General features: G+C 60.4%; 56 protein-coding genes, 4 tRNA genes and 1 pseudogene (2 of these 61 only partly in view). 9 read left to right on the top strand and 52 right to left on the bottom strand.

What is annotated here, in order from left to right; translation table 11 throughout:
- From rplO to rpsJ, 21 genes are all read right to left on the bottom strand, one after another.
- Positions 1-297 carry the 5' portion of a 50S ribosomal protein L15 gene (gene rplO / locus BTIS_RS02760; RefSeq protein WP_094662417.1) on the bottom strand. It extends 168 nt beyond the left edge of the window, so only the first 297 of its 465 coding nucleotides appear in the window; it begins with the start codon at positions 295-297; its stop codon lies off the left edge, out of view.
- Between the two features lie 2 nt (positions 298-299).
- A complete protein-coding gene (gene rpmD / locus BTIS_RS02755) occupies positions 300-482 on the bottom strand; it encodes a 50S ribosomal protein L30 (RefSeq protein WP_094662415.1) in 183 nt (60 codons plus the stop codon).
- Positions 482-1213, bottom strand: coding sequence for a 30S ribosomal protein S5 (rpsE, locus tag BTIS_RS02750; protein ID WP_094662413.1), 732 nt, complete (start codon positions 1211-1213; stop codon positions 482-484). Before rpsE ends, rpmD begins: the two co-directional genes overlap by 1 nt.
- Positions 1210-1581: a 50S ribosomal protein L18 gene (gene rplR / locus BTIS_RS02745; RefSeq protein WP_093959607.1), complete on the bottom strand. Its 372-nt coding sequence runs from the start codon at positions 1579-1581 to the stop codon at positions 1210-1212. The genes rpsE and rplR overlap by 4 nt, the downstream gene beginning before the upstream one ends.
- A gap of 1 nt (position 1582) precedes the next feature.
- Entirely contained in the window at positions 1583-2122 is a 540-nt protein-coding gene (gene rplF, locus BTIS_RS02740; protein ID WP_094662411.1) for a 50S ribosomal protein L6, read from the bottom strand.
- A gap of 17 nt (positions 2123-2139) precedes the next feature.
- Complete coding sequence (rpsH, locus tag BTIS_RS02735; protein WP_093959609.1) at positions 2140-2538, bottom strand: 30S ribosomal protein S8; 399 nt, start codon at positions 2536-2538, stop codon at positions 2140-2142.
- Between the two features lie 81 nt (positions 2539-2619).
- Positions 2620-2805 (bottom strand): type Z 30S ribosomal protein S14, encoded by a 186-nt coding sequence (locus tag BTIS_RS02730; protein ID WP_033493929.1) that lies wholly within the window; start codon positions 2803-2805, stop codon positions 2620-2622.
- A gap of 1 nt (position 2806) precedes the next feature.
- Positions 2807-3379, bottom strand: coding sequence for a 50S ribosomal protein L5 (rplE, locus tag BTIS_RS02725; RefSeq protein WP_094662409.1), 573 nt, complete (start codon positions 3377-3379; stop codon positions 2807-2809).
- Positions 3376-3711, bottom strand: coding sequence for a 50S ribosomal protein L24 (gene rplX, locus BTIS_RS02720; protein ID WP_093959611.1), 336 nt, complete (start codon positions 3709-3711; stop codon positions 3376-3378). Before rplX ends, rplE begins: the two co-directional genes overlap by 4 nt.
- Positions 3712-4080 (bottom strand): 50S ribosomal protein L14, encoded by a 369-nt coding sequence (gene rplN / locus BTIS_RS02715; RefSeq protein ID WP_093959612.1) that lies wholly within the window; start codon positions 4078-4080, stop codon positions 3712-3714.
- A gap of 94 nt (positions 4081-4174) precedes the next feature.
- Positions 4175-4435, bottom strand: a complete 261-nt coding sequence (gene rpsQ / locus BTIS_RS02710; RefSeq protein ID WP_094662407.1) for a 30S ribosomal protein S17 — start codon at positions 4433-4435, stop codon at positions 4175-4177.
- 2 nt (positions 4436-4437) lie between these two features.
- The gene (gene rpmC, locus BTIS_RS02705; protein WP_094662405.1) at positions 4438-4692 is read right to left on the bottom strand and encodes a 50S ribosomal protein L29; all 255 of its coding nucleotides are present in this window, start codon (positions 4690-4692) and stop codon (positions 4438-4440) included.
- Positions 4692-5111, bottom strand: coding sequence for a 50S ribosomal protein L16 (rplP, locus tag BTIS_RS02700; RefSeq protein ID WP_094662403.1), 420 nt, complete (start codon positions 5109-5111; stop codon positions 4692-4694). The genes rpmC and rplP overlap by 1 nt, the downstream gene beginning before the upstream one ends.
- Positions 5112-5116: 5 nt before the next feature.
- Positions 5117-5914, bottom strand: a complete 798-nt coding sequence (gene rpsC, locus BTIS_RS02695) for a 30S ribosomal protein S3 (RefSeq protein ID WP_094662401.1) — start codon at positions 5912-5914, stop codon at positions 5117-5119.
- Positions 5914-6273 (bottom strand): 50S ribosomal protein L22, encoded by a 360-nt coding sequence (gene rplV, locus BTIS_RS02690; RefSeq protein ID WP_094662399.1) that lies wholly within the window; start codon positions 6271-6273, stop codon positions 5914-5916. The genes rpsC and rplV overlap by 1 nt, the downstream gene beginning before the upstream one ends.
- Positions 6274-6295: 22 nt before the next feature.
- Complete coding sequence (gene rpsS, locus BTIS_RS02685; RefSeq protein WP_033490666.1) at positions 6296-6574, bottom strand: 30S ribosomal protein S19; 279 nt, start codon at positions 6572-6574, stop codon at positions 6296-6298.
- Positions 6575-6589: 15 nt separating this feature from the next.
- Positions 6590-7420, bottom strand: coding sequence for a 50S ribosomal protein L2 (gene rplB / locus BTIS_RS02680; RefSeq protein WP_094662397.1), 831 nt, complete (start codon positions 7418-7420; stop codon positions 6590-6592).
- A 30-nt stretch (positions 7421-7450) separates the two neighbouring features.
- The gene (gene rplW / locus BTIS_RS02675; protein WP_094662395.1) at positions 7451-7747 is read right to left on the bottom strand and encodes a 50S ribosomal protein L23; all 297 of its coding nucleotides are present in this window, start codon (positions 7745-7747) and stop codon (positions 7451-7453) included.
- 5 nt (positions 7748-7752) lie between these two features.
- Positions 7753-8412 carry a 50S ribosomal protein L4 gene (gene rplD, locus BTIS_RS02670; protein ID WP_375137741.1) on the bottom strand — a complete coding sequence of 220 codons (660 nt, stop codon included), beginning with the start codon at positions 8410-8412 and terminating at the stop codon, positions 7753-7755.
- Between the two features lie 5 nt (positions 8413-8417).
- Positions 8418-9065, bottom strand: coding sequence for a 50S ribosomal protein L3 (rplC, locus tag BTIS_RS02665; protein WP_094662391.1), 648 nt, complete (start codon positions 9063-9065; stop codon positions 8418-8420).
- Positions 9066-9082: 17 nt separating this feature from the next.
- Positions 9083-9391, bottom strand: a complete 309-nt coding sequence (rpsJ, locus tag BTIS_RS02660) for a 30S ribosomal protein S10 (RefSeq protein WP_006288664.1) — start codon at positions 9389-9391, stop codon at positions 9083-9085.
- Positions 9392-10707: 1316 nt separating this feature from the next.
- Between rpsJ and BTIS_RS02655 the strand changes: the two genes are divergently transcribed.
- From BTIS_RS02655 to budA, 3 genes are all read left to right on the top strand, one after another.
- Entirely contained in the window at positions 10708-11610 is a 903-nt protein-coding gene (locus BTIS_RS02655) for a YwiC-like family protein (protein WP_094662389.1), read from the top strand.
- Positions 11611-12357: 747 nt separating this feature from the next.
- Complete coding sequence (locus tag BTIS_RS02650) at positions 12358-13341, top strand: hypothetical protein (RefSeq protein WP_143248844.1); 984 nt, start codon at positions 12358-12360, stop codon at positions 13339-13341.
- A gap of 263 nt (positions 13342-13604) precedes the next feature.
- A complete protein-coding gene (gene budA, locus BTIS_RS02645) occupies positions 13605-14381 on the top strand; it encodes an acetolactate decarboxylase (protein ID WP_094662385.1) in 777 nt (258 codons plus the stop codon).
- A 500-nt stretch (positions 14382-14881) separates the two neighbouring features.
- Here budA and BTIS_RS02640 read toward each other — a convergent pair whose 3' ends face one another.
- Together BTIS_RS02640 and adhE are read right to left on the bottom strand one after the other, a co-directional pair.
- Positions 14882-15760 carry a GRP family sugar transporter gene (locus tag BTIS_RS02640; RefSeq protein ID WP_094662383.1) on the bottom strand — a complete coding sequence of 293 codons (879 nt, stop codon included), beginning with the start codon at positions 15758-15760 and terminating at the stop codon, positions 14882-14884.
- A 341-nt stretch (positions 15761-16101) separates the two neighbouring features.
- Positions 16102-18834, bottom strand: coding sequence for a bifunctional acetaldehyde-CoA/alcohol dehydrogenase (adhE, locus tag BTIS_RS02635; protein WP_223848126.1), 2733 nt, complete (start codon positions 18832-18834; stop codon positions 16102-16104).
- Positions 18835-19228: 394 nt separating this feature from the next.
- Between adhE and glgX the strand changes: the two genes are divergently transcribed.
- On the top strand, positions 19229-21895 hold the full coding sequence (gene glgX / locus BTIS_RS02630; RefSeq protein ID WP_094662381.1) for a glycogen debranching protein GlgX: 2667 nt from the start codon (positions 19229-19231) through the stop codon (positions 21893-21895).
- Positions 21896-22037: 142 nt separating this feature from the next.
- On the opposite strand, the gene rpsI is transcribed toward glgX, so the two are convergent.
- The 7 genes from rpsI to BTIS_RS02595 form a co-directional block, all read right to left on the bottom strand.
- Positions 22038-22523 carry a 30S ribosomal protein S9 gene (gene rpsI / locus BTIS_RS02625; protein WP_094662379.1) on the bottom strand — a complete coding sequence of 162 codons (486 nt, stop codon included), beginning with the start codon at positions 22521-22523 and terminating at the stop codon, positions 22038-22040.
- Between the two features lie 29 nt (positions 22524-22552).
- Positions 22553-23002, bottom strand: a complete 450-nt coding sequence (gene rplM / locus BTIS_RS02620; RefSeq protein ID WP_094662377.1) for a 50S ribosomal protein L13 — start codon at positions 23000-23002, stop codon at positions 22553-22555.
- A 185-nt stretch (positions 23003-23187) separates the two neighbouring features.
- Positions 23188-23661, bottom strand: a complete 474-nt coding sequence (locus BTIS_RS02615; protein ID WP_258185485.1) for a very short patch repair endonuclease — start codon at positions 23659-23661, stop codon at positions 23188-23190.
- Between the two features lie 38 nt (positions 23662-23699).
- On the bottom strand, positions 23700-25871 hold the full coding sequence (gene malQ / locus BTIS_RS02610; RefSeq protein ID WP_094662373.1) for a 4-alpha-glucanotransferase: 2172 nt from the start codon (positions 25869-25871) through the stop codon (positions 23700-23702).
- 72 nt (positions 25872-25943) lie between these two features.
- Complete coding sequence (locus BTIS_RS02605) at positions 25944-26681, bottom strand: AbrB family transcriptional regulator (RefSeq protein ID WP_094662371.1); 738 nt, start codon at positions 26679-26681, stop codon at positions 25944-25946.
- Positions 26682-26692: 11 nt separating this feature from the next.
- Positions 26693-27337: an IMPACT family protein gene (locus BTIS_RS02600; protein WP_094662369.1), complete on the bottom strand. Its 645-nt coding sequence runs from the start codon at positions 27335-27337 to the stop codon at positions 26693-26695.
- Positions 27338-27558: 221 nt separating this feature from the next.
- Complete coding sequence (locus BTIS_RS02595) at positions 27559-28545, bottom strand: NAD(P)-dependent oxidoreductase (protein WP_094662367.1); 987 nt, start codon at positions 28543-28545, stop codon at positions 27559-27561.
- Positions 28546-29380: 835 nt separating this feature from the next.
- On the opposite strand from BTIS_RS02595, the gene BTIS_RS02590 reads away from it, so the two are divergent.
- Positions 29381-29470 (top strand) — tRNA-Ser (locus BTIS_RS02590).
- 1922 nt (positions 29471-31392) lie between these two features.
- The gene (gene dinB, locus BTIS_RS02585) at positions 31393-32919 is read left to right on the top strand and encodes a DNA polymerase IV (protein WP_094662365.1); all 1527 of its coding nucleotides are present in this window, start codon (positions 31393-31395) and stop codon (positions 32917-32919) included.
- Between the two features lie 417 nt (positions 32920-33336).
- Here dinB and BTIS_RS02580 read toward each other — a convergent pair whose 3' ends face one another.
- Both BTIS_RS02580 and uxaC read right to left on the bottom strand, forming a co-directional pair.
- The gene (locus BTIS_RS02580) at positions 33337-34758 is read right to left on the bottom strand and encodes a glycoside-pentoside-hexuronide (GPH):cation symporter (RefSeq protein WP_094662364.1); all 1422 of its coding nucleotides are present in this window, start codon (positions 34756-34758) and stop codon (positions 33337-33339) included.
- A gap of 231 nt (positions 34759-34989) precedes the next feature.
- Positions 34990-36396, bottom strand: a complete 1407-nt coding sequence (gene uxaC, locus BTIS_RS02575) for a glucuronate isomerase (protein WP_094662362.1) — start codon at positions 36394-36396, stop codon at positions 34990-34992.
- 142 nt (positions 36397-36538) lie between these two features.
- On the opposite strand from uxaC, the gene BTIS_RS11820 reads away from it, so the two are divergent.
- Positions 36539-36712, top strand: a complete 174-nt coding sequence (locus tag BTIS_RS11820; RefSeq protein ID WP_158216816.1) for a hypothetical protein — start codon at positions 36539-36541, stop codon at positions 36710-36712.
- Positions 36702-37124 carry an HIT family protein gene (locus BTIS_RS02570; protein ID WP_094662360.1) on the top strand — a complete coding sequence of 141 codons (423 nt, stop codon included), beginning with the start codon at positions 36702-36704 and terminating at the stop codon, positions 37122-37124. Before BTIS_RS11820 ends, BTIS_RS02570 begins: the two co-directional genes overlap by 11 nt.
- A 150-nt stretch (positions 37125-37274) precedes the next feature.
- Here the strand turns inward: BTIS_RS02570 and dapC are convergent, their stop codons facing one another.
- The 16 genes and pseudogenes from dapC to BTIS_RS02490 all read right to left on the bottom strand — a co-directional run bounded on the left by dapC (position 37275) and on the right by BTIS_RS02490 (position 54192).
- Positions 37275-38420: a succinyldiaminopimelate transaminase gene (gene dapC / locus BTIS_RS02565; protein WP_094662358.1), complete on the bottom strand. Its 1146-nt coding sequence runs from the start codon at positions 38418-38420 to the stop codon at positions 37275-37277.
- Between the two features lie 205 nt (positions 38421-38625).
- Complete coding sequence (gene fdxA / locus BTIS_RS02560; RefSeq protein ID WP_094662356.1) at positions 38626-38949, bottom strand: ferredoxin; 324 nt, start codon at positions 38947-38949, stop codon at positions 38626-38628.
- Between the two features lie 124 nt (positions 38950-39073).
- On the bottom strand, positions 39074-40588 hold the full coding sequence (locus tag BTIS_RS02555; RefSeq protein WP_094662354.1) for an amino acid permease: 1515 nt from the start codon (positions 40586-40588) through the stop codon (positions 39074-39076).
- A 192-nt stretch (positions 40589-40780) separates the two neighbouring features.
- Positions 40781-41986, bottom strand: a complete 1206-nt coding sequence (locus BTIS_RS02550; RefSeq protein ID WP_094662352.1) for an FAD-binding protein — start codon at positions 41984-41986, stop codon at positions 40781-40783.
- Between the two features lie 126 nt (positions 41987-42112).
- Positions 42113-42283, bottom strand: a complete 171-nt coding sequence (gene rpmG, locus BTIS_RS02545; RefSeq protein WP_094662350.1) for a 50S ribosomal protein L33 — start codon at positions 42281-42283, stop codon at positions 42113-42115.
- A gap of 44 nt (positions 42284-42327) precedes the next feature.
- Positions 42328-42401, bottom strand: a tRNA-Met gene (locus BTIS_RS02540).
- Between the two features lie 6 nt (positions 42402-42407).
- A tRNA-Thr gene (locus BTIS_RS02535) sits at positions 42408-42479 on the bottom strand.
- A 1-nt stretch (position 42480) separates the two neighbouring features.
- Positions 42481-42562, bottom strand: a tRNA-Tyr gene (locus BTIS_RS02530).
- 42 nt (positions 42563-42604) lie between these two features.
- Positions 42605-42925 (bottom strand): hypothetical protein, encoded by a 321-nt coding sequence (locus tag BTIS_RS02525; RefSeq protein WP_094662348.1) that lies wholly within the window; start codon positions 42923-42925, stop codon positions 42605-42607.
- Between the two features lie 196 nt (positions 42926-43121).
- Entirely contained in the window at positions 43122-47810 is a 4689-nt protein-coding gene (locus BTIS_RS02520) for a transglutaminaseTgpA domain-containing protein (protein WP_094662346.1), read from the bottom strand.
- 9 nt (positions 47811-47819) lie between these two features.
- Complete coding sequence (locus BTIS_RS02515; protein ID WP_094662344.1) at positions 47820-48986, bottom strand: AAA family ATPase; 1167 nt, start codon at positions 48984-48986, stop codon at positions 47820-47822.
- Positions 48987-49082: 96 nt separating this feature from the next.
- Positions 49083-50312 (bottom strand): annotated as a pseudogene (locus BTIS_RS02510) (trans-sulfuration enzyme family protein).
- 145 nt (positions 50313-50457) lie between these two features.
- On the bottom strand, positions 50458-51222 hold the full coding sequence (locus BTIS_RS02505) for a hypothetical protein (RefSeq protein WP_094662342.1): 765 nt from the start codon (positions 51220-51222) through the stop codon (positions 50458-50460).
- Between the two features lie 272 nt (positions 51223-51494).
- Positions 51495-51788, bottom strand: coding sequence for a co-chaperone GroES (groES, locus tag BTIS_RS02500; RefSeq protein ID WP_093959701.1), 294 nt, complete (start codon positions 51786-51788; stop codon positions 51495-51497).
- A 194-nt stretch (positions 51789-51982) separates the two neighbouring features.
- Positions 51983-53392, bottom strand: a complete 1410-nt coding sequence (locus tag BTIS_RS02495) for a hypothetical protein (protein WP_143248843.1) — start codon at positions 53390-53392, stop codon at positions 51983-51985.
- Positions 53393-53523: 131 nt separating this feature from the next.
- Positions 53524-54192 (bottom strand): GNAT family N-acetyltransferase, encoded by a 669-nt coding sequence (locus BTIS_RS02490; protein ID WP_094662338.1) that lies wholly within the window; start codon positions 54190-54192, stop codon positions 53524-53526.
- A 130-nt stretch (positions 54193-54322) separates the two neighbouring features.
- Here BTIS_RS02490 and BTIS_RS02485 point away from each other — a divergent pair, with 130 nt between their 5' ends.
- Positions 54323-55006 (top strand): 5-formyltetrahydrofolate cyclo-ligase, encoded by a 684-nt coding sequence (locus tag BTIS_RS02485; RefSeq protein WP_094662336.1) that lies wholly within the window; start codon positions 54323-54325, stop codon positions 55004-55006.
- Here BTIS_RS02485 and BTIS_RS02480 read toward each other — a convergent pair.
- The 4 genes from BTIS_RS02480 to BTIS_RS02465 form a co-directional block, all read right to left on the bottom strand.
- The gene (locus BTIS_RS02480) at positions 54966-55640 is read right to left on the bottom strand and encodes an SAF domain-containing protein (RefSeq protein WP_094662334.1); all 675 of its coding nucleotides are present in this window, start codon (positions 55638-55640) and stop codon (positions 54966-54968) included. The genes BTIS_RS02485 and BTIS_RS02480 overlap by 41 nt on opposite strands.
- Positions 55641-55775: 135 nt before the next feature.
- Positions 55776-55967, bottom strand: coding sequence for an FmdB family zinc ribbon protein (locus BTIS_RS02475; protein ID WP_093959706.1), 192 nt, complete (start codon positions 55965-55967; stop codon positions 55776-55778).
- A gap of 163 nt (positions 55968-56130) precedes the next feature.
- A complete protein-coding gene (locus tag BTIS_RS02470; RefSeq protein WP_245819223.1) occupies positions 56131-56400 on the bottom strand; it encodes a hypothetical protein in 270 nt (89 codons plus the stop codon).
- Positions 56397-57671, bottom strand: partial view of a helicase gene (locus tag BTIS_RS02465; RefSeq protein ID WP_094662332.1) — the end only. 2385 nt of this gene lie beyond the right edge of the window; 1275 of the gene's 3660 nt are visible here — the last part of the coding sequence; its start codon lies beyond the right edge, outside the window; the stop codon is at positions 56397-56399. The genes BTIS_RS02470 and BTIS_RS02465 overlap by 4 nt, the downstream gene beginning before the upstream one ends.

Here is a 57671-nt window from a genome sequence, read left to right as displayed (position 1 = left end):
TTCGCCACCCTGCGGGTAGAGCTCAGCGAGACGGGCGAGGTTCACAACCTGGAACTGCTTCTTGAACGGGCTCTTGAAGCCACGCAGCTTCGGAAGGCGCATGTACAGCGGCAGCTGTCCACCTTCGAAGCCCGGACGAACCGAGTAGCGAGCCTTCGTGCCCTTGGTGCCACGACCCGAGGTCTTACCCTTGGAGCCTTCACCACGACCGACACGGATGCGGTCCTTGTTGGCGCCGGGGGCAGGACGCAGGTCATGCATGCGGATGATCGTGACTTCTTCGTTGTTCTCAGTCATAATCAGTCTGCCTCCTCAACGGTGACCATGTGGCGGATCTTGTTGATCATGCCACGGTACACGGGGGTGTCCTCACGGATAACGGACTGGCCGATCTTGTGCAGGCCGAGGGACTTGGCGTTAACCTTCTGCACCTCGGTCTTGTTGGCAAAACCACGGACCAGCGTGATCTTCAGGTTGGCCATCACTCACCGTCCTTCTCTTCAGCGGCCTTGGCGGCAGCAGCCTCTTCGCGGGCCTTGCGAGCCTCGGCGATGCCGGCGGCGCGCTCGCGAAGCAGAGCCTCAGGAGCGACCTCTTCGAGGCTCAGGCCACGACGGGCGGCAACCTCTTCAGGCTCTTCGAGCTGCTTCAGGGCGTCCACAACGGCGTTCACGGTGTTGATCGCGTTGGAGGAGCCCATGGACTTGGTCAGAATGTCGGAGATACCAGCGCACTCCAGGACGGCGCGGACCGGACCACCGGCGATAACACCGGTACCCGGAGCAGCCGGGCGAAGCAGCACGGTACCGGCGGCATCGTGGCCGATCACCGGGTGGGTGATGGTGCCACGCACGCGCGGAACGGTGAACATGTGCTTCTTGGCGTCGAGCTGGCCCTTGGCGATAGCAGCCGGGACCTCACGGGACTTGCCGTAGCCCACGCCGACGGTGCCGTTTCCGTCACCGACGACCACGAGAGCGGCGAAGCTGAACGTACGACCACCCTTGTGGGTCTTGGCCACACGGTTGATGGTGACCACGCGGTCCATCAGCTCGTCGCCACGGTTCTCCTCGCGACGGTTGCGACGCTCGCCACGACGACCTTCGCCACGACCGCCACGGCGGCCCTTGCGATCCTCGTTCTTGGAGGCGGCTTCGGTTTCGTTCTTCGAATCTTCAGCCACTTGGGTTTCCTTCACTTCGTTCTCGCTCACAGTGCCAGACCTCCCTCGCGGGCGCCTTCAGCAACAGCTGCGACGCGACCATGGTACTTGTTGCCACCGCGGTCGAACACAACGGCGGTGATGCCAGCAGCCTTGGCCTTCTCGGCGACGAGCTCGCCCACCTTCTTGGCGGCGGCGGTCTTATCGCCTTCGAAGCCCTGGAAGTCGGCATTCATCGTGGAGGCGCTCACCAGGGTGAAGCCCTTGGTGTCGTCCACGATCTGAGCGGTCATATGACGGTTGGAACGGGTGACGACCAGACGCGGACGCTCCGGAGTGCCGACGACCTTCTTACGCAGACGGGCGTGACGGCGCAGACGGGCGACCTTCTTGCCCTTACCGAAAATCTTCACGGACATATTACTTACCAGCCTTTCCAGCCTTGCGCAGAATGCGCTCATCCGCGTACTTGACGCCCTTGCCCTTGTAGGGTTCCGGAGCGCGGAGCTTGCGAATGTTCGCTGCAACCTGGCCGACAGCCTGCTTGTCAGTGCCCTTGACGACGAGCTCGTTCGGGTTCACGATCTCGAACTCGATGCCTTCCGGCGGGTTCACGGTGATGGTGTGGGAGTAGCCCAGGAAGAACTCCAGGCCCTTGCCCTTGGCCACCACACGGTAACCGGTACCGACGATCTGCAGGCGCTTCGCGTAGCCTTCGTGCACGCCCTTGACCATCGAGGCGATGATCGAGCGGCTCAGGCCGTGCTTGGCGCGGGTGGGACGAAGATCATCAGCCGGGGTGAGAACAATCTCGTTGTTCTCGACGACGCCGGTGATGCCTTCGGGGATGGTGTAGGAATCGGTGCCCTTCGGACCCTTGGCGGAGAACGCCTGGCCCTCGAGCTTGACCTCAACCCCAGCCGGGATGGCGATGGGGAGCTTACCAATATGCGATGCCATGTGTCAGCTCTCCTTTCTCACCACACGTAGGCGACGATCTCGCCGCCGATGCCTTCCTTGAGGCATTCCTTCTGGGTCATCAGTCCCGAGCTGGTCGAGATGATGGCGATACCGAGGCCACCGAGCGGCATGGGCAGAGCGTCGGACTTCGCGTAACGACGAAGACCGGGCTTGGAGATGCGCTTGATGCCTTCGATGCTGCGCTCGCCGTTCGGACCGTACTTGAGGGTGACCTCAAGAGTCTGGCCGACCTTGGCTTCCTTGGCGGTGAAGTCCTTGATGTAGCCTTCACGCTTCAGGATCTCGGCGATAGCAGCCTTGAACTTGGAGTACGGCATATCCACGGTCTCGTGCTTTGCCGCGCTCGCGTTGCGCAGACGCGTGAGCATGTCTGCGATGGGATCTGTCATTGTCATGTGGGCTTATGCCCTTCCTCGCCGTGGTTTCCGCCGCAACATCTCAGATGAGATGAAGCAGCGGACCTTCAGCGTCGATATTTACCAACTGGACTTCGTAACGCCGGGCAGCTCACCGCGGTGGGCCTTCTCGCGAAGGCAGACGCGGCACAGACCGAACTTGCGATACACGGAATGGGGACGACCGCAGACCTGGCAGCGCGTGTAGGCGCGCACCTTGAACTTGGGCTTGCCGGCCGCCTTGTTCTTCAGAGCGGTTTTTGCCATATCAGTTCTCCTTGAACGGGAAGCCAAGGTGCTTCAGGAGGACCTGAGCTTCCTTGTCGTCCTTGGTCGAAGTCACGACGGTGATGTCCATACCACGCTGGTGATCGACTTCATCGGGGTTGATCTCCAGGAACATGGTCTGTTCCGTCAGACCGAAGTTGTAGTTGCCGTTGCCGTCGAACTGGTTGCCGTTGATGCCGCGGAAGTCGCGGATGCGCGGCAGGGCCAGGGTCAGCAGACGATCCAGGAACTCCCACATACGATCGCCACGGAGGGTCACGTATGCACCGATGGCCTGGCCTTCACGCAGGTGGAACTGTGCGACGGACTTCTTGGCCTTGGTGATCTTCGGCTTCTGACCGGTGATCGCGGTGAGGTCCTTGACGGCACCTTCGATGAGCTTGGAGTCACGAGCGGCAGCGCCGACGCCCATGGAGACGACGACCTTCTGCACACGGGCGACCTGCATGGGGTTGGAGTACTTGAACTCCTTCTCCAGCTCGGGGATGATGCTGTCCTTGTAGAACTGCTTCAGGCGCGGGGTGGCCGGCGCTTCGATAGTGGTATCGGTCATGCCAGCTCCTTTCCGGACTTCTTGGCGACGCGCACGCGCACCGTCTTCACCTTGCCGTCACGGGCTTCTTCCTTGACGACGACACCGACGCGGGTCGGCTGCTTCGTCTCAGGGTCGATGACCATCACGTTGGAGCGATGGATCGGAGCCTCGACGGACACGATGCCGGCCTGCTGGCCCTGCTGGGTGGCGCGGACGTGCTTCTTGACGATCTGAACACCTTCGACGATCAGGCGATCGTTCGGCAGAATGCGGAGGACCTTGCCTTCCTTACCGCGATCCTTGCCACGGATGACCTTGACCTCATCGCCGGTCTTGATCTTTGCTACCACTCAGATCACCTCCGGGGCGAGGGACACGATCTTCATGAAGCGCTTGTCGCGCAGCTCACGACCGACCGGTCCGAAAATACGAGTGCCCTTGGGTTCACGGCCGGAACCGAGAATGACAGCGGCGTTCTCGTCGAACTTGATGTAGGAACCATCGGCGCGGCGGGTTTCCTTCACGGTACGAACGACCACGGCCTTAACCACGTCGCTCTTCTTGACCGATCCGCCGGGAATGGCGTCCTTGACAGTGGCGACGATGACGTCACCAATGCCTGCATAGCGGCGCTTCGAACCACCGAGCACGCGGATGGTCAAGAGCTCCTTGGCACCCGTGTTGTCGGCGACACGAAGTCGCGATTCCTGCTGAATCATTGATTCTCCTTAAGCCGAGCTGGTCCTCACCCAACACCTGGGCGGTTGTGTTGCCAACCGCCCAGGTGATTGGGCGAGCCTTGCCGAACTTTGTTTACTTGGCGCGCTCCACGATGGCGTCCAGACGCCAGCGCTTCGTCTTGCTAATGGGCCGAGTTTCCATAATACTCACGAGGTCGCCAACGTGGGCTTCGTTGTGTTCATCATGGACCTTGACCTTGCTGGTGGTGCGGACGACCTTGCCGTACAGCGGGTGGGTCGAACGGTGCTCGAGCTCGACCGTGACGGTCTTATCCATGGTTTCGGACACGACATAGCCACGGCGAGTCTTGCGGAAGTTGCGCTCTTCAGCCATGCTTACTTCTCCTCAGTCTTCTCGGATTCCGCGGGAGCCTCGGAGATGCCGAGCTCGCGCTCACGCAGAACCGTGTACATGCGGGCGATGTCACGCTTCACGGCCTTGAGACGCGAAGTGTTGTCGAGCTGACCGGTCGCGTTCTGGAAGCGCAGGTTGAACAGCTCTTCCTTGGAGGTCTTCAGGGCCTCTTCGATCTCCGCGTTGGTCTTAGCGTTGAGATTCTGAATGGTGTAATCAGCGGTACCGACTGCCATCAGTTGTCACCACCTTCACGAGCAATGATCCTGCACTTCATGGGGAGCTTGTCCACGGCGCGGCGCAGAGCCTCGCGTGCGACTTCCTCCGAGACACCGCCGATTTCGAACATCACGCGGCCCGGACGCACGTTGGCGATCCAGAACTCCGGGGTGCCCTTACCGGAACCCATTCGGGTACCGAGCGGCTTCTTGGTGAGCGGACGATCCGGGAAGATCGTGATCCACACACGACCGCCACGCTTGATGTAACGGGTCATGGCGATACGAGCTGCCTCGATCTGGCGGTTGGTCACGTAAGCCGGAGCCAGCGCCTGGATACCGAAATCGCCGAAAGCGATCTCGTTGCCGCCCTTGGACATGCCCTTACGGACAGGACGGTGCTGCTTGCGATATTTAGTCCTCTTCGGAATAAGCATCTGGGTTACTCCTTTGCTTCCGTGGCGGGAACGGCTTCCTTGGCCTCGGCCTGAGCCGGAGCGGCCTTGGCCTGGGCGTTGTTGCGGGAGCCACGACGCGGACGGCGGTCACCGCGGCGACCACGGCCGTTGTTCTGCTGAGCCTGCTGCTCCTCGAACTCACGCTCGGTCATGTCGCCCTTGTAGATCCACACCTTCACGCCGATGCGGCCGTAGGTGGTGCGAGCTTCGAAGAAGCCGTAGTCGATGAGGGCGCGCAGCGTCTGCAGCGGCACACGACCTTCGCGGTAGAACTCCGAACGGCTCATTTCAGCGCCGCCGAGACGGCCGGAGAGCTTGATTCGGATACCCTTGGCACCGGCGCGCATGGCATCCTGCTGGGCCTTGCGCATGGCGCGACGGAAGGTCACGCGGTTGGTGAGCTGCTCGGCGATGCCCTGAGCCACGAGCTGGGCATCGATGGCGGCGTTCTTGACCTCGAAGATGTTGAGCTGGACCTGCTTGCCAGTCAGCTTCTCGAGCTTGGCGCGGACCTTGTCGGCCTCGGCGCCACGACGACCGATGACGATACCCGGACGAGCGGTGTGGATGTCCACACGCACGCGGTCGCGAGTGCGCTCGATCACGATGCGGGAAACGCCCGCACGCTCAAGATCGGCGTTCAGAGCCTTGCGGATCTTGTCGTCTTCGAGAACGAAGTCACTGTAACGCTCACCGGCCTTGTTGGAATCGGAGAACCAACGGCTGCGGTGGGATTCGGTCACGCCCAGACGGTACCCAAACGGGTTGATCTTCTGACCCATTATCGGGCTCCTTCCTTGTCGGCGACGATAACCGTGATGTGGCTGGTGCGCTTGTTGATGCGAGCGGCACGGCCCTGGGCACGTGCGCGGAATCGCTTCATGGTAACGCCCTCGTCGACGAACGTTTCCTTAACCACCAGATCGTTCTCGCGGAACGCTTCGCCGGCCTTGTCGGCCTTCACGCGGGCGTTGGCGATGGCGCTCTCCAGAACCTTGCGGACCGGAAGGGCCGCGTCCTGCGGAGCGAACTTGAGGATGGTCACCGCTTCGGTCGCCTGCTTGCCTCGGATGAGGTCGACGACGCGGCGAGCCTTGCGCGGCGTCACGCGGACGTGACGAGCGATTGCTTTAGCTTCCATAACGTCTTTACTCTCCTCGCCTTTAGCGGCGTGCCTTCTTGTCGTCCTTCACGTGACCCTTGAAGGTGCGCGTGGGGGCGAACTCACCGAGCTTATGACCGACCATGGCCTCGGTGACGAACACCGGGACGTGCTTGCGGCCATCGTGGACTGCGAACGTGTGTCCGATGAAATCAGGGGTGATCATCGAACGGCGGGACCACGTCTTGATGACGTTCTTGGTGCCCTTCTCGTTCTGCTCGTCGACCTTCTTCTGCAAATGGGCGTCGACGAAGGGGCCCTTCTTGATGCTACGAGTCATCTTTTCGACACTCCCTTACTTGCGGTTCTTGCCGGACGGACGACGACGAACAATCATCTTGTTCGAAGCCTTCTTCGGGCGACGAGTACGAACCTCGCCCTTGCCCCACGGAGACACCGGCGGCTTGCCACCACGAGTACGACCACCGTGCGGGTGATCGACCGGGTTCATGGACTCACCACGGGTGATCGGGCGCTTGCCCATCCAGCGGGCACGACCGGCCTTACCGAGCTCGATGTTGGCGTGCTCGGAGTTGCCCACCTCACCGACGGTTGCACGGCAGCGAGCGTCGACGTTACGGATTTCTCCGGACGGCATACGCAGCTGGGCGTAGGCACCGTCCTTGGCGACGAGCTGCACGGCGGCACCGGCGGAGCGGGCGATCTTCGCGCCACCCAGCGGGCGCAGCTCGATGGCGTGCACCACGGTACCGGTCGGGATGTTCTTCAGCGGCAGGTTGTTGCCCGGCTTGATATCGGCGTTCTCGCCGGTCTCTATGCGGTCACCCTGCTTGACGCCCTCGGGGGCGATGATGTAACGCTTCTCGCCATCTGCGTAGTGCAGCAGGGCGATGCGAGCGGAACGGTTCGGATCGTATTCGATCTCGGCGACCTTGGCGGGCACGCCGTCCTTGTCCCAGCGACGGAAGTCGATGAGACGGTACTGGCGCTTGTGACCGCCGCCGCGATGGCGGGAGGTCATGCGGCCGTAGGAGTTACGACCACCGGTCTTGCTCAGCTTGCGGACCAGCGACTTCTCAGGCGTGGAACGCGTGATCTCGGAGAAATCCGAAACGGAGGCGTTGCGACGGCCTGCAGACGTCGGCTTGTATGTACGGATAGCCATAATTTAGTTCCTAACTTTCTCGGCTAGCCTTCAGTTACCAAAGATGTCGATGGTCTGGCCCTCGGCGACGGTAACGATGGCGCGCTTCTCGTTCACGCGCTGGCCGAAGCCTGCACGGGTACGGACGCGCTTGCCGGCGCGGTTGAGGGTGTTGACGTTCGTCACCTTGACATTGAAGATCTGCTCGATAGCCTGCTTGATCTGCACCTTGTTCGCGTTCGGGGCCACCACGAAGGTGTACTGGCCCATGTCGGAGTTGGCGTAGCTCTTCTCAGAGACGACAGGCTTGATGATGATGTCGTGTGCGGGCTTGTGAATTGCTGCCATTGGAATCAGGCCTCCTTCTCAGCCTTGCCGGTCTTCGCGGCAACAAAAGCCTCGAAGCCTTCCTTGGTGAAGACGACGTCCTCAGCGGTCACCACATCATAGGTGTTGAGCTGATCGGCGAAGATGGGGTGCACGTAGGCGAGGTTGCGGACCGACAGCCACTCGTTGATGTTCTCGCGGGAGAACACGATGGTGGTGAAGCGGTTCGCGACGACCGGATCCAGAACGGCCTTGGCGGCCTTGGTGGACGGGGTCTCGCCGATGCCGAAGTTCACGACATGCACGCGACCGGCGTTGGCGCGATCGGAGAGCATGTAGCGAAGGGCGGCGGCCTTCATCTTCTTGGGGGTGCGCTGCGAGTAATCGCGCGGCTGCGGACCGTGGGCGATGGCGCCGTGAGCCCACTGCGGGGCGCGGATGGAGCCCTGACGAGCACGACCGGTGCCCTTCTGCTTCCACGGCTTCTTGCCACCGCCGGAGATCTTCGCACGGTTCTTCGTGGCGTGAGTGCCCTGACGGGCGGCCGCGAGCTGTGCGATGACAACCTGGTGCACCAGCGGAATGTGGTTGCGCACTTCCTCAGCGGAAATGCCGAACAGTTCCTCAGGAGCTTCGACGGTGCCGTTCTGGCCTTCAGCGCTAGTGATGTTCAGAGAAATAGCCATGATGATCAGGCTCCCTTCACTGCGGAACGAACCACGACGATAGCGCCCTTGGGGCCGGGGATGGCGCCCTTGATGGCGATGATGCCGTTCTCGACGTCAGAGGAGACGACGGTCAGGTTCAGCGTGGTGTTGGTGACATGGCCCATACGACCGGCCATGCGCTTGCCCTTGAGGATGCGGCCCGGGGTGGCGCATGCACCGACGGAGCCGGGACGGCGCTCGTTCTTGTGAGAACCGTGAGTACGGCGGTAGGACTTGAATCCCCAACGCTTGATGGTACCGGCGAAGCCCTTACCCTTGGTGGTGCCGGTGACGTCGACCTTGGAGCCCTCGGCGAACACCTCGGCGGTCAGCTCCTGGCCCGGCTGGAAGTCTTCAGCTTCCTCCGTGCGGAACTCCACCAGGTGACGACGCGGGGTCACACCGGCCTTGGCGAAGTGACCGGCGAGCGGCTTGGTCACCTTGGTCGGATCGATCTGGCCGTAGCCGATCTGCACGGCCTTGTAGCCGTCGGTTTCCTCGGTCTTAACAGCCGTAACCACGTTGGTGGAGACATCCACCAGCGTGACGGGCACGAAGAAGCCGTTTTCGTCCCACACCTGAGACATGCCGAGCTTCTTGCCCAGCAGCGCGTTCTTGATGTTGTTGCTCATGACGGTCCCCTCCTCCCTTACAGCTTGATCTCGATGTTCACGTCCGCCGGCAGGTCGAGACGCATCAGAGAGTCGACAGCCTTAGGCGTCGGGTCAACGATGTCAATGAGGCGCTTGTGGGTGCGCATCTCGAAGTGCTCGCGGGAATCCTTGTACTTGTGAGGAGAACGGATAACGACAAACACGTTCTTCTCGGTCGGCAGAGGAACCGGGCCAACTACGGTTGCGCCCGCGTTCGTGACCGTCTCGACGATTTTCTTCGCCGACTGGTCGATGACCTCATGGTCATAGGACTTAAGCCTGATGCGGATTTTCTGTCCCGCCATTGCCGTCCGCCCTTTCTTGCGAATTTCTTGACTATTACCAGCCTGTTTCTCTAGGGCACGTCAAGGCGCGGCCCACTTCGGAATCCCTTCCCATGAAGCGGCCTAACCGTATCAGTGCATGGCCATGCGAAAACCCATTCAAATGTGTGGATCTCCGTGCCATGCTCGCTTTTGAATAAACAATTTTGCGAGCCCAAAAACAGGCAACTTCTTTATTAAAGCACAAACCCTGCCCTAGGAAAATCCGGGCGTGTCGCGCCCGGATTTGCCGCATTCCCATCAGGCTCCGCGATCCGCCGGGATCGCTCCACCTGAGCCTACTCGACAGTCCACCGGACTGTCTCCCAACGGCTCAGCAGACGTGTCGCACGCCCTCATGCTTGATTTTCCAAGGCCTCGCGCTCGTCAATCGCGCTCGCATCGCCTACGGACAATCCACCGGATCGTCCGCTTCACGGCTTAGCGGTACTATTCGGCCCGACCACCGTCATCTGTCCAAGATATCTGTTGAAGTCCTCGGGACTGAAATTATCTGTCATCTGAATATTACCTAACCTCGATCTAGGCATATTTGAACAGATCTGAGTGCTTCACAATATCAATCCGGCCTATTCCGGCATCGGAGCGCATAAGTAATCTATAGATAATAAGGCCCCGGACGACCCATCCACACTTCCGGGCGTTACACGACTTTCCAAGTCCGCACATCTCAACCGAGATGTCCGGACACCATCCCAAGCGCAGGATCATTCCCCAGGTGTGCCCTAGCCGATCCGGGCATATCAAGACCTTAATCGGTATCCCCGGATCACAATGCCGACATCGAGCACCGATCTGGAAGGTCCAGGACCGCAAAACGACATACCCGCATCGGGCACACCAAGGAAAGGATTCTTCCTATGCCGCACTTCCCGGTGCAGCAGGACAGATTCTTAGGTGTGCTCTACCACCGATCTGGGTTTTTCAGGACAGAAATCTGTGTATACCCGGACACCCGGCCACGTCAGGGAATGATTCCCATGCGACCATCACACATCTCCGGGTATATCCGGACATCAATCTGGGTATATCAAGACATGAATCTGGGTATACCGGGACTGGTGTCTGGGTATACCCGGACACCAGCCCAACCTTCTGGGTCAAACCTGTCGAATATCTCTGGGTCAAACCGGGTCATAACAACGAATCTGGGTAAAACCATGTCATGAGGAGGGGGAATGTGGTGTCTTCGTGACATGGTTATGCCCAGAACCGTCTGCAGATACCATCCCGGACGAGTCTGGACCGGTTAGGGAATATGGCCTACGGTTGGGGACATGTCAGATTCCGCAGCCAACGCTCAGAACCAGAACCCGCCGGCACAGCCGTCACTCCCGCAGCCGTCACACCATAAGCCGAGTACACCCAAACCACTCAAACCACTCACCGTACGCGACTGGATTCCATCGCAGCCGGGAGCCTGGGCCATGGCGATCATCCCCGCACTGGCCGGCGTGGTGCTCGCCGGAGCAAACGTCACCACCATCTGGCTGTTGATCTGTTGGATACTCTGTTATTGCGTGCAATACACGACCGCACGTTGGCTCAAATCCCGGTATTCACGCCGATATCTGCCGCCAACGATCCTGTATACGGCGGTTCTTGCCGTGATCGGTATACCGTTCGTCATCGCGCATCCAGATGTCCTGCTGTGGGCACCCCCGCTCGCTGTGCTCGCCCTATTGTCATTCGTGGCCGCAAAACGTCGTCAGGAACGCTCGATCTGGGCGAACATCGTCGTCATACTCGCCGCCTGCTGCATGACCGTCATCATCTGCTGGATCGGTCCCGCGGCACCCAACGGCTCGTCATGGACGAGTCTGGTCGCCAGTCAATGGACATCTCCCCCATTGCCGGCGGACGGAATGATCGCCGCGCTCATCCTCGCTCTCTATGAATTCGGATCTGTGCTGTTCGTCAAAACCATGATCCGCGAGCGCGGCAATCGCGCGTATCTGTTCGCGTCTTGGATATGGCATATGTGTCTCGTCGTCGGAGGATTCCTGACCGACCCATGGCTGTGCGGCATGGGTCTGATGCTGCTGGCCCGTTCGATTATTCTTCCGTTGGTCGATCGACGACGGAAGACGAAACCCGTCATCGTGGGCATGACCGAACTCGTCACCATTCTCATGACCTTTGTCGTGGTGATCATTACCGTCCCTGCGATGGTCGGCTGATATACGATTCTGCGGTCCGAAACATCCGTCCATGACGTCTCTCCTTGCATGCGCCAACTACTACGAAGTGAATGGGGATGCCGAGATCGACCGGACCATTTCATGTCTGGCAGCAGACATGCCGCCGTTATTTGAGGGGGGATGGATCAACGTCATGAACAGTCTGCTGAAATTCCCCCGGCGCATCAGTCCTAGGATCTCGATCATTCCAGACATAATCCGAGATATCTGAACACCGATCTGGGGATGTCCAGACACCGATCTGGATGTATCAGGAATAGAGATCGAGATTATACGGGATATATGCAGGACAAGAGCTTGGGTATATCCGGATATGCGGTCGGATCAAAAAGAGATTCTGGACGGCCGTCTCGTGCATCTGAGTATATGAGCACTGGAGTCTTGGTATTTCGGGACAGCGGTCTGGGTATATCAGGACAGGAATCTGGGTGTTCCAAGACATCGCTCTGGGTATACCGAGACAGGAATCTGGGCATAACCGGACATCAACCCAACCTTCTGGGTCAACCCGGTCGAATATCTCTGGGCCAAACCGGCTCATAACAACGAATCTGGGTATAACCATGTCACGAAGACACCGATTCCCCTCTCTTCATGACATGGTTATACCCAGACCGGCGTGCAGAGCCCGCACGGAGACCCCGCAGAGACCTGCGGGACCCACATTCGACCACATTCGTTGATTGTGCTGGACTTTTCGACGCCTACGCCGATATCGTCGGCGGCATGAGAACGAACAGCAAACTCAACAGGCTCCTCAGCGAGGCGGAAGCCAACAGACTCTGCATCTGGAGCACCAGTGACACGCAACGCCGCATGTTGCAACGACGGGAAGCCGCCGGAGAACTCGTCCGCGTCGGAATACGGTGCTTCGCACGTACGGAATACTGGCAGCAGTTGCCGCACATCGAACGATTCCGGCACCACATCCGCACACTGGCAAGGATCCACCCCCGTTGGGTCTTCGGCGGCCCGACTGCAGCGGTCATGCACGGCATCTGCGATTCGCTACGTCAGATGAAGGAAATACACCGAGTCATGCCGGTCAACGCCATGGTCCGCAGCAACCACATCATGCACAATCACTACCTCCGATCCGACGAACACGTCATAGTGGACGACGTACGCGTGACCACACTCGGCAGAACGATGTTCGACTGCGCTCGCTGGCTGACGTTTCCCGACGCGCTGCCAATAATCGAATCGGCATTGCGACAGCGAATCATCACACTGGACGAATTGCATCGCATATTCCGCAGCGAAGAGGGACGCAGTCGCCGACGCGCTCTGCATGCACTGCAGTACGCGTCCGGCAGGACCGAGAACGGCGGCGAGGCATACGCGTTGGCCGTAATGATCGAGGAGGGATTCACACCACCGCAGTTACAGGTGGCAATGCCATGCGTCAACGAAAACGGGAATCCTGATCGCGTCGATTTCTTCTGGCGGACGGGCGACGGGCGGTCCATCGTCGCCGAACTCGACGGGCGGATCAAATATCGCGACGAAACGATGTACCGCAATGGCAGTCTGCCCGACACGATCATCGCTGAGAAGGAACGGGAGGAACGTATTCGTATGACAGTGACCTCAATGGTGAGGTTCTCGTTCGTCGAGGCGTATCGACGGACCGATCTTGTACGGAAACTGGAGTGGGCGGGTGTACCCCGCGTCACGGATTCCGCGGTTTCCACGGATGTCATCGTTTGACACGATTGGCGACGGAACCGTTGATTCCAACAGCCCGGCCGTCGATGATGCAAGAATGGCGATGACACAGGTCGGGGCAGATAAATACAAGTCAGATAAATGCAGATAGACACAAGTCAGGCACAAGCCAGATAGACACAAATCAAATAGACACAGAACAGGCACAAGTACGGATCCAGATTGGAAGTCAGGCCTTCAGGACACACCCCTCATCGTGTGGAACGGGGTGGACCGGAATCGGGCATTCGTCGTAGGGTTGGAATGTGACACAATCCCATGCTTCGAACATCAAGCCGATCACCGAACGCGACGCCAACGTGCTGTACCAGCACGGCACGCTCGCGCAACTCGTCCCCGGGCTGCTGGAGGGCACCACCACGATCGGCGAGCTGCTCACCCACGGCGATACCGGCATCGGTACCGGTGAAGGGTTGGACGGCGAGCTGATCATCCTCGACGGCGTGGCCTACAAGGTGGGGCAAAGCGGCAAAGCGGAAATCGTACCCGACGATTTCACGTTGCCGTTCGCCAGCGTGCATCGTGCCGCGTTCCAATACCAGTGCGAGCGGGCCGATATCGGTCTGGAGGAGCTCAACAAGAGGATCGTGGCGGCCAATGGCAGGGCGAACACGTTCTTCTCCGTGATTGTGCGTGGCACATTCAGTTTCATCAAGACGCGTGCCGTGATCAAGCAGCAGGCCCCCTACCCTACGCTGGAGCAGGTGGCCGACCAGCAGGCCATGTTCCTCGGACACGACGTGAAGGGCACCATGCTCGGGTACTTTTCGCCGCTCATGTTCAATGGCGCGGCCGTGGCCGGCTTCCACGAGCATTTCCTGTCCGACGACCATTCGATCGGCGGTCATGTGCTTGATGCCGTGCTCGAGCGCGGTGAAATCCTCAGTCAGGTGTTCGATACGCTGGTGCAGCATCTGCCGGTGGATGATCCGGATTATCGCAGCCATGATTTTTCGAACGATCCGATCGCCGCGGCACTGGCCAAGGCCGAACGGGAACCGCGGCGCGAGGATGTGAATTAGACGTTTCCGGCAAGCCCGACACGGTTGACACGACGGTATCCAGATTCAGCATGCCGTCGGTCATTGTGCAGTCGTTCCATATGCATGTTCCTCCCTTGTCGCGTGACATGGTAGGAAAAAACTGCCCAGCGGTTCAATGCAGTGGCTTGCGGCGCGTATGCGGGAAGAAGACATGACTGGCCATACGGCGCAACGGTCGTTCAGACTTGTCATCATGCGGTTTTCCAGCAAACGGGATAGTTTCATGCTGGCGGCACAATCACGACGGCACTGATACTTTTTTGCACACTAGTGCAGAAACACGTTTCACGTGAAACAGTCACGCAAATATGTTTGTTGACAGTTCTCGACCACACCGTCGACACCGCAAATAGAACGTCCCGTTATCCCTGCTCTGCTGGAACAGGGATAACGGGACGTCGTATTCAGTAGCCCGGCGATCATCACCATCGCGCAGGGCCACACAAATGCCATGACAGAGCCACGGCCGGGTCATCGCCTTACATGGTTTTCGTCAGCGCGACGAGCGCAATACCGACGACCACGAATACCAGACCGACGGATATGGAGATCTTCTCCTTGCGCGTCTTGCGTTCATGCAGGAACACCATGCCGCCGATCGTGGAGATAATGAGTCCCATCTGCGACATCGGGAAGCTGATGGCCACGCCGAGTCGACTGTTGGAGATCATGAGGATGAGATTGCCGATGGCCCACAGCATGCCCGGAATTATGAGCAGAAGGGTCCGCTTGGAACGCTTGCCCGGCTCGCGGATGCCGATGACGAGGCCGCCGACGAACATACCCACCGCCTGCGGGAGCATCGCGTCGAACGAATTGATCGAAAACAGCTGGATGACCGCGACATAGGCGATGAAGCTCAACGAGGATATGGTGATGACCGTCAGTCCGGTAATCATATTGTTCGCGCGGCTGTCGTCGCCGACAGTGCCGTCGGCACCGCGCCGTTCCACATATGACGTGAACACCACACCGACGATGAACAGTGCGATCGCGATGAATCCAACTGTCTTCGCTTCAGCGGACGCCCAGTCGCCGAGGAAGAGCACGCCAACAAGACTGGTGCCGATCAGCTGCTCGCCGGTGGAGATCGGCATGGTGCTGGACACACCGATCTCCTTGAATCCGCAGATCTGCCCGTAGTTGCCGATGGACCAGAAAATACCTGACAGGAAGCTGATCAGCACTGTGAGCAGTGTGTAATGATGCGGAACAAATGGAAATGCAATCAACGCAAATACGAGACATCCGATGGTGACGCCAAATGTCTGATGTCGTGATGTTCCGCCGATCACCGGCAGAATCAGCGCGTAGATGCCCCATACCAACGAGGGCGTTGCGGCCAGTACAAGATCCATGATTCGGTTCCCATTCCCTGATTTTAATCGTTCTCATAACGCTTCGGGACGATTATAAAAACAGCACTGCATATGTTTACAGACGGGTGTGAAAAGCATCCGGCATATGGCCGTTCCGCACACGACACGCAACATACGGCACGCGGCCCACAACAACACATGACACACGAAAAGCAAAAAGGTCTCTTGGAATCATTGGATTCCAAGAGACCTTCAATGCTACGAATGCTGCTTGAACGCTGAATGTTCAGCCGAGGACATCATCGGCAGTCAGCTTCAATCAGCCGCCTCGGCAGCTCCTTTCACGCCGGCGAATCTCGTTCGGCGTGAAAGGCTGGAACTCAGTCGCGCTGGGAGGCTTCCTCGACGGCCCTGAGACCTTCGCGTTCCACGCGCTTGGCGTGGCCCTCGGCCTGGGAGACGCCGTAGTAGGCGGCGATGGCGATGTCCTTCATGTCCTCGATCATCGGGATGCGCGGGTTGGCCGGGGTGCACTGGTCCTCGTAGGCGCGCATGCCGATCTGCTCAAGCACGCTCCAGAAGTACTCTTCGTCAACGCCGGCGGCCTTGAAGGAGCGATCCATTCCAAGCTTGTTATCGCGGTAGTCCTCGACGGCGCGGGCCAGGTTCTCGACGCCCTCCTCCGGAGTGCGGCCGGGATCGATGCCAAGGTTCTTGGCGATCTCCTGGTAGCGCTGCGGGGCCACGTACTTGTTGTACTTCGGCCAGCTGGTCGGCTCGTCCGGGATCTGGCCGTTGTAGCGGATCACGTACGGCAGCAGGATGGAGTTGGTGCGACCATGGGCGATGTGGCACAGCGCGCCGATGGTGTGCGCCATGCCGTGGCACATACCGAGGAACGCGGAACCGAACGCCATGCCGGCCATGGTGGCGGCGTTGTGCATCTTCTCCTGAGCCAGCGGGTTGGATGCGCCTTCCTTCACGGAGGTCTCCAGATTGTCCCAGATCAGCTTGGCGGCGTGCAGGGCCATGCCGTCGGTGAAGTCGTTGGCGTACACGGAGACGTAGGCCTCGAAGGAGTGGGTCAGGGCGTCGAAGCCGGAATCGGAGGCCAGCTTGCGCGGCTGGGTGCGGGCGAGCACCGGATCGACGATGGCCACGGACGGGGTCAGCGCGTAGTCGGTGATCGGGTACTTGTAGCCGGTCTTGTGATCGGTGATCACAGCGAACGGCGTGACCTCGGAGCCGGTTCCGGAGGAGGTCGGGATGCACACCAGGCGGGCCTTCTTGCCAAGCTCGGGCAGCTTGAACGCACGCTTACGGATATCGAAGAACTTCTCGCGGATATCGGAGAACTCGATTTCCGGGTGCTCGTACAGCAGCCACATGATCTTGGCGGCATCCATCGGGGAACCACCGCCGATGGCGATGATGGTGTCGGGCTGGAACTCGTCACGCATCATGGCGGCGCCACGCTCGACGGTGTCGACGGAGGGCTCCGGCTCGACGTAGTCGATGATGCGGTAGTCGACGTGGTTCGGACGCAGACGCAGCTGCTGAATGGCCTTCTCCACCACGCCGAGGTCGAGCATGACCTTGTCGCAGACGATGACGACGCGGTTCACGTCGCCCATGTCGCGCAGGTACTTGATCGCATTCGGCTCGAAGTAGGTCTTGGCCGGGATCTTGAACCACTGCATGTTGTTGTTCCTCCGAGCGACACGCTTGATGTTGATGAGGTTGACGGCCTGGACGTTGCCGGAGACGGAGTTGCCGCCGTAGGAGCCGCAGCCGAGGGTCAGCGACGGGGCGATGGCGTTGTAGATGTCGCCGATGCCACCGAGGGAGCTCGGGGAGTTCCAGATGATGCGGCAGGCGTGCATGCGGTTGCCGTACTCGTTGACCAGATCCTGATCGTTGGTGTGGATCGCCGCGGTGTGGCCTGCGCCGTGCTGCAGCATCTTCTCGCACATCTCGAAGGCGTCTTCCTTGTTGTCGGAACGCAGGAAGGCCTGGACCGGAGCGAGCTTCTCCATGGTCAGCGGCTCCATCTCGCCGACTTCCTTGCACTCGGCGGCGAGGATGGTGGCATCCTCCGGAATCTCGAATCCGGCGGCGTGGGCGATGAACTGCGGGGACTTGCCCGGGACCACGGAGTTGAGCTTGGTCTTCTGGCCCTCGTACTCGTAGGCGGTGACGCCGAACATGTACTTCTCCAGCTTGGCCTTCTCCTCGGCGTTGACGAAGTAGGCCTTGCGGCGCTTCATCTCGGCGAGCAGCGGCTCATACACGGACTTGTCGGCGATCACGGCCTGCTCGGTGGCGCAGATCATGCCGTAGTCGAAATGCTTGGACAGCACCAGATCGTTGGCGGTGCGCACGATGTCGGCGTCCGGGGCCACGTAGGCGGGAGCGTTGCCGGCACCCACGCCGAGGGCGGGCTTGCCGGAGGTGTAGGCTGCCTTGACCATGCCGGGACCACCGGTGGCGAGGATGGTGGCGATGCCGGGGTGCTTCATAAGCGCGCCGGTCGCGTCGATGGACGGGTGCTCGATCCACTGGATGCAGTCCTCGGGGGCGCCGGCCGCGATGGCGGCGTCACGCACGATGCGAGCGGCTTCCACGGAGCTCTTCTGTGCGCCGGGGTGGAAACCGAAGACGATCGGGCAGCGGGTCTTCAGTGCGATAAGGGACTTGAAAATGGCGGTGGAGGTGGGGTTGGTGACCGGGGTGACGCCGGCGACCACGCCGACGGGCTCGGCGATCTCGGTGATGCCTTCGACGTCGTCCTCGCGAATGATGCCGACGGTGCGCTGGCGGGCGAGGTGGTTGGTGACGTGCTCACAGGCGAAGATGTTCTTGGTGGCCTTGTCCTCCACCAGACCACGGCCGGTCTCCTCAACCGCCAGCTTGGCAAGCACGAGGTGCTTGTTCAGCGCTGCGATGGAGGCCTTGGCCACGATGCGGTCAACCTGCTTCTGGTCGAGCTGCTCGAACTTGTCGAGAGCGACCAGCGCCTTCTTGACAAGGGTGTCGACCTCCTGCTCGGCAGGGGTCATGTCAGAGACCTGGGATGCGACGGGAGCGGCTTCCGCCTTCTTGGATGCGACCACGTGTCCTCCTTGATCGGGTATCCAAAACTTCATGCTTGATGCGGGCACACGGCCGGATCAATGGCCGGGTGCGATGTGTGTACCGACCCGAAAAAGGGCGCAAAAGATCACAAAACTGATGTTCGTTTTGCGGACGTTTTCGGATTACATCACATCCGAAGATGTGATGTACCTCACGATAACATCTCCGATCACAACACGCCAACCAGAACGGCAAAGTTTTATAAAAGTGTTTTCAAAAAGCGATGAAGTCACCATGACCATTACATAAAAACGTTGGAATTTCAACGTTTAAAAACTGACAATCCCCTATCGCCCGTAAGACATTCAACAACTGACACCCGCGTGTCGTCCCGTAATCCCGTATCGTGATCGAAACGGGGATAATTGAAGTATGGAAAAGACATCTTTGCATCGGTATGCCACACGACCAGGCATGTTCCTTACGGATGAGGGAGGAGCAGACGCCGTGGTCTGGTCCGACACCGCCGACCAGGTGTGGCTCAGCGTGATCGAGTCCCTGGATCAGCCGAGTGACTTCTACGACGTCGCCACCGAACTGCCCAAGAATTCGACCATGCCGTTCCACGAACAGATCCGACAGTTCCCCGTCTGCTCACGCATCCTCGAAAAACAGTACTGCCGTGAAACACTCTTCCGTATGAAGGGCCCCAACTACGGCATGTGGTACGTGCACCTGCCCAAAGCGCGACCCGGTATGCGATACGGATATCGCGCGGACGGCACCTGGGCCCCCAAGCGCGGCGTGCAGTTCAACCCCTACAAGTTCCTGCTTGACCCCTACGCCAAAGGCATCGAAGGAAACCTTGACATCGGTCCCGAGATCTTCCCCTACGAATGCACCGTGACCAACGGCCACGTCGACGGTGCCTACGACGGCGCGATGAGCACGCTCGACTCGCTCGGCCATATGCCCTACTCCGTGGTCATCGACGACCGTGACATCCACAAGCACGAGGGCGATCCCGAACACCCGCACGTGCCGTGGAGCAAAACCGTGGTCTACGAATTGCACGTCAAGGGCTTCACCAAGAACGCCCCCTGGCTGGACAAGGAACTGCGCGGCACCTACGCCGGACTCGCCCACCCCACCACCATCGCCTATCTGCAGAACCTCGGCATCACCTCGGTGGAACTGCTGCCCATCTTCGCCAAGCAGACCGAGATCGGGCTCGCCGAACGCGGGGTCGTCAACTACTGGGGATACTCAACGCTCGGCTACTTCTCGCCGGAACCGTCGTACGCCACCGAGACCGCACAACGCAAAGGTGCCGCGGCCGTACGCCAGGAGGTCATCGACATGGTCCGTGCGCTGCACGCCGGCGGCATCGAGGTCATTCTCGACGTGGTGTACAACCACACATGCGAAGGCGCGTTGGACGGCCCATCCCTCAGCTGGCGCGGACTGGACGCCGTCAGCTACTACTGCCGCAGAGGCGACAACCCGGGCATGCTCGTCGATACCACCGGCTGCGGCAACACGCTCGACTTCACCAACACCCGCGTGATCAACTATGCGGTGGACTCACTGCGCTACTGGGCCAAGCGCATCGGCGTGGACGGATTCCGATTCGACCTCGGCGCCTCGCTGGCACGACTCGAAGGCACATTCAGTCGCCATCATCCCTTCCTGTACGCACTGCGCAGCGACCCGATCCTCGGCAATCTCAAGATGATCATGGAGCCGTGGGACATCGGCGAAGGCGGATGGAGAACCGGACAGTTCGGCGTACCGTTCGCCGAATGGAACGATCATTTCCGCGATTCCACCCGCCGGTTCTGGCTCACCGACGTCGACAGCCTCTCCCGCGGGCACAGCAACAGCATCGGCATGCAGGAGATGGCCACGCGACTGTGCGGCTCCGCCGATCTCTTCGCCACCGAGCCCGGGCGCGGCGCGATCGCATCGATCAACTTCGTCTCCTGCCACGACGGATTCACCGTCACCGATCTCACCCGATACTCGACCAAGCACAACGAGGCGAACGGCGAGGACAACCGCGACGGTTCCAACGTGAACCATTCCGTGAACTTCGGCGTGGAAGGCCCCAGCGACGATCCTGAAATCGATGCCAAACGAGAGCGCGCGGCCATGAACATGATCGCCACCGTGCTGATGAGTCTGGGAACGCCCATGCTGCTTGCCGGCGACGAATTCCGCAACACCCAGTACGGCAACAACAACGCCTACTGTCAAGACAGCAACATCGGCTGGCTCGACTGGGATTGGCTGTATTCCACCAAGCGCACCCCACAGCTCAAACGCCTTGAGCTCACACACGACCTGATCGCGCTCCGCAAATCCATCGATCAGTACCATCACGAGGAGTTCTTCACCAGACTTTCCATGCTCGGTCTGCCCAAACCGTCAAGTCATGTGAAATGGTTCCTGCCCGACGGCACCACACCGATGGAACACGACTGGTTCAATAATGCGCAACGCAGCTTCACCATGCGTCTGGTCTCCGATGAAGTGCCGGACGTGGCCATCGTGGTCAACGGCATCGACGAAGAAACCGAATTCACACTGCCGCCGGACTGCGAGTGGCGCATGATGTGGAGTTCCGGAGAAGTGGATGGAACGTCACCGATCCATCTCAGCGAGAACGATGGCGTCGACGAGGCGTTCGATCAGTACTCGGCCCGTGCGCGCAAGGCGACGAACGAGGAGAACGACATCGTCACATGGACACAGACCGTGCCTACAGGAAGCATCCAGAGGTTGGTGCAGCAACGCAACAAGCCAGCGGATGGCGGCCATGACCAGTTCGATCAGAGCGATCAACAGGGACGAGATCACGATATCAACGAACGGATGCGCGAAACCGGACGACAGTCGCAGCGTACGACCGGCAATGAATCGTATAGCGACAGCACGGGCAACGGCAACAGCACGGGCAACGGCAACAGCACGGGCAACGGCGACGATCAGCGCGAGAATGATCCTTGGCTGGTCACCGGACTATCGATCAGCATGTTCCAGCAGATCGGCAATGGTAATCGGGAAATCATCAGCTGGTCTCGAAGCAGATTCGACTGACGACCGACCGCGACCGTAAACGTCGCAATCACCAGTAGCAATACGGAAAACCCCTGTACTCCATACGGAATACAGGGGTTTTCCATTGCTGGGCGCCGTGTGACCACACCAGTGCGCGGCCACACAGGCAATTCCGCAAGCTTTAGCGCTTGGAGAACTGCGGGGCGCGACGAGCCTTGTGCAGACCGGCCTTCTTGCGTTCCACCGCACGGGCGTCACGGGTCAGGAAGCCAGCCTTCTTCAGAGCGGCGCGGTTGGCGTCGCGATCGATGGCGTTCAGAGCGCGAGCCACGCCGAGGCGGATGGCGCCGGCCTGACCGGTGATGCCACCACCGTCAACGAGGACGATCACGTCGAACTTGCCCTCGAGCTTCAGCAGCACGATCGGAGAGTTCACCTCACGCTGCTGGATCTTGCCGGGGAAGTGCTCTTCCAGCGTGCGACCGTTGATGGTCCACTTGCCGGTGCCGGGAACCAGACGCACGCGGGCGACGGCTTCCTTACGACGACCGGTGCCGTAGCCCGGAGCGATCGTGGAAGTGCCGGTGCCAGCACCAGCGTTGGTCTCGGAAGTGTACTCAGTGAGCTCCGTCTCGGTCTCCTGGACCGCGGAAGTGTTTTCAGCCATAATCGGTTACTCCTTCTTTCGGTCCTAGATCACTTAGCCTGCTGAGAGATCTGGGAGATCTCGTACTGGACGGGCTGCTGGCCGGCGTGCGGGTGCTCCGGGCCGGTATAGATGCGCAGACGATCGAGCTGCACCTTGGCGAGGCGGTTCTTCGGGAGCATGCCCTTGACCGCGGCCTTGATCATGCGAGCCGGATCCTTCTCGAGCAGCTCACCGTAGGAATCGGAGCGCAGGCCACCCGGGAAACCGGAGTGCATGTACAGGTTCTTGCCCAGCTTGTTGCCGGACAGGGCGATCTTCTCGGCGTTGACGATGACAACGAAGTTGCCGCCGTCGGCGTGAGGAGCATACGTCGGCTTGTTCTTGCCGCGCAGCAGGTTGGCGACGGTGGTCGCGAGACGGCCGAGCACCACGTCGGTGGCGTCGATGACGTACCACTCGTGAGTCAGATCGTTAGCCTTCGGAGTGAAAGTTTTCACGATATACCTTTTCTGTCTATTGTGTTCCGGGCAATCGTGGACTGGTCAGATCCGTCATGCCTCATTATCCGTGGGCTCCCTGAAAGTCCTAATGGCGAGTGGGACAGCGCTTTGAAGGACCCCTGGGAAACACAACAATCAATTAGCATACCGCGTTTTTCGAGTTCGTCAAAATCGCATTGACCTCACGACACGCCGGTGATTTCGGTGTAAAGCCGCTCCAGACGGGACTGTCTGACTGCCTTGTCGAGTTCGCATTCCCACACCACAATCACCCGCCACCCCATGGCCTCGAGTTCGGCGTGCTGACGTCGGTCGCGTTCACGATTCCGGGTGAGCTTGGCGGTCCAGAACTCCACGTTCGACTTGGGCATCGTATGTTTGGAACACCCGTCATGCATATGCCAGAAACAGCCGTTGACGAACACGACGGTATGCCATTTTGGCAGTACGACATCCGGATGACCGGGATATCGTCGATCGTTCTTACGGAATCGCAGGCCGCGGGAGAACAGATACCGGCGGACCATCACCTCAATCGAGGTGTCCTTGCCGCGGATGTGCGACATCGTATAGCTGCGGGTGCCGCGTTCGTATTTCTCGGTTCCGCCCCGTACGGACGAAGGCGGTGCCCCGGCCTTCGCGGCCTTGCGGGTCACCGCCTTCGTCGATCGAACAGAACGATTGGGCTTGGAGCTCACTTCTCGCCGCGCATCACAGCCGCAAGGGACTGCACACGCGCGTTGGAGAACAGCTCCTCCACACTCACCACATGACCGTCGCCATCGGCAAGCGGGATACGCCAGTTCGGGTATTCGTTGTTCGTGCCAGGCTGGTTCTGTGTGCGCTTCTCCCCCACGCCGTCCGTGACGGTGGCGCACAGCAGCTTCGACGGGGATGCACACAGGGCGCGATGCATGCCTTCGATCAGGTCCTGCTCGTGCTCGGCCTCGTTGTTCAGCCATCCACGCTTGATAAAGCCACCATCGGCGAGCATGGAGAGCAAGGCGTCGTGCTCGCGCTTGGCATCGGCCATGAACTCCTCTTCGCTGCCGGCGAGCAGATGGAGCTGATTGCGCAGCTTCACGTGCTCGTAGGTGAGGTAGCCGGCGGTCGGCGGGATGTCGTGCGTGGTCACCGAGGCGAGGGTAAGCGGACGCCAGTCCTGCGGACGACGGAACTTGCCGTCACGCTGCTCGAACCATTCGATGGCACAACCCAGCAGACCGTGCTCGGCCAGCGAATGCGCCATATACTCGGGCACCACGCCAAGATCCTCACCTACCACGACGCCATGCGCACGCGTGGCTTCAAGGGCCAGAATACCCAGCATGACCGCGGAGTCGTAGTACACGTAGGTGCCCTGCTTGGCGCTACGGCCTTCGGGGATCCACCACAGGCGGAACAGACCGATGGCATGGTCAATGCGCACGCCACCGGCATGGGCGAACATGCCGGCCACGATATCGCGATAGGCCTTGTAGCCGGTGGCTGCCAGATAGTTCGGGTTAAGCGGCGGCTGGCTCCAGTTCTGTCCCTGCTGGTTGTAGAAGTCCGGCGGCGCGCCCACGGTGGCACCATACGCGAATCGCTCCGGATTCCACCACACGTCGGAACCGTACGGGTGCACGCCAACGGCCATGTCGCTCATCAGGCCGATCGTCATATTCGCATCGTAGGCGGTCTGCTGTGCATCGGCCAGCTGCTCATCCGCGATCCACTCCAGCCAGCGGTAGAAGTCCAGCGTATCGGGGTACTGGCTACGCAGCTGGGCGACCTCGTCCGAGTTCCGGTTGAAGCTCTTGATCCACGATCCGGGCTTGCCGGTGGGTGCGCCCCACTTGTCGTAGGCCAGACACCAGGTGGCGTATCCTTCGAGATCCTCGCCGGCCTTGGCCTTGTATGCATCGAACTCCTGCTGGCGCTCCGGAGTGCGACCGGCCTTGAAAATCGTCCACAGTGCCGGCATCTTGGCGTTCCACATGGCATCGCGGTCGATCTTATCGGCGTTCTGGTTCAGCTCCGCAACGGTCTCGTGCAGACGGTCGATCTCGGCCTTGGCCTCGTTCGACAGTTCCGCGTATTCGGGTACGCTCTGCGGATTGATGTACGTGAAATTGACGAACCTGCGCGAGATCGGCAGATACGGGGACGGCGTCAGCGGCGTGCACGGCTCGCCGGCATGCACCGGGTTGATGAGCATGAAGTCGGCGCCGGTCTTCTCCTTAGAATCGCGCAGCATGGTCTTGAGATCGGCGAAATCACCCACACCCCACGAATTGCGCGAGCGCACGGAGTAGAACTGTGCCATCCAGCCCCACAGGTGGCCGGTCTTCATCGGGTCAAGCAGTTCGATCTTCGCCGGGGCGCTGATCAGCGTAGACTCCTCGGTGCGGCCGCCCACCGTGACGGTCAGCGTGTGGTAGCCGAGCGGCACATCAGCCGGGATCACCAGCGCGGAATTGACGATGAACCGATCGCCGACCGGCTGGGCTATGGCACCGTCGCCTGCCACACATTTGATCGGTTCGGGATATTCGGTGCCATCCTCAAGCACAAGTTTGGCCGACGGCACGTCGAACACTTCGTTGTTGACCTTGACTCGGCTTTCCTGACCCGCGATGTGCAGCAACGTTGCCGGCACAAGACGGCTGTAACGCTCGGCGCTGGCCTTGCGCAGGGAGTCGAGGACGGCCTCGTTGGTCGAGGCGTCAACACCAAGACTTCGCAGCACATCGACCAGGACGTCATCGTCAATCTCGACGTATTCACCTTGCTGGCCGACGTAGAACGTGGCCACACCCTTCATCTTCGCCAACTGAATCAGCGGGCGCGACAGGCGTTCTTGGGATTCTTCTCGCTGTTCCATAGTTTCAGCTTAACCCCGAAATCGCGGTTACATCGTTTGACATTCCGTTTTTACCCGTTGGATACGGGTTTTTTACCGTCCATTGTCGTTGGTGGCGTTTCGTCGTTCCACGGCGTGCCGAACCTCTTCGGAGGGATCATCGGCCAGACGGGCGAGCGTGTCCGCGCCGGTGTTGGGATTCAACGCCACCGCCCGACGGATCATCGACGTGAGCACGGCCGGGCCGGACATGTCGTCGTCCACACCGAAGCGGGAAAGATAGTCGAGAATATCAGCGCCGTTGCGCGTGTCTTCGGCGCCTTCCATACGCATCTTCCACGACGTGTTCGGATTGCGTAGCGCCACATCGCGGATCTCATCGACGTCGTCCTTGGTCAGTCGGCCCACCAGCCAGTTCTTGTCGGCCTTGTTTCTGGCCACCGCCTCACGCACGGACGGATCGGGATCCACGCTGAGTTTGACGAGGACGTTCGGGAACGGCATGGTCTCGGCGAGGAACACACGATCCGCCACATCGGTGTGCAGATTGCCGGCAACAGCCTCAAGCAGTGCGGTGGCGCGGGAGAACGCGGCGGCATCGCCGCGGTCGGGCAGCGGACGACGAGCGAACTCGCCCAGTTCGGCCGGATCGTCGGAATGGCGAAGCCGTTCGTAGGTGACGGTGAGCGGCTCGTGTTCGGCGGCGTCATGAGCGTCCTGTGCTGACGTGTTCTGTGCGGGCGCATCAGGTACGGACGTGTCAGGGGCAGACGTGTCAGGGACGGAAGCGCTCTGCTCGGGCTGTACTGGCTGCGGGGTTTCTTCGGTCATGGGCATCCAGCTTAGCCGCGGTCCGCGATGGGACGGTTGAAACTGCCGCGACGCTCCACCAGCACGGTGGCGTTGAACGTCTCCACCACGCGTGATTCGAATTCCCCGACCGACGGCTGCGGCACGGAGACCATCATGGTCACGCAGTCGGTGAACTCCTCGTCATCCACCGTTCCGTCCAACTGCGCGACGATCTGTCGCATCATGGCCAACTGCGGATACTCCACCACGGTTTCGTACTGCGTGCACGGGATGATGTTCGCCCCCTGCGCGGCCTTCACCGCCAGCGATGCCGCCGACGAATACGCACGGATCAGACCGCCGGAACCCAGCAGGATGCCGCCGAAATATCGGGTCACGCACACCACACAGTCGGTCAGACCGCCCTGACGCAGCACGTCAAGAATCGGCTTGCCTGCGGTACCGCTCGGCTCGCCGTCATCACTCATCCGCTCCCCCAGACGGCCGTCGGAACCGCCCCACATGGCGGCGAACGCCACGTGACGAGCCTTGGGATGCTGGTCACGGATCGTCTGCACGAACGACAACGCCTCGTCCTGCGAATCGATGTGGCAGGCGTCGCCGATGAATTCGGATTTCTTCTCCACCAGCGAGTCGTGTGCCGGCGAATCGGGAGTATTGAGAATCGTGCGCATAGTGATGACTTTCGTTGGGGCAGATGACGGACATCCTGAGCGGTGGATGCCCGAGATGGCGTTCTGAGCGACGGTGTTCTGAGTGATGGATGCCGTGAGTATGTGAGTGACGGATTCGTGGGAGCGCTGGCTGTACGGCGTCCTCGATCGCGTACGACACAAGAGTAACGAATCGCGGGATTCTGGACTCTTAGTCGTTTAGACGATTGACGTTTAGACGATTAGACGATGTTGTACGATTCTCCGTCAAGGAACGCGACGACGGATCGGATGTTCTGATCGACGATGCCGGCGAGCGCCTTGTCGCTGCGCCACGCCACATGCGGGGTGAGTACGGTGTTGGGGCAGTCGCGCAGGGGTGCGTCGTCGGGCAGCGGTTCGGGGTCGAATACGTCGAGGCCGGCGAAGATGTCGCCGTTGTTGAGTCGTCGTTCGAGTGCGCCCTGTTCGACGAGTTCGGCGCGGGCGGTGTTGAGGAAGATGGCGCCAGGATGCAGCATGTCGAGGTGACGGGCGGTGATGATGCCGCGCGTGGCGTCGTTGAGTGCCAGATGCGGGCTGACCACGTCGGCCTTGGCGAAGACGTCATCGATGCTGTCCGCCCGTTCGACACCGAGTCGGTCAAGCGTTTCGGTGTCGGGGTGGCGCGCCCAGACGATCAGTTTCATACCAAGGCCGTGGGCGAGTTCGGCCACACGATGACCGATGCCGCCGAACCCGACGATTCCCATGGTCATGCCACCGATTTCGGTGATGTCGGAGCCAGGCCATCCCTGAGCTCGGGTGCGCACGTCGAGCCGTCCCGCCTTGTGGGTGATTTCGAACAGCAGCGCGATGGTGTGTTCGGCCACGGCGTTGTCGCCGTAATGTACGGCATTGCAGACCATGATGTCGAGATCGTGGGCATGGTTGACGTCGACGAAATTGGCGACGCCCGTGCCTCCGAAGGTGAGGCAACGCAACGTCGGTGCCAGCGCATCAAGCATGGCGTTGTTGAAATGAATGCCGGTGGTCATGGCAACGTTCGCATTCTCAAGACGGGCCATGATCTCGTCGAGGTCAAGCGTCATATCGGTATGCATACGGACGCGGGCCTTGGTGGCGATGACGTCGAGACCGCGTTCAAGGTAGGGGGCCATCGAGGGGAAACAGGCGGGGATCACCACCAGTGGTAGATCAGTATGCTCCATGTTCCGTTCGATGATCATTGGACCCCCTTTTCATGTGGCCGGTAACCGTTGTCAGTCTATCCACCAGGGTGTCCGATCGTTAACTGTTCGAGTGGATGGATGCGGTGGGATTGCGATGAGACGGCAACGAGACGGACGCCGGAGATGCATGTTCACGAATTGGGGTGCGCATATTAGTTGGGATGCGCTCACGAATTGGGTGGCATACCGGGGATGTCATGAACCACGTTGCGATCACGGTACCGTACGCGTGATGTCGTGATTTCGGGTATCATGCCAAACGGCTTTTCACAACTGAACGACACGCCCACGGAATGCCGTTTTTGAGAAATGTCCATGACGCAGGAAAAAACGGCATGTTCATTTCACTCAACAATGTGAGCAATAACATCCGCATGGTGACGGCAAACCCATTCGAACTCACAATGTGAGACTTCGTTCACTTATGTTCTGTTGGCGCGATACGCCGACTACCCACCCCTGTCCTCCCATCACAACGTCCACATAGCGGCACAAAAAAGCGATATTGTGAGATGCGGAGATGGCGGACAACGGCGTACCTCCATCCCCGCTCACTTGTTGATCGGGGTCGGTTCACGCCAACGTCGTCATATGCGCTGCTATATCGGCAACCAAACGACCGATTTCCCAGCCGCGCGCGTCCAAGGCATCTTCGACAATCAGCGGACGACCAATCCTTGAAATCCAGCTCCCCGTCGTATCCAGCTTCCAACCACGTCAATCGTCGAATATGTCAGGTCGGAGGATTCCTCAGTCATATAGACATGCCGTATTTCGCAAAATCCACAACCCGTGATACAGTATTGATCTGTTGCGCTCAGGCGAGCGCGACGGAGTGATGCCTGAGTGGCCGAAAGGGGCACCCTGCTAAGGTGTTAACTGCGCAAGCGGTTCGGGGGTTCGAATCCCCCTCACTCCGCCACCGAGGGATTCGCGGTTGCTCGCGGATCCCTTTTTTCATGCCGATTTCGGGGCTTATAGGCCAAAATGTGGGCTTATAGGCCAAAATGTGTGTCTGGTGGTCTAGTCGTTGGATGGCCAGTCGACCCGGGTGTGGAAGTCGTTCCAGTCGATGCCGGTGCCGTGGCGCATGGGGATGCCGAACGTCTCGTATCGGCCCTGCGGGCAGCGATATCAATAACGGCAAAGTGGGCCTTGCTGATGCCGCGTGGCAGAGAATGGGATTCAGAAGCGAAAATGCATTGCGTACCATTCGGATTGGCAGAGAATGCTGTACATGGTGATATTTACATTCCCTGCCACGGAAAAAGCGGGAATATCGACGATTCATAGTGAAATCGGTCGGAAGCAGCTGCAATCTGGCACGAAAATACGCTTTAGGCATCACGATTCCATGGCAGAGAACACCGAAATACGATGCTATTCCATTCCATGCCACGGCGATCTGGCACACTACGCCGATTCCAACCGAAAACACATTCCGTACCACGATTCCATGGCAGAGAACGCATATTCACACGCCACAGCAATTTCCTGCCACAAGACCTGGCAGAGAACACAAATCCAAGCCCCACGCACGTTCTCTGCCACGAGAATTAGCGGGGCGGAACGACAATCAGGACGCTTCAGGGGTCGGTACAACAAGCGTCCCCCGTCTGCACCGGAAACCGCCCACACGCTCACACGGCCCACTTCCAATCAAACACACCACTTCCAATTGAATACACACATCCCTCGCACGCATCACACGCACACCACCACGCACGCCACCAAGCAGTAACCGTCGCTCCCCAACCGTCTCTCACACTCGTCGAAACCATACCACCGGAGTAACTCACGCACCTTCCCTTCTCTCACAACCACCCCTTGCGTTCAATGGGAGTGTCTCGGGGGCTGTCTCTTTAAGTGTGGGGAGTGTCTCGGTAAGTGTGTAACTGGAATTGGTCGCATGCGCACGTCGGATGTGCACTGGATCGGGTTTCCTACTGCGGGTTCGTCTCGGATGTCCGTCGGATACGCAGCGAAGCACGTCCTTCAGTGCGGGTTTGTCGTATATGGATGTCGAATACGCAGTAAAACGTGCCCCCTAGTGCGGGTTCGTCACAAACGTGCGTCGAACAAGCACCGAGGAGTGCGGCTCGGTGCGGGTTCGTCGCATATGGATGCCGAACCCGCACCGAATCGTGTCCCCGGTACTTGTTCGACGTCTCTGTGCGTCATATGTGCATCGGGGCGTGCGTCCGGTGCTTGTTCGGTGCATATGTGAGTCGGATACGCACAGGGGCGTGCGTCCGGTGCTTGTTCGGTGCATACGTGCGTCAGATACGCACCGAGGCGGGGAACCGTCTTTCTGCATGTCGTCACCGCTTCGATCGGCGCTGCTCTCAAGCGAGAGCCCCTTCCCGCCGGCCTCGCGACTGGCAGACAAGACCAGTCACACACCCACCAAGACACTCCCCGCTCAATGAGCACCACACCACCAGGAATCAGAGACTGTCTCTTTAGGTGTGAAATCTGGTCCTGATCGCCGGTGCGCAACAGAAGTGCCTGGGAGTGTCTCCGTTAGATGCGTAACTGGTCCTGACTACCGGTCTGCGAGGGTGACGGAGGGTGACGGAGGCTGGCGGAGGGTGGTCGTGATGAATACCGAGAGACACTGAAAAACAACGGTTCCGACATGTAAAGAGACAGTCCAGAAACCACACCATCACAAAACCACATCACCACGAAAACGCACACTTAACACGAGCATCACACCACCACCAGAAACCACACCACAGAAACCACACCACCGCGAAAACCACCCGGCGATCGGATCGTGGAAGACGATCTCCTCGACAGAAACCACATCGCATTTGGCACCTGCCGTGCTTCAATGGTGGTATGAGTACTTCGCCACGTCTTGCCGCCGTCAAACGGGATTGGGGGCATGACGAGACCGGCTGCAATACGCTGCACATCGACATGGACGCATTCTTCGCGTCCTGCGAGATCGCCCGGCACCCGGAGCTCAAGGGCAAGCCGGTGATCATCGGCACGGGTCCGCGATCGGTGGTGTCTGCGGCAAGCTACGAAGCCCGACCGTTCGGCGTGAACTCGGCCATGCCCACAGCCACGGCACGACGACTATGCCCTCAGGGCATTTTCCTGCCCGTCGACATGGCCTATTACCGGGAGATGTCACGTCGTGTGTTCGCTGTGTTCGGCGAGGTGACCGATCGCATCGAACGCGTGTCGGTGGACGAATGCTATATGGACGTGTCGGGGGCGCTGCGACGCTGGAGCAGTCCGACCGCGATCGGCGCATGGTTGCGCAGCGAAGTGGCACGCACGTTCGGACTTACCTGTTCGGTAGGCGTGGCGTCGAACAAGCTCGTGGCCAAACTCGCATCGACCAACGCCAAACCCAACGGCATGTTGTTGATTCCCAAGGCCAGGCAGGCCGAATTCGTGCAGATGCTGCCGATACGTTCGATTCCCGGCGTGGGTCCGTCACTCGGCAAACGACTCGAACAGTGGGGTGTGACGACGGTGGCGCAATTGGCCGGGCTCGATGAGCGGGAACTGACGCAGGCGTGCGGTTCGGCGTCACATGCGCGTTCGTTGTATCTGGCGGCGCGAGGACTCGACGAACGCACAGTGACGCCATACACCCCGGAAAAGTCGATCGGCGCTGAACGCACATTCGACACGGATGCCACGACCGCGGACGACGTGACGAGTCTGCTGCTGTGGTGCGCCGACACCGTGGCGTCCACGTTGCGACGCAAGGGCCTGATGGCCCGTACGATCACAGTGAAACTACGATTCGCAGACCTGTCGTATTCAACGAAATCGCGCACATTGGAAACGCCGGTCACCACGGCGAGCGCGATCTATCCGCAAAGCGTGCGACTACTGGAACGTATGCTCGGCATGGCCGAGGGGGCGGCGGATCATGGCGATACAAGATTGCCGCGTTCGGTACGGCTTGCCGGGCTGAGTGCGTCTGGATTGGCGGATGTGGCGACCACTCCGGTGCAGGCGAGTTTTGACGATTTGCTGGCGGAGGCGGAAGTCGAGAATGCCGGCCGCTCCCCTAGCGAGCGGTCAGCCGGCTCCCGTTTCCCTGCCGCGCATGGGCAGAGTATGTATGGACAGGGCACGCGCGGGCAGGATACACACGATCAGGATGCGCATGGTCAGAATGACGGTCGACGTCATGCGTCCCCATCAACGTCAGTATCGGGATCAACGTCACCATCGAGATCGACATCAGTATCAATGCCGTCATCAACTCATGGAACACCGAATCCCAAACGGATGAGTCAGGCGGAGAAGGCGTTGGATTCGATTCGTCAGCGGTATGGCACCGACGCCGTACGACTGGGACTGCGCAAGCCGCACGGCACACATCGCACGGGCGACTGAGCTTCGAGCCACCTCGCTCCCACATCCGACCACGACAACCTGACTATGCCGACCAGACCTGCCCCAACCGATCAGACCGCCCTTGACCATGCCGGCGTCCATGCCTACATTCACGTCTGTGCCCGACCGCGGTATGGTCGTGTTCGGATATTGCATGGCATGATCGGACCGCTCGCAATCGCATCCGCAATCACATCACTCCACCGCGATCAAGCCGGGCATATTCATCTCACGCATTCACCCCACATACGACAATTCCTCCGAACCATAGGGATATGGTTCGGAGGAATCAGCGATGTCATGGTTCTGATCCGCTCGGCGAATCACTCAACGCTCAGTGAATCGCTCACCTTGCGAATCCAATTCTCTGAACTCAGAGAATCGTATTCGCCAAGCGAATCAAAACCGATCAGCAGATCAGAGGTTGCCCTTCTCCCACTTGCCGTTGTTCAGGTCGTCGGCGATCTTGCGGTACTTGTCGTCGGTCAGACCGTAGAGGAAGAAGATGATCAGCATGGCGGCGAACAGGGCCACGGCCGGGTAGAGGGTCATGGCGCCCTTGATGCCGTTCAGGGTGGCCTGCGACTGCACCTGGTTGGCGACGTAGCCGGTGACGCCGAGGATGCCGGCGGTGATGACGGCGGCCAGGGACTGCGCGAGCTTACGGGAGAAGTTGAACGCGGCCACGGTAATGCCTTCCTTACGGATGCCGGTGTGCCACTCGCCGTAGTCGATCACGTCGTTGACGAAGGCCCAGGTGATGCCGTTCGGGATGGCGAGGCACACGTAGCCGATGGTCACGAAGATGATGAAGGTGACGAGGTTGGTCGGCAGGAAGTAGTTGATCAGGTTGGCGACGGCACCCACCACGAAGCAGACCACGGCGACCTGCTTCTTGCCGAACTTCTTGACGAGGAACGGGATGGAGAGGATGGCCACGATGGAGCAGCCCATCTGGATGGCGTTGATCACCGGCTGCAGACCCATGTTGCCCAGGTTGTACTCGGCGAAGTACAGCATCATGGCGTTGTTGGTGTTCATGGCGGAGATGGTGAACAGGGTCATCAGAATGATGGCGAGCAGCGGCTTGTTGGTGAAGACCACCTTGATGTAGGCGCCGACGCCTTCCTTCTCCTTGTCACCGGTCTTCTCGCGGTTGACCTGGATGTGCTCCTTGCAGTTGAAGAACGTGACGGCGAAGCAGATCACGCCGAGCAGGGCCATGATCGTGGCAGCCACGGCGTATCCGTGGAACGTGGTGACCTTGCCGTCGGAGTTGGAGAACAGCAGGATGATCGGGATGAAGGCCACGCCGGTGATCCACTGGGCGCCCAGCGAACCGGCCTGACGGGTGGTGGCCAGCTGCGCGCGTTCGTCGACGTCACGGGTCATGACGTTTGCGAGGCCCACGTACGGCAGGTTGGTAAACGAATAGCAGGTTCCCCATGCCATGTAGGTGGCGAACGCGTAGACGATACGTCCCCACATCGGGAAGTCGGGCATGGTGAACGTAATGACCGTCAGAATGGACAGCACGATGGCGCCGACCATCATGACCGGACGGAACTTGCCATGCTTGCCGATCTTACGGCTGTCGACGAACGCGCCGGCGATCGGGTCCATGAAGGCGTCGTAGATCTTGGTCACGGCCATGATCGTGGCGACCATGCCGGGGTTGATCAGCGCGACGTCGGTGTAGAACTTGGTCAGGTAGGCCTGACCGAGATCGAACATGAAGCCGTTGCCGAGATCACCAAAGCCGTAGCCGATTTTCTCTCGCCAGCTCAGCTTCTTCTGGCCGTTGATTGTGGCGGCCGTTTCCTGTACTGCACTAGTCATCGTATTTCACCTTTTGATAACAACACCCGTTGCGGCGACGGTGCCGCTACGGTCCTTCCTTTATCTTCAGTTATGCGTCATTCAGTTATGCCGTCGTTTCGGCGCGCGGACCGATGCGGACCGATGCCAATGGAACGACACCGGGACCGCAGCGCCGAAACGACTGCTCTCTCTTATTTCCTTGTTCTTCCTCGGATCACCCGAGGATTCGGCCGATTCCCGATCGGGAGATCAGACGAACAGCTCCTTGGCGTTGTTGTAAGAGACGTCCTGCACCAGCGGGGCCAAAGTGTCGAGATCCGACGGGATCTCGCCGCGGGATGCCCACTCGCCCAGCTGCTCGCACAGGATGCGGCGGAAGAACTCGTGGCGCGGGAAGCTCAGGAACGAGCGGGAATCCGTGGTCATGCCCACGAAGTTGCCCAACAGGGAGCCTTCGGCCATGGTCTGGATCTGCTTGCGGATGCCGGTACGGGTGTCGTTGAACCACCAGGCGTTGCCGAGGGCCATGCGCTGCTTCATGCCGCCCTGGAAGCATCCCATGATGGTGGTGATGGCCAGATAGTCGTTCGGGTTGAGCGAGTAAATGAGCATCTTCGGGATGGAGTCGGTCTTAGCGGCCTCGTTGAGCAGGGCGGCCAGCGGCTCGGCGATGGAACGATCGTTGATCGAATCGTAGCCGGTGTCGGCACCGTGGATGCCGAACTCGCGCTCGTTGATGTTGCGCATGGCGTGGATGTGCAGCTGCATGGTCCAGCCGTGGGCGTGGTAGATCTTCATGAGGTCGAGGAACAGCTGGGTGCGGTACTTGGTGACCTCTTCGAGCGTCAGCGGTTCGCCGGCGCGGGCCTTGGCGAGGATCGCGTCACGCTCGGCGGCGGTGGACGGCGCGTACAGCATCAGGTCGGCCGCGTGGTCGGACAGGCGAGATCCGTGCTCGTGGAAGAAGTCGACACGCTTGTTGATGGCGGCCATCATGTCGTCGAAGGAGTTGATGGTATCGCCGGTGACCTGCTCGAGCTGGTCGACCCACTCGCCGAAGCCGGCCTTGTCGGGGTTCAGGGCCTTGTCCGGGCGCATGGCCGGGATCATCTTGAAGGTGTCGCCGCCGTCCTTCTCGAACGCGATGTGGTATTCGAGGGAATCGACCGGATCATCGGTGGTGCAGATGGTGTCGAGGTTCATGCGACGCAGCAGCGAACGACGGGAGAACTCCGGAGTGGCCAGCATCTCGTTGGTCTTCTCGTAGATGTCCTTGGCGGTCTTGGTGTTCAGTTCGTCGGTGATGCCGAAGTAGCGGCGAAGCTCCTGATGGGTCCACATGTAGACCGGGGAGCCGATGGCCTTCTCCATGGTCTGCGCGTAGGCATAGAACTTGTCCCACGGATCGCCGTTGCCGGTGATGAGCTCCTCCGGCACGCCGTTGGCGCGCTCCAGACGCCACTTGTAGTGGTCGCCGTAGTTGTTGCCGTCGGTGAGCCACGCCTCGACGATGTCCTTGAAGTTCGGATCCTTGTAGATCTCCTCCGGATGCAGGTGGCAGTGGTAGTCCACGATCGGCATGCTCTCCGCGTAACCGTGGAACAGCTCCTTGGCCAGATCCGTGGTCAGCAGGTAGTCATCATCCATGAAAGCCATGGTCAGTAACCTCCTTCGGTCCTTTCGACCACCGCGCACACTACGGCCTAGGCCGCCACTGTATGGCTGTGATCGTGGTTTTCCGTATCTCCGTAAGGACTGCGTCCATGCAATCCTTTGAACACTTCACACGATAGGAAGCGTGAGCCAGATCACTTTCTTTTGTTGCCAGCGTTTGCCTCATTTTTTGACTATTGTTGACAATGTTGCAACTCGTGGCAACAATTACGACATCGATTTCCCGGCATTCCTATGCTGGAAGCAGCATCTCCATGACGAGATCGCACTCGATGAAAGGAATTTCAATGAGCAATGAAGCTTGTGCATACTGCGATGAAGGCGCCGCTCTGGACGCCTTCGGCATCAAGATCTTCGAACTGCCGGCGAGCAAGCTGGTGCTGTTCAAGGAGCAGAGCCACAAGGGCCGTGTGATCGTCGCATCCAAGCATCACGTCTCCGAGATCGTGGAGCTGAGCGAAGCCGATCGCAACGCCTTCTTCGACGACGTGGACCGCGTGGCCAAGTCCCTGCACGCCACGTTCCATCCGGACAAGGTGAACTACGGCGCCTACGGCGACACCGGTCATCATCTGCACTTCCATCTGGTGCCGAAGTACAAGGATGACGAGTTCGAGTGGGGCGGCACCTTTGCCATGAACCCCGATCGCGTGCATCTGACCGATGCCGAGTACGACGAGCTGGCCAAGGCCATCGTCGCGAATCTCTGATTGACGAGTCACCGACTGGTATTACTTTCCCCTTCTGATCCCTTCCCTAAGCGAGGAGCCTCCGTCATTGGCGGAGGCTCCTCGTGTATGTACGCACCGTATGCGTATGGATGCGTATCGCGTATGAATACGTACCCCGTTATCCGTTCCCTATCTATTCAGATCGGCGTGTGCCAGTCGTTCGGCGGCGGCGCTGACCGCGGCATCGCCGGCGGTGGCGGACACACGCAGATATTCCTTGTCGCCGTAGAACTCCCCCGGACTGACGATGATGCCAAGCCTGGCGAGCGCATCGATGTCGGTCCAGCAGTCACCGCTGACGGCCTTGACCCATACGTACAAGGCACCTTCCGGCATCTCCGCCTCGTATCCGGCGGCACGCAGACCGTCGACGAGCAGTTCCAGACGTTCGCGATACCGCGAGCGCTGCGCGATCACCGAATCCAGATCGTCGAGTCCGGCGGCCATGGCGGCCTGGCTGGGCCCGGGGATGATCTGGCCGATCTGCTTGCGCGTCTCCAGCATGGGGGCGACGATGGCGTTGTCGCCTACGATCAGTGCCGTACGATAGCCGGCCATGTTGGACTGCTTGCTCAGCGAGTACAGGCACAGCAGCCCCTTGGCGCTGCCTTCGCAGACGTCGTTATTGAGAATGCAGTCGGTGGCGGTGAGTTCCGGGACGTCTGATCGCCAGTCCATGAGCGCGTAGCATTCGTCGGAAACCACGACCGCGCCGATCCGGCGTGCCGTGTCGACGATGGCGCGCAGCTGTGCGGCGGTGAGCACTTCGCCGGTCGGATTGGACGGCGAGTTGACCCATATCATCTTCACGCCGGGCACGTGCTCCCAGGATGCCACGTCGGCGACGTCCGCTTTCAACGTCTGCGCGCCGGCCAGCTGGGTGCCGATTTCGTATGTCGGGTAGGAGATGCGCGGCTGCACCACGACGTCGCCGTGGCCAAGTCCGAGCAGTGACGCCATGAGTGCGACGCCTTCCTTGGATCCCACCGTGGGGCAGATGCCGGCACCGATTGCCTCGAGTTCCACGCCGCGCGCCTTGGAGAACCATCGGGTGATGGCTTCACGCAGCTGTGTGGTGCCGCGTGTGACCGGATATCCGTAGGCGTTCGGATCGTCGGAGGCGTCGGCGAGCGCTGTGCGTACGCTGGCGGGCACATCGTCGACCGGCGAGCCGATGGACAGGTCGATCATGCCGTCCGGATGCTGTGCGGCCACGGCTTTGGCCGCGGACAGTCGAGACCAGTCGTATGGCGTGTTGAATGGTGCGAATCCCACAGGTCTTCTCCGTTCATAGGTGTTCGGGCGTTCACGGGCATTCCGCCCTGCCGCGCCCTACCGATACATCGGTAATCGTAATCAGGCGTAATCACACGTAATAATAAAAGATTCCGGTGCCGTTCACGTCCGCTCTCCCGTTCCGAGGGCAATTCGAACATGTATGACGCCGGAATCTGATAATCAGTACTGAAAAATCTGGGATTCAGTCCTGATTCTGCGGGGGCAACGCGGCCACCTGCTCCTGATCGTGGTCGATCTCGCCGAAGCCGGAGGCTCCGCCCTGATCGCCCACTTCGGCGAAGAACTGCACTGCGGCATCCTTGTACCAAGCCCACTCCTCGGGCAGATCGTCCTCGTAGAAGATGGCTTCGGTGGGGCACACGGGCTCGCAGGCACCGCAGTCCACGCATTCGTTCGGGTTGATGTACAGCGTACGTGGCCCCTCGTAGATGCAGTCCACCGGGCATTCGTCCACACAGGCCTTGTCCTTCACGTCCACGCAGGGCTGGGCAACAACATAAGGCATGATCAATCTCCTTCATCTCGCCGCACATCCCCGCGGCGTTTCACATACTGAACATATAGTTTACGCCGCCCCCATAACAGGGACGGCGTATGGCTGTGATTAGTCGCTGATTAGTCGTTGACGATCAGCGAGCGTCTGCTGGAATGTCACCCTTGAGCTGGTCAAGTCCCAGACGGGAGTGACGGTAGCCGTAGGCGAAGTAGATCGCGAAGCCGACGACCAGCCACACCACGAACCGCACCCAGGTGAGCACGGTGAGGTTGAGCATGAGCCACAGGTTCGCCAAGCCGATGAGGATCGGCACCCACGGGTTGCCGGGCATGACGAACGAACGCTTGAGGTCGGGGCGCTTCCTGCGCATGATCGGCACGGAGATGGCGACCAGCGTGAACGCGGACAGCGTACCGATGTTCACCATGTCGGACAGCACGCCGATGTCGAAGAACGCGGCGACCAGAGCCACGACCACACCGCAGGCGATCTGCAGGATGGCCGGGGTGCCGTGCGCGCCGGTCTTGGACAGGCCGCGCGGCAGCAGTCCGTCACGGCTCATGGCGAACACGATGCGAGTCAGGCCGAGCAGCAGCACCATGACCACGGTCGCCAGACCGAGCACGATGCCGAAGCTGATGATCTTGGCCGCCCAGTTGGCACCCACAAGTTCGAATGCGGTGGCGAGCGACGGGCTTTGGGCCTTGGCCAGATCCTTGTAGGAGACCATGCCGGTGGTCACCACGGCCACGGCCACGTACATGACGATGATGAGCAGCATGCCGGTGCCGATGCCCAGCGGCACGGCCTTCTTCGGATTGTCGGTCTCCTCGGCCGCGGTGGCCACCACGTCGAAGCCGATGAAGGCGAAGAACACGAGGGCCGCGCCGGACAGGATGCCGGGGATGCCGTAGATCGACGGGGTCATGCCGGTGGCCCACTGCCACAGCGGCTGCGCCCAGATGCCGGTGACCTCGCTGGATGCGGTCTGCACGGAGGATGCCGGTTCGCTCGGCGGGATGAACGGCGTGAAGTTGGATGCCTTGACGTAGAAGAATCCGACGATGACGACGAAGAACACGATGGCGATCTTGAGCACGGTCATCGCGCCGTCCACGCGAGCGCCCAGTCGGGTGCCGTAGACGAGCAGCACGGTGAAGAACGCCACGATGATGATCGGGGCCACGTCAAGCGTGAACGATCCGATCTGGACGCCGGTATTGAGGTTCCATCCCATCAGTCGGAAGAAATCGTTAAGGTACACACCCCAGTACTTGGAGATGACGGAGCCCGCCATCAGCATTTCCAGGATCAGATCCCAGCCGATGATCCACGCCACCATCTCGCCGACCGTGGTGTAGGTGAAGGTGTAGGCGGATCCCGCCACCGGGATCATCGAGGCGAATTCGGCGTAGCACATCACGGCCGCACCGCACACGATGCCGGCGATCAGGAAGCTGATGATCACGGCGGGGCCGGCATGATAGGCGGCGGCCTGGGCACCCACGGAAAAGATGCCTGCACCCACGGCGACGGCCACGCCCATGATGGCCAGATCCCACCATTTCAGATTGCGTTTGAGCTTGCGGTCGGCTTCGTCGGTTTCGGCGATGGTCTGCTCGACCGTCTTGGTTCGTAAAAGATTCATGATGTCTTTATGGTGTCCTTCTCCCGGAGTCGACCTGCGATGCTGCACGGCCTCCCGCTTGTAGTTCCTTGAAGAGATTAGACAAGAATTGTGAAAAAACAAGTAAACCGGCGAGGATTCGCCGGTTACGCACAGGTTACGTCCGAAATATGGGATGTAAACCGTTTTACGGGACGATTCGGCACATACCGATCAGTGCAGATCGACGCCGATGGTCACGGGTTCGGGAATCAGTCGTACGCCGAATGTGGACTCCACACCGTTCTGCACCGTACGGGCGAGTTCGGCGACATCGTCGGCGGTGGCGGATCCCCGGTTGGTCAGGGCCAGCGTGTGCAACGTGGACAGCGAGGCTGCCGCCCCCTCGCGCACGGCGAATCCCTTATGGAATCCGGCGTGATCGATCAGCCATGCGGCCGAGGTCTTCACGCCCTGCGTGCCGTCCGGCAGCGGGGCCGCGAACCGCGGCGCGTCCTCGGGAAGAGCGGCGGCGGCATCGGCGGTGAGCACCGGGTTCATGAAGAAACTGCCGCAGCTGTGACGGTTGTAGTCGGGTGCAGTGGAGCCGTTCGCCGTCTTCAGCGCCGTCATGGCCGCTTCGATCGTGCGATCCTCCTTGGTGCCGCGCATCCACGGCGATGCGTACCGGTTGGGGTCCTCGAGCATGCCCTTGCCGGCACGCACGGCGAGTACGGCATCACGAATGGCCTGCGTTTCCAGACGGGCACCGGTTTCCACGCCGAGCGCCCGGGCGAGCTGGCCGACGTTGACCACGCCGGTGGCGCTGTGCCGCAACGCGAACGTGACCGACAGCACCACATAGCGCGGCGTGGGGAAATAGCAGTCGGCCGGCACCGCGGGAGCCTGGTACATGCTCGACTTGAGCGCCGAGGTGCGGTATCCGAAATGCAGATCAGCGGTCGTGAGTTCCACGACCTTCTTGGTTTCGCGATCCCAGACCTCCACGGAGTCGACGCTGTCGGCGACCTCCTGCCCGTAGGCGCCGATGTTCTGCACCACGGAGGCACCCACCGTCCCTGGAATGCCGGAAAGGCCTTCAACGCCTTCCAGGCCGAGTCGGACGCAGAACTCGACGAGATCATCCCAGTTCACACCGGCGTCTGCGCTCACATGCACGGTTCGGTCCTCGCCTTCGACGGGAGCCACTTCGTCAGGCACGCCGATCGATCGTCTCGCATCGCGGACGACGAATCCCATGAACGGCTCATCGCTGACCAGCATATTGGAACCGCCACCGATTACGCACAGCGGCAGTCCACGATCATCCGCATCCTCAACGGCTTCGATCACACCGACGCGGGAGTCGGGTTCAATGAAACGTGCGATGGATCCGCCTACGCCGATGGTGGTCAGATCCGCAAAAGTAGGAGAAGTCATATGGCCCACCATATCAGGGGCAGTAGGCGTTGCCGGACATACAAAAAACTGGAGCCGGTAAACTCGAATCCGGAAATACAAAAAATCCCGACCACTTTGCAGTGATCGGGATGTAAAGTCTATACCTCAGCGGGTCTCGCGGTGCACAGTCTTCTTGCCGCAACGCGGGCAGAACTTCTGCAGCTCAAGGCGATCCGGGGTGTTACGACGGTTCTTGGTCGTAATGTAGTTACGCTCTTTGCACTCGGTGCAGGCCAGCGTGATGCCGGGACGGATATCGGCGCTTTTTGCCATCATTCACCTCTGTAATAGTGTCATCGCCGGTTTCTCCGACGTTTTTGTAGCGAGGAAGAGACTCGAACTCTTGACCTTACGATTATGAGTCGTACGCTCTAACCAGCTGAGCTACCCCGCCATTGAGAGCCTCGAGCGAGAATCGGACTCGCGACCTCTTCCTTACCAAGGAAGTGCTCTACCACTGAGCTATCGAGGCGTGGCGGATAGTGGATTCGAACCACTGAAGCACGAAGCGGCTGATTTACAGTCAGCTCCCTTTGACCGCTTGGGAAATCCGCCGTTACTTCTCCCGGAGGAAGGCCCCCGTGATCGGCAACTCGGCTATATAAACACATTTTTCCGGGGCGCGCAAATCGGCGTGTCGTAGGCGTGTCGCCACCGGTACATCGCCCGCTCTATTCGCTTGTATCCCAGTATTTCCAACGGAAATCCGGCTTCGGTGAAGATCTGCTTGGGGCCTTTGCCCCGCTGATACTCCGCAATCGCGTGTTTGGAAAATTCCTTGGTGTAGTGGATGTTTCCCCGGGAATCGACGTGATCGACAGCGTCCAGATCCTCCAACAGACGCCTCTGATCCGCAGTGAAACCATGGGATTTCACGGTCCGATCCGCATCCTGATGTGATTGATTATGCTGCGTCATGGCACCTCCTTGTTGTCCATTGCTCGCCGCATACCGCATTCGCGCCGATATCGGATCCGCATAGCCACAACGATCGCCATTATGCCTGCATTGTCTGGGAACTTAACGCACGGCAAGTCAAAAGTGCGTCAAAACCCAGTCCGTACGAACGGTCCGGTCAGTGTCGGATTGCCGGATTCAGTATTGGTTTGCCGGATCAGCGCCGGAACAGCGAGCGCGGAACCAGCCGCAGCGACAGCAGACGCCCAATGCGTACGATCGCAGGCAGTGACCTAGCACGATCGGACCAGACACGTGACAGTACCGCACGCGCATCGTCGAGTGATGCGACGATGCGCGAGGATTCGGTATCGGCAGAGTCCGCGGCGGCAACGTTCCCGAACCTGCTCACCGATACGTCTCCGGCGACACCAGAGACATCGTTTCGCCGGGAACCGCCTCCATAGGCGGCGGCTTCGGCGTGGTCGGCCATCATGCCGATCGTGTCGATCACGGCATCGTAGTCGTCGACTTCCGTCGTATTCTCCCGTATCTTCCGCACGTCGTCCCGTCTGATCCATTGCACGATCGTGTCGGCGATGTCTTGTTCGGTGGCGCTCGTCGGCCATCGCACCGACCAGTCCCATGCCGTATCGGTCAGTTCACGCCATGCGATCAGCCAGGCGCGATCCCCGTCGGCGTGGATCGCACGGATTTCACGGATTCGACGACGGCGACGCCACGCACGAATCCACATGCCCGAACTGACGATCGCATACCCGCACACCATCGCGGCAAGTACGGCGAGCGCCGTCGCGGCACGGGAATGCAGGAATGCGGCCCAACCCTGATCGCCCTGTCCGACGGCATCACCATCAGTCGTCGAATCGGCGTTCTCGCCGTCATCGGGCGTATCGGTATCGGCGCTGCCCGACTGGCTGACGGACGGCGTGGCGGACGCGTTCTGCGACGCCGACGATGACGACGTGTCAGACGGCTGCGCACTAGCGGAGGCTGACGTGCTCGGCGCGATGGCGGTCTGCCCGGCATCGGTACCCGTTGCGGCATCGACGCCATAGGCCGGCGTCACGTCGAAGGGGATCCAGCCGAGTCCGTTGATGTATGCCTCCACCCAGCTGTGCAGCTGATTGCTGGCCACGGCATATGATCCATCCGAGGATTCGCCGCTGCCGGGCGAATAGCCAAGCACCATGCGGGTTTTCACACCCATGGCCCGGCCGAGCACGGCGAGCGCCGACGCATAGTGGGCGCAGTAGCCGGTCTTGCGATCGAGGAAGTCGCCGATCACCTGCATGTTGTTGCGTCCGGAACCGTCGGGCGCGCTGACCGAGTAGGAGAATCCGTTGTGCGTGAAGTAGTCGACCAGATATTCCATGGCCGCGATCTGGCTTTCCGCCCCGCCGCCGGACGTCGGCACGCCCTGCCGTTTGGCCTGATCGACCACTGCCGTCACCTGTGCCGGCAGAACGTCCGGCAGTTCGTCGTAGCCGCTCGGAATACGCTCATCGATGACGGCATCAGTAGAACGTGACCCATCTCCGGCATTCGCTGTGCCCGCTGTCGTCATACTGCCATCGCTGTTGAACATGGTCTGCATGGGCGGCACCAGGAACGAGAATTCGTTGTCGCCGACTTGCGCTCCCGCGCCAAGCGCCCCATACATGTCGCTCATCAGACGGACCAGCCATGCCGATGGATTGAGTTCGATCGTGTATCCACGCACTTCGTATGCGGTCACGCCGGTACTGACGTCGGACTTGCCGTCGTTGATGACGACTTCGGGGATGCCGATCAGCCATGACCGTCCGCGCAGACCGTATTGGTCGATCACGTCGTCGTTGAATCTGATGCCGTTGCGCGTGAATTCGCCGATCCTGTTGCCGTTGGTATCGGTCACGGTGGTGGGATCGTCGCCGACGCGGATGCGGAACGTCTGCGATGTCCGACTCTCGTTGGCCTTGGTTTTCAGCGTGTTGAGCGCGTCGATGGTGGAAAAGTCGCCGGATGAGCGGATCGGGGTGATGTAGGTGCCGTCCGCGGTGTAGGTCATGCCCGGCATGGTGACGGCCATGACGCTGTAGAAGGCCGAGTCGCCGCCGCGCCGCCAAACACCCGCCGACGTGGCCTGACTGGTGTTCACGGAACCGGAGGGCACGGGCAGGAATCGGGAGTTGAGTGAATCGATGGTCACCTTGGTGTTGACTTCCCAGTCGGCTCCCTCCGCGCCGCCGGATTGGGTGCCGCCGAGTACATCGAGGTACTGTTCGATCGGCGTGGCGTCGTTGAACCGGTTGTAGGGCGAGTACATGTACTGGCCGGCGACGGGCGACCATGCGGAACCGGAGGAGGTGGTCACGCCATCGTTCCCGGTCTCGCCGGCATTGCCGTTATAGAAGCCGCCGCGCTCGCTGAGCCGTGAGGAGAACGACCATGTGTCGCCATTGAAGTCGTCGAGCGTGGCGAGTCGGAAGTACAGGCGTTCATTGGCGGTGTAGGTGAATACGGTGGTGGCACCGGTCTGGTTCACGCCACGTTTGAGATCGATCATCGGGTTGATCGTGCCGTTGGAGAACAGTCCACCGCCCTCGCCCAGTGAGATGTCCACGCGCTGGGCGGCGGTGACGGCCATGGGCGTGAATCCCACGGCGATGGAGGTCACGATCAGGGATGCGATAAGCGGTACGGGCGGGCGCATGTGCGTGCGATGATCATGCGACGACCACAGCAGGGCACTGCCGGATACGAGACAGACCACGATCCACGGCAGGGAGAGCTCCTGGCCCGCCCACGCGTAGTCCACGGCGGCGATGGCGATCGGTAGCACTGCGATGATGGGCCGAACCGGACGGAATATCAGCAGTATGCGCAGCACGATGGCGATGGCGGCGACCACAAGTATGAGCAACGCGTCGGCATTGCCGCCAAGGACGACCGGCACATACTGCTCGTAGATTTCGATCGCACCGGCCGACAGGGCATTGATCACAGTCGTCAGCGAGTGGAATATGCCGGTCTGTTCGTCCGCTTGTGCAAGGGGGTCTTGAGGACTGCCATTGGGGGTGGCGGACGACGGTATATCGACCGCGGATTCTGCCGCGAATCGTCGAATGCGTAGGATCGCAAGGATTACAGCCGCGATGACGACAAGGAGGCTGACGACGAGTCCGCGTATCAGTCGGATGCGTCGTTTGACCGGAATCACTGCGTCCACGCCGATGATCGGTAGCGCCGCAAACGCGAACCATGTCCACCATCCGAAGGAGAACAGCGTACTGGTCTGCCATACGGCGATCGCCAGCAGGACCGGCATGGTGATGGCCTGAGCGACGATTGCAGGCACGGTAGAAGTGGCAGCGGCGGTCTCCGCAACGCCTGATGACACTTGAGCAGTGGACGAATCAGAGTCGCTGGATGAATCAGTGGCAGCGGATGCGGCAGAGTCGATGCCTGTTTTCTTCGGCACCCGCACGACGTCAAACCGACGTTCCGGGATCAACGCACACAACGCCTGTTCCAATGTCGACTGCGACGATATCGTTGGCGACACAGTGGCGGAATGCGGATTCCGCACATCGCCGTTCGACGTACCGGCACTCCGCTCGTCGACGTTCCGTTCACGGTTCTCCGCATGGTGTAAATCGTTGCCGTCGCGGGAATCCCCAGACCTATCCACGTCATCCACCGTCGTGTGCACAACTTTGGGGATGTGTATGGAAGAGCGCTCCCCCGCGCCCGATTCTGTTGGCTTGTCCGTCGTGCCGGATTCTGCCGATTCAGCCGATTCCGGCGTCAACAGCACCGCGGTGTAGCCGGGAAGACGCCCCAGTGCCTGTGCAACCTGCCGGGCGCGCTCCCCGACGGTCACATCATGATCGCCCGACTGGGCAGCCGCCAGAAACCGTTCAATGGCATCGGCGTTCGAGTATACCGTCTCGCCGTCCGTCACCGACACCCGCACGCCGGCCGCACGCAACGACTCGTATCGTTGGGCAGCTGTGGCAAGGCATACGTCAATGGAACAGCCGGTCGATGTATCGACCACGATCAGTGTGTCGGATCGGGCATCGCGGGAACCTTCGCGGGTCATCAGTGTGCCGCGATGCGCACTCGCCCGCCAAGCGATCATACGCCAGGGGTCGCCGGATTCGTATCGACGGACCGTGGCGGCGTCGGTCTCCTCCCCGCGACCGGGATGCGACGACATCGGCATGATTCCCTTGGGTTCGGCGAGCGCGATGTCGGGAGGATTCAGCCGTTCGGCGTGCTCACTAATCAGCCGTCGACTCTTCCACAGACCGAACCCGTCAAACCACGTGACCGCCGTGGCATCCAAGCGGTACAGTCCTCGATCAACAGGCGTATCGGTGGAACGAAATCGGCGGATTACGTGATCATGCTGATCGAGTTGCGACCATTGGCATTCACGACGGATAAGACCGGGAATCATGCAGCGTCGGACGATAGTCACAACGGACCGCCGGAAGTCGCGCGTTGCATCGTCGTCCATTCGACCACGTTGACAGTTGATAAGCGGACGTGTTGCCAGCGTTACGATCAGCGAGATCACCGCCAATGCGGGGACACTGATTGCCAACGCCATAAGCGCAGTGCTGTCGACCGCCAATGCGAAGAACAGGGCCACGCCGGCAAGCGCCAGCAGCACGATCAGACGAACGGTCGGGCGAATCATGCCATGCCGGTAGGGTTTGCGCATGACGATGGTCGTGTTGTGGGCATTGGCCGTATGGGCATGAGCATGCGTAAGCGAACGGAAACGGTTGCGCCATGCGAATCGGTCATGCTGCGCCGACCGAGCACGACGCGCCGGACGATCGCCGGCCGCAGCTCGACGACGTCCCACAGCTTGACCGTCATGCGCACTCATGGCCTGCTCCTACCGGGATCGCACCGCACGCGGCGTTGCGCCGGATTTCACCGGGGCCGAACGGCCGGCATCCGGAGCGGATACCGATTCCAGAATCGACGACACGATCCGCTCGCACTGCTCCGCCGACGCACTTGCGCCGGTCATGTTTCTGGGCACCAGACGATGGGCCAGCACCGGCACGGCCAGTGTCTTGACGTCATGTGGCGTGACGAAATCACGACCGCGGATGAACGCGCGGGCACGGGCCATGGCGAGCAGATTCAGGCCGGCACGTGGCGATGCGCCGAACCGCACGTCGTCACGCTCACGCGTGGCCCGCACGATCGACACGATATAGTCGGCCACCGGTTCGCTCACCTGCACGGCACGCACCTGCCACAGCACCTCGCCCAGTTCAAGCGTGGTGCACACCGGCTGAAGATCCGTTAACGGTTCGCCCGCGTGCTCGCCAAGCAGCATGGCCCGTTCGGCATCACGCGTGGGGTAGCCGATCGACGAGCGGGCCATGAAACGGTCCAGCTGCGCCTCGGGCAGCGGATAGGTGCCTTCAAGTTCGATCGGATTCTGCGTGGCCAGCACGAGATACGATTCGGGAAGCCGACGCGTCACGCCGTCTACGCTGATCTGTCGCTCGGCCATGGCCTCAAGCATGGCGGCCTGCGTCTTCGGATTCGCACGGTTCACCTCGTCGGCGATGACGATGTCCGCGAACAATGGGCCGGGATGGAATTCAAACCGCTGAGCACGCTGGTCATACACGTTCACGCCGGTCAGATCGGACGGCATCATATCGGGCGTGAACTGGATGCGATGAACGGTGCCACCAACACACTGGCCGAGCGCGCGGGCGAGCGTGGTCTTACCAGTGCCGGGCACGTCCTCGAGCAGCAGATGACCGCCGGCGCACAATACGGTCACGGTCAGCTCGATCACCTCACGCGAGCAGACAAGCACCTTGCACAACGAGTCGATGATATGCGACGGAAGCTGAGCGAGGTCCGCCGTTGCGGCATCACCGCCAGCGGCCGCAAACGTCGCATTCCCCTCGACGTGCTGACCATATCCACCGTCCGGACTGTCCTGATCACGATTCCGGAATCGCCGATTCCTACGCCGACCGGCATACTGTCCATCACCGGCATACTGTCCATCACCGTGTTGCTGATCCCCCATTGCCGGCTCCCGTCATCGCAAAAGCTGTCGGTTTCCACTATAACTTGATGGAAACCGACGAACACGCCCTTAGAGAAATCGGCAAGTGGCCGGCTCTTACGCCAGTCCGGCCTCGGCGAGCGCGTGATCAATGTCGCGGATCAGATCATCCGTATCCTCCAAGCCGACGGCGAGGCGGAAGAATCCGCGGTGGAACTCCTCCGGATACAGGTACTGTCGTTCGTCATCCTCGCCGAGGAACACGATCAGGCTTTCATCATGGCCGAGGGAAACGGCTGATGTGATCACGTTGAGTTTGGATACAAACCGGTTGTGCCCGTCGTGATCGGTGTCGAGACCGAATGCGAGCACGCCACCGAATCCGGCGTCGGGACGGGCGAGCTGCGAGACGGCGACATCGTGATGCGGGTGGCTTTCCAGACCGGGGTAGGCGACGAACCGCACCTGCGGCAGGGACTCAAGATGCTGGGCGATGGCGAGCGCGGACGCATTGTGCTGCCTCATGCGCAGCGGCAGTGTGACGGATCCGCGATTGATGAGCCATGCGTTGAACGGGCTGATGATGCCGCCGTAGTTCACCTGCGCGGTGAAGCGGATCTGGTCGGTGCGCTCCTTGGTGGTGGCGATGGCTCCGCCGAGCGCGTCGCCATGACCGTTGATGTACTTGGTCAGGCTTTCGATCACGATGTCCGCGCCGAGATTGAGCGGTCGTACGTTGAACGGTGAATTGAACGTGTTGTCGACGCTCACCACGGCTTCGGGATTGTGATCGTGCACGAGTGCGGCGATAGTCTTGATATCCGACACCTTGAGCGTCGGATTCGCCGGTGTTTCGATGTGCACGAGCTTGGTGTTCGGCTTGAGTGCAGCGGCGACGTTCGCAGGATCGGACGTGTCGACGATGCTGGTTTCGATGCCGTACTTCTCCGGCAGGATCTGCTCGAGCAGTCAGTAGGCGGCGATGTATGTGGTGTCGGAGAATACGGCGTGATCGCCTCGGTTGAGGAACGTGGTGAACGTGGCGGACAGCGCGGCCACACCGCTGGCGAGCACCACCGCGTCCTCCGCACCCTCGAGTTTAGCGAGCTTGGCCTCAAGATAGCGCTGGTTCGGATGACCGTTGCGCGTGTAGAGGTTCACGTCGGAGCTCGACCAGTTGATGTCGGATGGATCGTAGGGCAACGCGTAGGCGTTGGCGAGCGTGATCGGACGACGGATGGCGCCGGTCTCGGCATCCACGCCGTTGCCCAGATGGATGGACAGCGTATTGAATCCCAGAGGCTTGTCGTCGAATGACACGCCCTGATGCGTAAGATCTGAAGTCATGATCCCAGCGTGCCACAGCCCGTCGCTTCGCGCATCCCGGCCCGATCTCATCCAATCGTTGCGATTGCAACGTTTTCCAACCCGCCATAGGCAGAATCTTCAAGCCGAGTACACGCCCATCTCGAAATCATGGTCAAAATGGAGTTCACACCTTCGGAATCTCGATGGATTGTGTCACGCCAAGATCGTGAATCTCCAGGGTTTCCTTGGAGGCATGATCTTCTGCTGTTCCAGCATTGCTCTCGGCTTCCGCACGATCTTCTCCATTAGCTGACATGGCGTTTGCGATTGCCGTCACTCGATTGAGATCACTCAGATCGGTTTCTATGCTCAGCAAGTTCCCATCGGCATCGATGCGATAAGTCTGAGTCAGCGTGGCGGTAAGATCGTCGATTCCATACCCTTTACCGACATTTTCCGTATATCGAGTGGAATACGTTCGCACATCACCGTTCGTATCAGTCCCGGTAACATCAAGCTTCCGATTGTGGCCATATGGGTATGATCTGTTGGATCTGGTCTTTTGCCATCCGGATTCCGTGTGAAGCAACGCACTGCCGTTGTCATAGAAATATGCTTCATCCCAAATCTGTGAACTCGATGACATCACCTTCACATGCTCCCGATACGGGGACTGGGACACCTCGCCCTGGGACACCACGGTCACCGCCTCTTCGCCATATGTGGAAACGCTAGTTTTCGTATAGGTGTAATCCTTGGTGTATATCTGTCGCACAGCCGAATCCAGAGTGCTATCGCCGGACGATGCGGCGACAGCATCTGACGGCGTCGACGAAGAGCCGGGCAACGCCCCACACCCCGCCACGGCAATCGTCATGGTACATATCGCCATCACGCCGATAACTTTACATGCGCTACGGTGAACGCCGCGCAATACTGATTCATTCATCGTTACATCCCTTCGCTCTTTCCGATTGCCCCCACATCGAAAGTCATCTTCGACTTTTCCACGCATGTTCCCAGGAGGCTAACATTCCCTTTTTACCACTGCACATGGATGCAAGAACAAGTAAACCGCACGCCACAGATGAATTTGATCAATGGTCGTTGTCAGCAGATCAGGGACTAGCAGAAAAGGCTCCCTGCCGTGGAAACGGTAGGGAGCCTTGAAGTATTGGACGCGGTGTATGACCGGCGTCGGTCTGAATCAGATCAGTGGGATCAGTTCAGGATGGCCAGCACGTCGCGGGCGGAGACGATCAGGTAGTCCTCGCCGCCGTAGTTGACCTCGGTGCCGCCGTACTTGGAGTACAGCACCTTGTCGCCGACCTTCACGTCGACGGGGATGCGCTCGCCCTTGTCGTCGCGACGGCCCGGGCCCACGGCCAGGACTTCGCCCTGCTGCGGCTTCTCCTTGGAGCTGTCCGGAATGAACAGACCGGAAGCGGTCTGGGTTTCGGCAGCGGCCTGCTTGATGACAATCTTGTCTTCCAACGGTGTGAGTGCAATCGACACTGTGGGCCTCCTCTTTCAAAGAGCAATCGAACAATTCCCACGCCAGAACGCCGCCGAGAGGCTGACGATCACTCGGGTGAACGTCCTTTTGCGCTACTCGATATGGTAGCGCGAAATTAGCACTCTGCCAACTTGAGTGCTAACGGAGTTTGCCATCAGCGAAGGAAGGGACGCAGCGATGACCCACCGGGCAATCAGCCGCGGCGACGAGCGAGGACGGCATCCACGTTCACGCCAAGCGACTCCTCGGTCTTCGCGGGAGCCGCCACAGGCGCATGCGCGGCGACAGCGGCCTTGCGCTCGGCACGACGAGCCGCGGCCTCCTCGATCTTCTTACCGTTAACCAGCTTGGACACGGCATCGTCCTTGGACGTTGAGACGGAGTCTGTAACGGGAGTCGCGTCGGCCTCAGAAACGGCCTTCTGCGCGCTCGTGTGAAGTTCGGCCTTGTCCTGTGCGCGCTGGGCATCAGCAACCGTCGTAGAGGCCTTCTGAACCGGTTTCTGAGCGGGTTTCACCGGTTCGGCATGAGCCACCTGCTTGGTGGACTTGATCTCAAGGCTCTGCGGTTCCACCGCCTTGACCGGCTTGCCATGGCGCGGCGCACCCAGCGAGAAGGAGATGAGATCCTGATTTGCAGCCAGCTCGAAGGCGTCGAGCGCATGGGACGGCGACACGCGTTCCAGCTCATTGGTGAAGTCCTCGGGCTCGCTGGCCGGCTTCTCCTTGACCACGGGCTTATGGGGCTGATTCACAGCATGCTGAATCGCAGACGGGGAAGCGGTCGACTTGGCGGACGCCTGCTGAGCGGACGGAACAATGCCGTCGGCAACCGCCGCCCCCGGATGACGCGGACCGCGAGCATCCTGACGAACGGCCTTCGGAGCCTCACCGGTGTCCTGATGACGCTGACTGCGCGGAGTGATCGTCGCAGGCGTGGACAGAGCGGAATCCGCCGGCTCCTCGTCCTCGGGCATGACCGCCGACGCCTGAGCACGGGCGGCGGCCTCACGCGCACGGCGTTCAAGCTCACGCGCCTTCAATGCCGCAAGCTTCTCGGCCTTGGCACGCTCCAATGCGGCCTGAATATCCTGAGCGCTCATCGCGTCGGTGGCGGTCTGAGCCTCCGGTTCGGCCACGGTCTGGACGGCATTCCGGCCACGAGACCGTTGCGTGGACCCCGCGGAAGCGGTCGGCCTCCTCTTCGATGCGCGACGCTTGGCCGCGGCGACCTTATGCTCCCACTCCCTTGCCTGCTTGGATGCGCGCACACCGAGTGCGAGCACCACGCCATCGAGCGCAATCGGGATCAGCGCGAACAACGGACTGAAATGCAGCAGCAGGGCAAGAACGAACACCACCACGGCGACTGCGAACAACGATCCCACAAGCAGACGGCGACGACGAATGGCGGCACGACGCAACGCGCGAACATGCTCGATCCGCTTGTCGTCGAGCTTGGTTGCCTGTGCCCCAGACTGCATAGCCGTCCCTTTCCCGGCGGTAGTTGGTGCCCTGTCGCCGAAGTGCATACCATCATCCATATCGATGATATGCAATGATGCGGAATACCGGTCTGGACGATGCTCCATTGCGTTCCTCATGCCGTTCATCGTTTTCCACGGCTGAAGACCGAACAGAAGTACCAATATTATCGCCCACAGTACAACACTTGCAAGCGAATCCAGATCCATGAACTCTACGATAGGGTAACCTCCTGAAAAAACCAGACGTTTCACACGTGGTGTGTCGGAGCCGAAACCGGCTTCAGACGAGCCGTCAATGAGCCGGAAACGTCGGAATCCAACAGAACGTATACGTCATGATCACGCCATTGGCCGTCCACATACATATAACTGTGTCGTACCCCCTCGAAATTCATCCCCACTTTCTCCACAACATGCTTGGAACGCGTGTTCTCGGGAAGGATGGCGACCTCCATACGATGCAGCTCCGGACCGGTGGGATCGGAAAGGGCCCAGTCACCCAGCATGGCCAGCGCGAGCGGGGCCAGCCCACGACCGGCGTGGGCCTCGTCGACCCAATACCCCACCGTTCCGGTACGCATCGCACCGTAGCTCACCGCGCCCAATGAGATCTGCCCGACGATGCGGCCATTGAGTTCCATCAGCAGAATGATGCCGCGTCCCATACGCTCCGCCTCACGCTGACGACTGATCCACTCGTCGAAGGTGATGGGCGACCCATGCAGCGGGTCACCGGAGTCCCAAGGCCTGAGCCACTGTTCGTTACGACGTCGCGCGGTGCTCCACTCATCCCAATCCGCACTGGTCATGGGACGCAGTCGCAGCGGGGCAAACCCCTGCGGGGCCTCAAGCGCGGATGGTACGCGAAAGTTCGCATTGCCCGTTTCTGACACATTTCTGGAAAACAGCCGGAACATGGCTCCCATGTTCCGCCGAGGGACGTACAACACGTACAACGAGGGTGCGCCCCTGCCCGAAACCCCATTCCTTAGTGTGATCACACTAAGGAATCAGTATGCGGTTGGCAGTGACTGGTAGAACCGGAGCATGACAGATGCTGAACAGGACACTGCACATGACGCTGAATATGACATTGCATATGACACCACCGAACTGGTTCTCCCCTCCGATCTGCATGACAAATCCGCGTTTCGGCATGTGGCGTTGGCACGACGTCGACTGACCACGCCGGAGGAACGGGAGACGGCCGGGGAACGATTGGCGACCGTTGCCATGGGATCCGGCTTGTTCGATGGCCTGACCACCGTGGCCGCCTACGTATCGATGGGCACCGAGGTATCCACATTGCCGTTGCTGCGCGCGCTGCTGTCACGACATGTGCGCGTGCTGGTGCCGAGACTGGGAAGTGGGCGCGATCTGGGCTGGGGCGTGCTGGAACGGATGGACGAGCTTGCCGACGCCGGCGAGCGCCGACCGCGGGAGCCCGAGGGCGAGGTGCTGCCCGCCGAGACCATCGCGCAGGCGGAGTTGACGATCACCGCGGCGGTGCTGGTGAATCGTGACGGATGGCGGCTGGGACGCGGCGGCGGCTGGTATGACCGCATGCTCGCGTTGCGTCGTCCCGGCACCGACGTGACGGCCGTGGTGTGGCCGTGGGAGTTCGTCGATCATGAACTGCCGCGTGAACGGCACGATATGCCTGTCGATGGCGTGCTCACGCCGGACGGGTTCACTCGGGTGGCGCAGTCGGATCGGGCTCGGCTTCGGTAGCGATCGTCACCGCGAGTACCGGCCCTTCCTGCTGGGCGGCGAGTACCGCCATGGCCTCGTCGGCGGTGAGCGCGATCGTCACCGTCTCCGATTCGGCTTTTCCAGACAGTAATCCATCGGATTCTCCGCTCCCCTGGTCCGGCACTGTGAGCACCAGTGCGGATTCGGCGAGCACACGGTCGGCGGCGACCAGGCGTACGTGCCGTCCCGGCATCAACGTTGTCGTCGAGCTTGCCAAGGTGACCTCAACGGCGGTCTGGTCGGTGCCGATCACCGGCGTCTTGGATGCCATCGATCGCATGATCGGCTCGCCTTTGGCGATGTCCACCTGTGCGATCAGTCCGGTGGCGTCCTCCGTCGTATGGAATGCCGACTCGGTGACCACGGAGGCTGGCACCTGTTCCACGGTCATGTCGTCGAAGTCGATGGCGGTTCCGCGCGATATCGAGACGGATGCGACCACGACGGGGCTGCGTTCCACCAGTGACATCATGCATTGCAGGATTAGCCATACCGATAATCCGGCGCAGAACGCCACCGTCAGGCGACGGGCGAGTGCGCGACGCCGACGAACGACCACGGTGTCGTCACGGCGACGGGATGATGATAATGATGACGAAAATAAAAAAGGCATATTCCCACTGTGACTGATGGGAATATGCCTTGGCCAGAGTACACGACCAATGTGGTCGAACGTGCGTCAGCGTTGCAAGTGCAACCGTTACGCACGACCCGACGCACCGCATCGGCTACGGTTTGCGATATCGGCTCACTTCTTGGAGGATGCGCCGTCGGTGCGGTAGAAGCCGTGGCCCTTGAATTCGATGGACGGGGCGGCGTACACCTTGTGCACCTGCTCCTCGCCGCACTTCGGGCAGACGGTGATGGGATCGTCGGTGAACGACTGCTGCTCGGTGAAATCATACGAGCAGTTCTTGCAACGGTAGTGATAAGTAGGCACGGCTGGCTCCTCCACAACTGGACTTCATCAAACGTCAGGTCGGACGTCAAAGTCAGATTCAACGTCAAAAGACAATCGGTTACATATCCTAACCGGAACGACGACAAATATGGATGGACCGTTCCGGAAGTCCGGAGCGGTATCCAGAACAAGGATGTGAACGCTATCGGCGGCCTTCGGCGTCGAATTTGGCCCAGTGCGGGGGCAGTTCGGTCAGGATACGCTGATCGTCGTCGCTTGACTTGTTCGCGCGTTCGCGCAGTTCGTCGGGATCGGCGGACGATTCGGCGTCGAACAGACCGTCGGCGTCGAATCGTTCCGTTCCCTTGAACACCACTCGGCGGTGCTTCCGGCGACCGGATCGCTCACCGGAGGCGTCGACGACTCGCACTGTGGAATTCGAGGAATCCATGGAATTCACGGAATTCGTCATCGTGCAGTCCTCGCACCGGGCTTGCCGTTGCCGGTTGCGCCCACAAGCTCGGCCATGCGTGCCACCACGCGGTCGACCTCCTTGTCGGGGTTGACGAACGCGGCCACGCTCCACACGACCATCACCGACCAGCCCATGGCCTGCAGATCCTCCATTTCGAAGCGATGGCGTTGGCGGGTGGACGGGATCGACATGAATCCGGCGTCGTCGGTTTCGATGGCGAGGATGAACGGCTTGCCGGGCAGACCGACGACCATCGGAATGCTCATGCCGTCCGGGAAACCGTAGTTGAGCTCCACGTTCAGGCCGCGGGCGCGCATACGTTCGGCGAGATCGATCAGCAACGTGCTGGATTCCTTGGGCAGCGGGCCGGGCTCGGGCACCTTCACCTCGTCGATGTGCTCGCACCAGGCGAGCAGCTTCTTCATGAGCTGCGGACCGGCCTGACGCAGACGCTCATCGTCAAGGTCCTGCGAACCGAACGAGGAGACGACGTCCACATGTACGTGGGCGAGCGCGAGCGCGTCGAGCAGCATGGCGTCGCCGCCGTTCAGCTCGAGCATGCCGAACTGCTGCAGCAGACGGCCGTGCGTGGTGCGGGCGAAGCCGAACGTGATGATCACATCGTCGGATTCCACGCCGGAGACCTCGTTGAGGCTCACGATGCGCACGTGACGCAGGAACTTGCGCAGGCCGGGATCCTTGGAGCTGCGGGACTTGAGTTCGGCGCCGATGCGCTGACGGTGCACCTGGGAGATGGTGACGATGGTCAGCGAGTAGGACGCCGGGACGATCCTGAATCCGGTGGCACGGCCGATGACCAGTTCCACGACCTTGTCGATCTCGTTCTTGCTGCTTTCCACCAGTCCGGTGATGGGCGACGGCACGCCGCTGGCCTCGACGTGAGTGTATCCGACGCCGCCGCGCGGGTCGGGCATGGACAGCGTGAGCGGGACCTTGCCGTAGCCGTTGTCCTCGAGGAATTGGCTGATGCGCGGATCCCTGCGGTCGGTGCGCGACAGCACCTTCAGCTGTTTCAGGCACGGCACCAGCGCGGCCACGGCCGGCGAGGTGATGGTCTCGCGATGCGCGATGACGACCACCTGATCGACGCGGGCCAGAATCGACAGCAGTTCCAGCGGGTCCATGTGCGCCGCGGAGTCCACGATGGCAATGTCGGCGAGATGACCGAGCGACGTGTTGGCCACGAGCGTGGCGGGCGACGCCACGAGGATCGGCTTGGTGGCGGTGAGGATGTTCGGGTAGTCGCG

Source organism: Bifidobacterium tissieri (assembly GCF_002259645.1).
Lineage (GTDB): Bacteria > Actinomycetota > Actinomycetes > Actinomycetales > Bifidobacteriaceae > Galliscardovia > Galliscardovia tissieri.
This window is presented reverse-complemented; position numbering and strand designations above follow the sequence as displayed.

Bases quoted from the DNA above. Each gene is read 5' to 3' on its own strand.
- rplF (WP_094662411.1), bottom strand. From the start codon at position 2,122: ATGGCATCGCATATTGGTAAGCTCCCCATCGCCATCCCGGCTGGGGTT.
- BTIS_RS02470 (WP_245819223.1), bottom strand. From the start codon at position 56,400: ATGACGAATTCCGTGAATTCCATGGATTCCTCGAATTCCACAGTGCGA.
- uxaC (WP_094662362.1), bottom strand. From the start codon at position 36,396: ATGGCTTTCATGGATGATGACTACCTGCTGACCACGGATCTGGCCAAG.
- rplB (WP_094662397.1), bottom strand. From the start codon at position 7,420: ATGGCTATCCGTACATACAAGCCGACGTCTGCAGGCCGTCGCAACGCC.
- BTIS_RS02595 (WP_094662367.1), bottom strand. From the start codon at position 28,545: ATGATCATCGAACGGAACATGGAGCATACTGATCTACCACTGGTGGTG.
- rplV (WP_094662399.1), bottom strand. From the start codon at position 6,273: ATGGAAGCTAAAGCAATCGCTCGTCACGTCCGCGTGACGCCGCGCAAG.
- BTIS_RS02580 (WP_094662364.1), bottom strand. From the start codon at position 34,758: ATGACTAGTGCAGTACAGGAAACGGCCGCCACAATCAACGGCCAGAAG.
- rpsI (WP_094662379.1), bottom strand. From the start codon at position 22,523: ATGGCTGAAAACACTTCCGCGGTCCAGGAGACCGAGACGGAGCTCACT.
- BTIS_RS02600 (WP_094662369.1), bottom strand. From the start codon at position 27,337: ATGCGCACGATTCTCAATACTCCCGATTCGCCGGCACACGACTCGCTG.
- rplE (WP_094662409.1), bottom strand. From the start codon at position 3,379: ATGACCGATACCACTATCGAAGCGCCGGCCACCCCGCGCCTGAAGCAG.
- BTIS_RS02555 (WP_094662354.1), bottom strand. From the start codon at position 40,588: ATGAATCTTTTACGAACCAAGACGGTCGAGCAGACCATCGCCGAAACC.
- rplW (WP_094662395.1), bottom strand. From the start codon at position 7,747: ATGGCAGCAATTCACAAGCCCGCACACGACATCATCATCAAGCCTGTC.
- BTIS_RS02640 (WP_094662383.1), bottom strand. From the start codon at position 15,760: ATGGATCTTGTACTGGCCGCAACGCCCTCGTTGGTATGGGGCATCTAC.
- BTIS_RS02505 (WP_094662342.1), bottom strand. From the start codon at position 51,222: ATGAATGAATCAGTATTGCGCGGCGTTCACCGTAGCGCATGTAAAGTT.
- rpsS (WP_033490666.1), bottom strand. From the start codon at position 6,574: ATGACTCGTAGCATCAAGAAGGGCCCCTTCGTCGACGCCCATTTGCAG.
- rpsQ (WP_094662407.1), bottom strand. From the start codon at position 4,435: ATGGCTGAAGAGCGCAACTTCCGCAAGACTCGCCGTGGCTATGTCGTG.
- rpsC (WP_094662401.1), bottom strand. From the start codon at position 5,914: ATGGGTCAGAAGATCAACCCGTTTGGGTACCGTCTGGGCGTGACCGAA.
- BTIS_RS02570 (WP_094662360.1), top strand. From the start codon at position 36,702: ATGAGCAATGAAGCTTGTGCATACTGCGATGAAGGCGCCGCTCTGGAC.
- glgX (WP_094662381.1), top strand. From the start codon at position 19,229: ATGGAAAAGACATCTTTGCATCGGTATGCCACACGACCAGGCATGTTC.
- BTIS_RS02490 (WP_094662338.1), bottom strand. From the start codon at position 54,192: ATGTTCCGGCTGTTTTCCAGAAATGTGTCAGAAACGGGCAATGCGAAC.
- rpmC (WP_094662405.1), bottom strand. From the start codon at position 4,692: ATGGCAGTCGGTACCGCTGATTACACCATTCAGAATCTCAACGCTAAG.
- rplR (WP_093959607.1), bottom strand. From the start codon at position 1,581: ATGTCCGTGAAGATTTTCGGTAAGGGCAAGAAGGTCGCCCGTCTGCGC.
- rpsH (WP_093959609.1), bottom strand. From the start codon at position 2,538: ATGACAATGACAGATCCCATCGCAGACATGCTCACGCGTCTGCGCAAC.
- BTIS_RS02525 (WP_094662348.1), bottom strand. From the start codon at position 42,925: ATGACGCAGCATAATCAATCACATCAGGATGCGGATCGGACCGTGAAA.
- rplD (WP_375137741.1), bottom strand. From the start codon at position 8,412: ATGGCTATTTCTCTGAACATCACTAGCGCTGAAGGCCAGAACGGCACC.
- rplC (WP_094662391.1), bottom strand. From the start codon at position 9,065: ATGAGCAACAACATCAAGAACGCGCTGCTGGGCAAGAAGCTCGGCATG.
- BTIS_RS02485 (WP_094662336.1), top strand. From the start codon at position 54,323: ATGACAGATGCTGAACAGGACACTGCACATGACGCTGAATATGACATT.
- BTIS_RS02605 (WP_094662371.1), bottom strand. From the start codon at position 26,681: ATGACCGAAGAAACCCCGCAGCCAGTACAGCCCGAGCAGAGCGCTTCC.
- rplP (WP_094662403.1), bottom strand. From the start codon at position 5,111: ATGCTTATTCCGAAGAGGACTAAATATCGCAAGCAGCACCGTCCTGTC.
- rpsJ (WP_006288664.1), bottom strand. From the start codon at position 9,391: ATGGCGGGACAGAAAATCCGCATCAGGCTTAAGTCCTATGACCATGAG.
- BTIS_RS02550 (WP_094662352.1), bottom strand. From the start codon at position 41,986: ATGACTTCTCCTACTTTTGCGGATCTGACCACCATCGGCGTAGGCGGA.
- BTIS_RS02655 (WP_094662389.1), top strand. From the start codon at position 10,708: ATGTCAGATTCCGCAGCCAACGCTCAGAACCAGAACCCGCCGGCACAG.
- malQ (WP_094662373.1), bottom strand. From the start codon at position 25,871: ATGGAACAGCGAGAAGAATCCCAAGAACGCCTGTCGCGCCCGCTGATT.
- rpmD (WP_094662415.1), bottom strand. From the start codon at position 482: ATGGCCAACCTGAAGATCACGCTGGTCCGTGGTTTTGCCAACAAGACC.
- BTIS_RS02515 (WP_094662344.1), bottom strand. From the start codon at position 48,986: ATGGGGGATCAGCAACACGGTGATGGACAGTATGCCGGTGATGGACAG.
- BTIS_RS02495 (WP_143248843.1), bottom strand. From the start codon at position 53,392: ATGAGGAACGCAATGGAGCATCGTCCAGACCGGTATTCCGCATCATTG.
- BTIS_RS02520 (WP_094662346.1), bottom strand. From the start codon at position 47,810: ATGAGTGCGCATGACGGTCAAGCTGTGGGACGTCGTCGAGCTGCGGCC.
- BTIS_RS02480 (WP_094662334.1), bottom strand. From the start codon at position 55,640: ATGCCTTTTTTATTTTCGTCATCATTATCATCATCCCGTCGCCGTGAC.
- rpmG (WP_094662350.1), bottom strand. From the start codon at position 42,283: ATGATGGCAAAAAGCGCCGATATCCGTCCCGGCATCACGCTGGCCTGC.
- BTIS_RS02730 (WP_033493929.1), bottom strand. From the start codon at position 2,805: ATGGCAAAAACCGCTCTGAAGAACAAGGCGGCCGGCAAGCCCAAGTTC.
- BTIS_RS02650 (WP_143248844.1), top strand. From the start codon at position 12,358: ATGAGAACGAACAGCAAACTCAACAGGCTCCTCAGCGAGGCGGAAGCC.
- fdxA (WP_094662356.1), bottom strand. From the start codon at position 38,949: ATGCCTTATGTTGTTGCCCAGCCCTGCGTGGACGTGAAGGACAAGGCC.
- dinB (WP_094662365.1), top strand. From the start codon at position 31,393: ATGAGTACTTCGCCACGTCTTGCCGCCGTCAAACGGGATTGGGGGCAT.
- rplN (WP_093959612.1), bottom strand. From the start codon at position 4,080: ATGATTCAGCAGGAATCGCGACTTCGTGTCGCCGACAACACGGGTGCC.